Annotated in this window: 58 protein-coding genes, 2 tRNA genes and 3 pseudogenes (1 of these 63 running past the window's edge); 27 read left to right on the top strand and 36 right to left on the bottom strand. The window is 45.3% G+C overall.

The window, feature by feature from the left end; translation table 11 throughout:
• From ACE1CM_RS30490 to ACE1CM_RS30465, 6 genes are all read right to left on the bottom strand, one after another.
• Positions 1-1,194, bottom strand: the 5' portion of a protein-coding gene (locus tag ACE1CM_RS30490; RefSeq protein WP_374882601.1) for a DUF3370 domain-containing protein. Its footprint begins 225 nt before the window's first position; the window shows 1,194 of its 1,419 coding nt (coding positions 1-1,194); its start codon is at positions 1,192-1,194; its stop codon lies off the left edge, out of view.
• Positions 1,195-1,760: 566 nt separating this feature from the next.
• Entirely contained in the window at positions 1,761-1,961 is a 201-nt protein-coding gene (locus ACE1CM_RS30485) for a hypothetical protein (protein WP_374882600.1), read from the bottom strand.
• 61 nt (positions 1,962-2,022) lie between these two features.
• On the bottom strand, positions 2,023-2,274 hold the full coding sequence (locus ACE1CM_RS30480) for a UPF0175 family protein (protein WP_374882599.1): 252 nt from the start codon (positions 2,272-2,274) through the stop codon (positions 2,023-2,025).
• A gap of 166 nt (positions 2,275-2,440) precedes the next feature.
• Entirely contained in the window at positions 2,441-2,788 is a 348-nt protein-coding gene (locus tag ACE1CM_RS30475) for a hypothetical protein (protein WP_374882598.1), read from the bottom strand.
• Positions 2,789-2,806: 18 nt separating this feature from the next.
• Positions 2,807-3,298 (bottom strand): hypothetical protein, encoded by a 492-nt coding sequence (locus ACE1CM_RS30470; RefSeq protein WP_374882597.1) that lies wholly within the window; start codon positions 3,296-3,298, stop codon positions 2,807-2,809.
• Between the two features lie 107 nt (positions 3,299-3,405).
• On the bottom strand, positions 3,406-3,549 hold the full coding sequence (locus tag ACE1CM_RS30465) for a DsbA family protein (protein WP_374882596.1): 144 nt from the start codon (positions 3,547-3,549) through the stop codon (positions 3,406-3,408).
• 26 nt (positions 3,550-3,575) lie between these two features.
• Here ACE1CM_RS30465 and ACE1CM_RS30460 point away from each other — a divergent pair, with 26 nt between their 5' ends.
• Together ACE1CM_RS30460 and ACE1CM_RS30455 are read left to right on the top strand one after the other, a co-directional pair.
• Complete coding sequence (locus ACE1CM_RS30460) at positions 3,576-3,995, top strand: element excision factor XisH family protein (protein WP_374882594.1); 420 nt, start codon at positions 3,576-3,578, stop codon at positions 3,993-3,995.
• Positions 3,983-4,354, top strand: a complete 372-nt coding sequence (locus ACE1CM_RS30455; RefSeq protein WP_374882593.1) for a XisI protein — start codon at positions 3,983-3,985, stop codon at positions 4,352-4,354. The genes ACE1CM_RS30460 and ACE1CM_RS30455 overlap by 13 nt, the downstream gene beginning before the upstream one ends.
• 196 nt (positions 4,355-4,550) lie before the next feature.
• On the opposite strand, the pseudogene ACE1CM_RS30450 reads toward ACE1CM_RS30455, so the two are convergent.
• The 10 genes and pseudogenes from ACE1CM_RS30450 to rimO form a co-directional block, all read right to left on the bottom strand.
• Positions 4,551-4,868 (bottom strand): annotated as a pseudogene (locus ACE1CM_RS30450) (DsbA family protein); the annotation flags it as partial.
• Complete coding sequence (locus ACE1CM_RS30445) at positions 4,864-6,222, bottom strand: hypothetical protein (RefSeq protein ID WP_374882591.1); 1,359 nt, start codon at positions 6,220-6,222, stop codon at positions 4,864-4,866. The pseudogene ACE1CM_RS30450 and the gene ACE1CM_RS30445, both read right to left, overlap by 5 nt.
• Positions 6,223-6,708: 486 nt before the next feature.
• Positions 6,709-7,188 (bottom strand): hypothetical protein, encoded by a 480-nt coding sequence (locus ACE1CM_RS30440; protein ID WP_374882590.1) that lies wholly within the window; start codon positions 7,186-7,188, stop codon positions 6,709-6,711.
• A 118-nt stretch (positions 7,189-7,306) separates the two neighbouring features.
• Complete coding sequence (locus ACE1CM_RS30435; protein ID WP_374882589.1) at positions 7,307-8,230, bottom strand: serine protease; 924 nt, start codon at positions 8,228-8,230, stop codon at positions 7,307-7,309.
• Positions 8,231-8,340: 110 nt separating this feature from the next.
• The gene (locus ACE1CM_RS30430) at positions 8,341-9,135 is read right to left on the bottom strand and encodes a serine protease (RefSeq protein ID WP_374882587.1); all 795 of its coding nucleotides are present in this window, start codon (positions 9,133-9,135) and stop codon (positions 8,341-8,343) included.
• A 261-nt stretch (positions 9,136-9,396) separates the two neighbouring features.
• On the bottom strand, positions 9,397-9,987 hold the full coding sequence (locus ACE1CM_RS30425) for a COP23 domain-containing protein (protein ID WP_374882586.1): 591 nt from the start codon (positions 9,985-9,987) through the stop codon (positions 9,397-9,399).
• A gap of 397 nt (positions 9,988-10,384) precedes the next feature.
• Complete coding sequence (locus ACE1CM_RS30420; protein ID WP_374882584.1) at positions 10,385-10,621, bottom strand: hypothetical protein; 237 nt, start codon at positions 10,619-10,621, stop codon at positions 10,385-10,387.
• Entirely contained in the window at positions 10,611-11,432 is an 822-nt protein-coding gene (locus ACE1CM_RS30415; protein WP_374882583.1) for a YhcG family protein, read from the bottom strand. The genes ACE1CM_RS30420 and ACE1CM_RS30415 overlap by 11 nt, the downstream gene beginning before the upstream one ends.
• A gap of 360 nt (positions 11,433-11,792) precedes the next feature.
• Positions 11,793-13,196, bottom strand: coding sequence for a DEAD/DEAH box helicase (locus ACE1CM_RS30410; protein WP_374882582.1), 1,404 nt, complete (start codon positions 13,194-13,196; stop codon positions 11,793-11,795).
• 182 nt (positions 13,197-13,378) lie between these two features.
• A complete protein-coding gene (rimO, locus tag ACE1CM_RS30405) occupies positions 13,379-14,707 on the bottom strand; it encodes a 30S ribosomal protein S12 methylthiotransferase RimO (RefSeq protein ID WP_374882581.1) in 1,329 nt (442 codons plus the stop codon).
• A 529-nt stretch (positions 14,708-15,236) separates the two neighbouring features.
• On the opposite strand from rimO, the gene btpA reads away from it, so the two are divergent.
• The 5 genes from btpA (at position 15,237) to ACE1CM_RS30380 (ending at position 19,681) form a co-directional block, all read left to right on the top strand.
• The gene (gene btpA / locus ACE1CM_RS30400; protein WP_374882580.1) at positions 15,237-16,085 is read left to right on the top strand and encodes a photosystem I biogenesis protein BtpA; all 849 of its coding nucleotides are present in this window, start codon (positions 15,237-15,239) and stop codon (positions 16,083-16,085) included.
• Positions 16,086-16,272: 187 nt separating this feature from the next.
• Positions 16,273-17,220, top strand: coding sequence for a vitamin K epoxide reductase family protein (locus tag ACE1CM_RS30395; protein WP_374882579.1), 948 nt, complete (start codon positions 16,273-16,275; stop codon positions 17,218-17,220).
• Positions 17,221-17,535: 315 nt separating this feature from the next.
• The gene (locus tag ACE1CM_RS30390) at positions 17,536-17,733 is read left to right on the top strand and encodes a hypothetical protein (protein ID WP_374882578.1); all 198 of its coding nucleotides are present in this window, start codon (positions 17,536-17,538) and stop codon (positions 17,731-17,733) included.
• 928 nt (positions 17,734-18,661) lie between these two features.
• Positions 18,662-18,835 carry a hypothetical protein gene (locus tag ACE1CM_RS30385; protein ID WP_374882577.1) on the top strand — a complete coding sequence of 58 codons (174 nt, stop codon included), beginning with the start codon at positions 18,662-18,664 and terminating at the stop codon, positions 18,833-18,835.
• A 399-nt stretch (positions 18,836-19,234) separates the two neighbouring features.
• Complete coding sequence (locus ACE1CM_RS30380) at positions 19,235-19,681, top strand: hypothetical protein (RefSeq protein ID WP_374882576.1); 447 nt, start codon at positions 19,235-19,237, stop codon at positions 19,679-19,681.
• 22 nt (positions 19,682-19,703) lie between these two features.
• On the opposite strand, the gene ACE1CM_RS30375 is transcribed toward ACE1CM_RS30380, so the two are convergent.
• From ACE1CM_RS30375 to ACE1CM_RS30365, 3 genes are all read right to left on the bottom strand, one after another.
• Entirely contained in the window at positions 19,704-19,919 is a 216-nt protein-coding gene (locus ACE1CM_RS30375; RefSeq protein ID WP_374882575.1) for a hypothetical protein, read from the bottom strand.
• Between the two features lie 310 nt (positions 19,920-20,229).
• The gene (locus ACE1CM_RS30370; RefSeq protein ID WP_374882614.1) at positions 20,230-20,376 is read right to left on the bottom strand and encodes a hypothetical protein; all 147 of its coding nucleotides are present in this window, start codon (positions 20,374-20,376) and stop codon (positions 20,230-20,232) included.
• Between the two features lie 38 nt (positions 20,377-20,414).
• Entirely contained in the window at positions 20,415-21,149 is a 735-nt protein-coding gene (locus tag ACE1CM_RS30365; RefSeq protein ID WP_374882574.1) for a transposase, read from the bottom strand.
• Between the two features lie 1,125 nt (positions 21,150-22,274).
• On the opposite strand from ACE1CM_RS30365, the pseudogene ACE1CM_RS30360 reads away from it, so the two are divergent.
• Positions 22,275-23,451: pseudogene (locus ACE1CM_RS30360) on the top strand (RNA-guided endonuclease InsQ/TnpB family protein).
• A 15-nt stretch (positions 23,452-23,466) separates the two neighbouring features.
• Positions 23,467-23,661, top strand: coding sequence for a hypothetical protein (locus ACE1CM_RS30355; RefSeq protein ID WP_374882573.1), 195 nt, complete (start codon positions 23,467-23,469; stop codon positions 23,659-23,661).
• Positions 23,662-23,788: 127 nt separating this feature from the next.
• On the opposite strand, the gene psbU is transcribed toward ACE1CM_RS30355, so the two are convergent.
• The 3 genes from psbU to ACE1CM_RS30340 form a co-directional block, all read right to left on the bottom strand.
• Complete coding sequence (gene psbU / locus ACE1CM_RS30350; RefSeq protein WP_374882572.1) at positions 23,789-24,217, bottom strand: photosystem II complex extrinsic protein PsbU; 429 nt, start codon at positions 24,215-24,217, stop codon at positions 23,789-23,791.
• Positions 24,218-24,752: 535 nt separating this feature from the next.
• Complete coding sequence (locus ACE1CM_RS30345) at positions 24,753-25,745, bottom strand: adenylate/guanylate cyclase domain-containing protein (RefSeq protein ID WP_374882613.1); 993 nt, start codon at positions 25,743-25,745, stop codon at positions 24,753-24,755.
• Positions 25,746-26,062: 317 nt separating this feature from the next.
• Entirely contained in the window at positions 26,063-26,797 is a 735-nt protein-coding gene (locus tag ACE1CM_RS30340) for a DUF3120 domain-containing protein (protein WP_374882571.1), read from the bottom strand.
• A gap of 239 nt (positions 26,798-27,036) precedes the next feature.
• Between ACE1CM_RS30340 and ACE1CM_RS30335 the strand changes: the two genes are divergently transcribed.
• Entirely contained in the window at positions 27,037-27,975 is a 939-nt protein-coding gene (locus ACE1CM_RS30335; RefSeq protein WP_374882612.1) for an undecaprenyl-diphosphate phosphatase, read from the top strand.
• Positions 27,976-28,046: 71 nt separating this feature from the next.
• On the top strand, positions 28,047-29,522 hold the full coding sequence (locus ACE1CM_RS30330) for a DUF512 domain-containing protein (RefSeq protein ID WP_374882570.1): 1,476 nt from the start codon (positions 28,047-28,049) through the stop codon (positions 29,520-29,522).
• Positions 29,523-29,930: 408 nt separating this feature from the next.
• Here ACE1CM_RS30330 and ACE1CM_RS30325 read toward each other — a convergent pair whose 3' ends face one another.
• The 7 genes from ACE1CM_RS30325 to ACE1CM_RS30295 form a co-directional block, all read right to left on the bottom strand.
• On the bottom strand, positions 29,931-30,587 hold the full coding sequence (locus ACE1CM_RS30325; protein WP_374882569.1) for an ureidoglycolate lyase: 657 nt from the start codon (positions 30,585-30,587) through the stop codon (positions 29,931-29,933).
• Complete coding sequence (locus tag ACE1CM_RS30320) at positions 30,580-32,085, bottom strand: protein kinase (protein WP_374882568.1); 1,506 nt, start codon at positions 32,083-32,085, stop codon at positions 30,580-30,582. The genes ACE1CM_RS30325 and ACE1CM_RS30320 overlap by 8 nt, the downstream gene beginning before the upstream one ends.
• A gap of 119 nt (positions 32,086-32,204) precedes the next feature.
• Positions 32,205-32,561 (bottom strand): DUF5615 family PIN-like protein, encoded by a 357-nt coding sequence (locus tag ACE1CM_RS30315; RefSeq protein WP_374882567.1) that lies wholly within the window; start codon positions 32,559-32,561, stop codon positions 32,205-32,207.
• Positions 32,554-32,952 (bottom strand): DUF433 domain-containing protein, encoded by a 399-nt coding sequence (locus ACE1CM_RS30310; RefSeq protein ID WP_374882566.1) that lies wholly within the window; start codon positions 32,950-32,952, stop codon positions 32,554-32,556. Before ACE1CM_RS30310 ends, ACE1CM_RS30315 begins: the two co-directional genes overlap by 8 nt.
• Positions 32,953-33,096: 144 nt before the next feature.
• Positions 33,097-33,168: transfer RNA gene (locus ACE1CM_RS30305), tRNA-Lys, on the bottom strand.
• Between the two features lie 60 nt (positions 33,169-33,228).
• Positions 33,229-34,062: an alpha/beta fold hydrolase gene (locus ACE1CM_RS30300; protein ID WP_374882565.1), complete on the bottom strand. Its 834-nt coding sequence runs from the start codon at positions 34,060-34,062 to the stop codon at positions 33,229-33,231.
• Positions 34,063-34,098: 36 nt separating this feature from the next.
• Positions 34,099-34,821 carry a lysophospholipid acyltransferase family protein gene (locus ACE1CM_RS30295; protein WP_374882564.1) on the bottom strand — a complete coding sequence of 241 codons (723 nt, stop codon included), beginning with the start codon at positions 34,819-34,821 and terminating at the stop codon, positions 34,099-34,101.
• Positions 34,822-35,177: 356 nt separating this feature from the next.
• On the opposite strand from ACE1CM_RS30295, the gene metG reads away from it, so the two are divergent.
• The 4 genes from metG to lptC all read left to right on the top strand — a co-directional run bounded on the left by metG (position 35,178) and on the right by lptC (position 42,118).
• On the top strand, positions 35,178-36,782 hold the full coding sequence (metG, locus tag ACE1CM_RS30290) for a methionine--tRNA ligase (protein WP_374882563.1): 1,605 nt from the start codon (positions 35,178-35,180) through the stop codon (positions 36,780-36,782).
• 93 nt (positions 36,783-36,875) lie between these two features.
• A complete protein-coding gene (locus ACE1CM_RS30285) occupies positions 36,876-37,496 on the top strand; it encodes an NYN domain-containing protein (protein ID WP_226575878.1) in 621 nt (206 codons plus the stop codon).
• Positions 37,497-38,026: 530 nt separating this feature from the next.
• A complete protein-coding gene (locus ACE1CM_RS30280; protein WP_374882562.1) occupies positions 38,027-40,876 on the top strand; it encodes a TIGR02921 family PEP-CTERM protein in 2,850 nt (949 codons plus the stop codon).
• 75 nt (positions 40,877-40,951) lie between these two features.
• Positions 40,952-42,118 carry an LPS export ABC transporter periplasmic protein LptC gene (gene lptC, locus ACE1CM_RS30275; protein ID WP_374882561.1) on the top strand — a complete coding sequence of 389 codons (1,167 nt, stop codon included), beginning with the start codon at positions 40,952-40,954 and terminating at the stop codon, positions 42,116-42,118.
• A gap of 103 nt (positions 42,119-42,221) precedes the next feature.
• Here the strand turns inward: lptC and ACE1CM_RS30270 are convergent, their stop codons facing one another.
• Complete coding sequence (locus ACE1CM_RS30270; RefSeq protein WP_374882560.1) at positions 42,222-43,526, bottom strand: D-alanyl-D-alanine carboxypeptidase; 1,305 nt, start codon at positions 43,524-43,526, stop codon at positions 42,222-42,224.
• Positions 43,527-44,240: 714 nt separating this feature from the next.
• Between ACE1CM_RS30270 and plsX the strand changes: the two genes are divergently transcribed.
• The 8 genes and pseudogenes from plsX (at position 44,241) to ACE1CM_RS30230 (ending at position 51,018) form a co-directional block, all read left to right on the top strand.
• On the top strand, positions 44,241-45,275 hold the full coding sequence (gene plsX / locus ACE1CM_RS30265; protein ID WP_374882559.1) for a phosphate acyltransferase PlsX: 1,035 nt from the start codon (positions 44,241-44,243) through the stop codon (positions 45,273-45,275).
• The gene (locus ACE1CM_RS30260) at positions 45,275-46,276 is read left to right on the top strand and encodes a beta-ketoacyl-ACP synthase III (protein ID WP_374882558.1); all 1,002 of its coding nucleotides are present in this window, start codon (positions 45,275-45,277) and stop codon (positions 46,274-46,276) included. The genes plsX and ACE1CM_RS30260 overlap by 1 nt, the downstream gene beginning before the upstream one ends.
• Before the next feature lie 103 nt (positions 46,277-46,379).
• Positions 46,380-46,934, top strand: coding sequence for a Uma2 family endonuclease (locus ACE1CM_RS30255; RefSeq protein WP_374882557.1), 555 nt, complete (start codon positions 46,380-46,382; stop codon positions 46,932-46,934).
• A 42-nt stretch (positions 46,935-46,976) separates the two neighbouring features.
• A pseudogene (locus ACE1CM_RS30250) lies at positions 46,977-47,529 on the top strand (Uma2 family endonuclease).
• A gap of 43 nt (positions 47,530-47,572) precedes the next feature.
• Positions 47,573-48,454 (top strand): ACP S-malonyltransferase, encoded by an 882-nt coding sequence (gene fabD / locus ACE1CM_RS30245; RefSeq protein WP_374882556.1) that lies wholly within the window; start codon positions 47,573-47,575, stop codon positions 48,452-48,454.
• A 365-nt stretch (positions 48,455-48,819) separates the two neighbouring features.
• Positions 48,820-49,458 (top strand): lysophospholipid acyltransferase family protein, encoded by a 639-nt coding sequence (locus ACE1CM_RS30240; RefSeq protein ID WP_374882555.1) that lies wholly within the window; start codon positions 48,820-48,822, stop codon positions 49,456-49,458.
• Between the two features lie 85 nt (positions 49,459-49,543).
• Entirely contained in the window at positions 49,544-49,840 is a 297-nt protein-coding gene (locus ACE1CM_RS30235) for a DUF2288 domain-containing protein (RefSeq protein WP_374882554.1), read from the top strand.
• Positions 49,841-49,932: 92 nt separating this feature from the next.
• Positions 49,933-51,018 carry an AI-2E family transporter gene (locus ACE1CM_RS30230; RefSeq protein ID WP_374882553.1) on the top strand — a complete coding sequence of 362 codons (1,086 nt, stop codon included), beginning with the start codon at positions 49,933-49,935 and terminating at the stop codon, positions 51,016-51,018.
• On the opposite strand, the gene ACE1CM_RS30225 is transcribed toward ACE1CM_RS30230, so the two are convergent.
• From ACE1CM_RS30225 to ACE1CM_RS30215, 3 genes are all read right to left on the bottom strand, one after another.
• Entirely contained in the window at positions 50,993-51,610 is a 618-nt protein-coding gene (locus ACE1CM_RS30225; protein WP_226575839.1) for a YdcF family protein, read from the bottom strand. The genes ACE1CM_RS30230 and ACE1CM_RS30225 overlap by 26 nt on opposite strands.
• 190 nt (positions 51,611-51,800) lie before the next feature.
• Positions 51,801-51,874 (bottom strand) — tRNA-Arg (locus ACE1CM_RS30220).
• A gap of 34 nt (positions 51,875-51,908) precedes the next feature.
• Complete coding sequence (locus tag ACE1CM_RS30215) at positions 51,909-53,183, bottom strand: tocopherol cyclase family protein (protein ID WP_374882551.1); 1,275 nt, start codon at positions 53,181-53,183, stop codon at positions 51,909-51,911.
• 60 nt (positions 53,184-53,243) lie between these two features.
• Between ACE1CM_RS30215 and ACE1CM_RS30210 the strand changes: the two genes are divergently transcribed.
• Positions 53,244-53,555, top strand: coding sequence for a 4-Cys prefix domain-containing protein (locus ACE1CM_RS30210; RefSeq protein ID WP_374882611.1), 312 nt, complete (start codon positions 53,244-53,246; stop codon positions 53,553-53,555).
• 18 nt (positions 53,556-53,573) lie between these two features.
• On the opposite strand, the gene ACE1CM_RS30205 is transcribed toward ACE1CM_RS30210, so the two are convergent.
• Complete coding sequence (locus ACE1CM_RS30205; protein ID WP_374882550.1) at positions 53,574-53,786, bottom strand: hypothetical protein; 213 nt, start codon at positions 53,784-53,786, stop codon at positions 53,574-53,576.
• 753 nt (positions 53,787-54,539) lie between these two features.
• Between ACE1CM_RS30205 and ACE1CM_RS30200 the strand changes: the two genes are divergently transcribed.
• From ACE1CM_RS30200 to ACE1CM_RS30190, 3 genes are all read left to right on the top strand, one after another.
• Positions 54,540-54,668, top strand: a complete 129-nt coding sequence (locus ACE1CM_RS30200; protein ID WP_374882549.1) for a hypothetical protein — start codon at positions 54,540-54,542, stop codon at positions 54,666-54,668.
• A 1,019-nt stretch (positions 54,669-55,687) separates the two neighbouring features.
• Entirely contained in the window at positions 55,688-56,314 is a 627-nt protein-coding gene (locus ACE1CM_RS30195) for a hypothetical protein (RefSeq protein WP_374882548.1), read from the top strand.
• A 329-nt stretch (positions 56,315-56,643) separates the two neighbouring features.
• Complete coding sequence (locus ACE1CM_RS30190) at positions 56,644-56,955, top strand: hypothetical protein (RefSeq protein ID WP_374882547.1); 312 nt, start codon at positions 56,644-56,646, stop codon at positions 56,953-56,955.
• 22 nt (positions 56,956-56,977) lie between these two features.
• Here ACE1CM_RS30190 and ACE1CM_RS30185 read toward each other — a convergent pair whose 3' ends face one another.
• Together ACE1CM_RS30185 and ACE1CM_RS30180 are read right to left on the bottom strand one after the other, a co-directional pair.
• Complete coding sequence (locus tag ACE1CM_RS30185) at positions 56,978-57,124, bottom strand: hypothetical protein (protein WP_374882546.1); 147 nt, start codon at positions 57,122-57,124, stop codon at positions 56,978-56,980.
• 90 nt (positions 57,125-57,214) lie between these two features.
• Positions 57,215-57,671 (bottom strand): DUF1802 family protein (locus ACE1CM_RS30180; protein ID WP_374882545.1); only part of this gene is annotated, 457 nt, incomplete at its 5' end.

Below are 57,671 nucleotides of genomic sequence, written 5' to 3'. Positions count from 1 at the left end.
TAGCGATGGTTTTCGGAAGCGCAACCCGCCTTGACTTAATTTATCTTCTTTCACAGGCGTTTCCCAAGTTAAAGTAACAGTTTGAGGTTGATTTGTGGGGTTATAAAGCGGCAAACTGATGTTATATTCAACAGCATAATTCCCGTGAGCTTCGTAGGCTGTATCCGGATAGCGTACTAGCATGGGTGCAGTTTGAATTTGACTTGTACCTAAGCGCCCACCTCGCAGCGTATTAATGGCATAAGAAATGGCTTTTCCGGGTTGGGGAATTGTCAGATTGTTCGAGTTAGTAGAATCGCTTAATACTGCCTTCCAAACCGAACCTTGCGCCACCCCAGCAACGCGACCATAAATTAATTGTCCCCCAATTTGTTGGGGAGGGGTAGGAGTTTTATCGCGGGGGAGGGCTAAACTTGCGGTATTGAGTAAAGATATCCATTCTTCTAGTATAGGTGCGCGTTCGCTTCCATCGGTATTTTTCTTAGCAAATGCGGCTAAACTGGCTGCATAAACCTTACCATTACTTTGCAACCGCATCAAAGTAGACCGACCATTGAGATTTCTTTCTGCATTTTTAACAGGCATGGGATGATTTAATAACATCCGGTATTGACCCGGTGGGATAATTAAGCGGGAGGGAAACTCAGTTTGTCGCTTGTTTTGGAGGATGTCTAGAGATATGCGATCGCCAGGTCCAGCATAAACCGTATTATCTGGATTTTCCACATAATTTGGCAACACAATATAAGGTGCATCTTGTGTGAGAGAAGTCGCCGCTTGTAAAACTTCTACCGTTACAGATTGAGAACCGGGATTATGCAAAATAATTCCCAGATAAAACGTCTGCAAATCCTTAGGATTAATCGTTTGGTGGTGGGCGAATATATCAAAGCGTCCAGAAAAAGGAAAGTTGAGGTGCGCTTGAGGGACAGCTTTTCCAGTTGGGGGAAAAGTAGAGAGTAAAATTCCTTCTGTTTTCAACCATTCTGGACTGTTGCTGTTAAACATTGGTATCGTATCTAACTTGCCAGGTAAAGCGCGAACTTCCCCCTGTTGGACTATCATTTCAGGTGTGGGTCGATCTGGCGTTGTTGGTGAGTTGTTTTGGGCGGTTGCTAGTTTTAAAATGCCGGTAATTAAGCCCAGTGCGAGTAGTAATAGAAATAAGGTAAACGTTTGTTTTTTGCCGAACATACTTTGTGAGTTATGAATCTTGAGAAACCCGGTTTCTCTAAGAAACCGGGTTTTTGTATAAATAGTATAACACCAGATCGCCACTAAGTTTTAGGTTGATTAGTTAGTAGTATTGGAGCATCTAACTAACAGTATTTCATCAGATAATTGAGTTATTTGCAACAATCAACAAAATTACTTACTGTTATTACAATGAATAAGTATGAGGCAAATGAACAATTTTGTCTTAACATTCATTTTCAAAAGCTGGTTGAGCAATGAATACTAATTCATCAATATTTTACCCCATACTCAGCTTGTAATTGAAAATAAAATCCCAGGAATATGACGATTTTGGGCAATGTGTTCGTTCAAGTGAACAAGCATAGAGGTGCGGTTATTGGTAACTAAGACAAAATCTTGTTGTTCACACCATAAGAGGATTTCTGGATCTAAAGTTTTCTTGAGTGGGGTGTGTGGTTCTCCAACTACTCACACGACTAAATCGGGATTGCGGCGAAGAATTTGTATTTTATAGTTGGGGTCTACATTTTCATCAAGCAGATAGTTTAACTGTTAGTTGTTTGTCAACCCAAAGCCAGCACCTCAGCTTCACCTTGTCCTAAATCAATTACGGCAGGAATAAGTGTTGCTGAAGCAACGGGACGAATTTGAATCCATTCAATCGAGTTGATTTCTGGAACATCCACTCCTTGAAGCTTACCAACTTCTAGTTCTTGTGGCACAGCCGGGGGGACAATAATTGTGCCGTACAATTGTTGGAGCAATTGCAGGTGTCCGACTTAGTGAAGATAGAGCAATGGCGAAGTGTTAACGATGACTGTTGTTTCAGGCATTATTCACATCTCGCTCTAATTCTTCAGTAGTTAAGGAAAAGGGAGATACCTGATATTGTCCAAGTAAAAGAAGGAATTGGACTCGCGACATACCGGCTAATTGAGCAGCACGTCCTGATGATAATTTACCGAGTTCAAATAGTTTTACGGCTGCTAATATTTGTAGTTCTCTGGCAATTGTTTCGGGGGTTTCTTTGAGGCTGATTAATACTTCTTCCGGAATTTCGAGTTGAACTGTACTCATGTTTGGTACTTGATTGGGAGATATTTACGATTTTAGCTTAAGCGATCGCATCTAAAATACGTCGTGGGTAGTGGGTAGCGATCGCGCAAGCAAAAGAAACCCGGTTTTTCTAAAAAACCGGGTTTCTGGCATGGTGGAGTAAAGGATGCCGATCGTTTTTTTCCGCTTATATAACAGCCATTAACTCCTTCGGATCGGAGACTTCTCTTTGGAGGCGATCGCTAAAATACCAAACTTCATAGTTTGAGGGAAGTTCTTCACGTATTTGCAACCATAAACTTATGCCTTCTTGTTCAAAAGCTTCTTCTTTTTGCGGACTCTCGAAACCTGATGAGGCTGGATCGTCCTGATTCAAAATTGCATTGTAACTAGCCGCCCACTGTTCTAAACGCCCGATAGTTTCTTGAGACAGTGGCAATGTTTTCGGATCGATGTCTCCAATACGATCGGGATCTAGTCCCCATAAAGGATGGGAAAAGTAATCTGTCATCAGCTTGATTTTAATTTTTTTCATTGTTTTTTATCTCCTCTTTTAAACAGAACGAGGATTAGCACAGACAATATAACCATTGCTGCCTACTGTTACAGCAATTCTCTGAATTATACCTTTAAATTGTATCTCATAAATCGGTCTGTTAGGGGATTGATAGCCTACGATAGTTCCTTGGCTGACAGCAGCGACTACCGCATTAGGAATTTCTGCTTCAACAATTCCTTTTTCGGCAAACTGATTTTTATGGTTGTTCAAAATATGTTGTAAACCCGATCTGGAATCGCCAGTTTCTAAGAAAACAATTTTCCCGTCGGGGAGTTTGGCGATTTGCAGGATTTTCTCTGGTGTATGCTTAATTCCAGCTTGTTTGAGTGAGGCAATCAAGGCGGCTTTTTCGTCTTGAGGTTCAAGAGAATTGGAGATTTCATCGGATGAATTAGTCAATAGCCATGACCTCAGTCCAGGAGAATGTCTGAGGTTAATGGTAGCAGAGTCAGAAGCGATTCCAACATATGCGCTGCGCGATCGCATCTCAAATACGTCGTGGGTAGGCGGTAGCGAGGGCGCGACGCCAAAGAAACCCGGTTTTTCTAAAAAACCGGGTTTCTGTCACCAAGAAATCGGGGATTTAGCAAAGATTACTTCACGCGGTTCAATATTTCCTCGATATCTGATAGTTGAACAGCACCGGAAAATATTTCGCCATTCATCACAAAGAAGGGTGTGCCGGAAATTAAGAGTTTTTCAGCTAGCTGGTCGCGTTTGAGCTTTGCTACAATCAAAGCCGGGTAGTAAAAAAGGAGTAAAAGTGTCAGCGAAAGACTTGTATCATCAAACTGTGAAACAGGCACTTGTGAAAGCTGGCTGGACAATTACTCACGACCCATTGCCATTAAAATGGGCAAAGCGAAATTTATCTGTCGATCTGGGTGCAGAACGGTTAATTGCTGCTGAGCAAAATCACCGGAAGATAGCAGTTGAAGTTAAAAGTTTTCTCAGTGAATCTAGAATTGCAGATTTAGAGCAGGCTTTGGGTCAATACATTCTATATAACGATATTTTACAACGAAACGAACCAGAAAGAGAGCTATATTTAGCAATTCCTATTATTGCTTTTGAGAATCTATTTGAAGGAGAGAGGTTTGGGGATATTTTGTTGGAGAATAAGCGGCTTAAACTAATAATTTTTAATCCCGAAGCGGAGGATATTGTTCAATGGATAACGTAGAATTTTATCGCCAGGTTGTTAAGCAAATGCTGAATGAATATGCTGCTTTTTTTGATTTTGGCGGTGAGGTACAAAGTCAAACAATTTTCGATTTAGAGCAGGAGCGCTACATGCTAATTTCTATAGGGTGGATGGAGGGAAAAAGAGTTCACGATTGCATCATGCACGTTGATATTATTGACTCTCAGGTATGGATTCAAGAAAATAATACCGATCGCCTAATTGCCGAGGAATTAGTAGCAGCAGGAATTCCTCCAAAGTCAATTGTTTTAGGACTTCAGCCGCCGGAATTAAGAGCCTATACCGACTATGGCGTACCTAATTTGCCACCATCTCAAGTATCTTTGAAAGTTGGTTAAATTTGAGGGGGTAAGCGATCGCATGGGTATCTAATTGCTGGAAGAGAGAGGAGGCGATCGCATCTCAAATACGTCGTGGGTAGGCGGTAGCGATCGCGTAGCGTGTGCGTTAGCACGTATCGCTTGCGGCAAAAGAAACCCGGTTTTTTAGAAAAACCGGGTTTCTGGGACAAAGAAGTCGGGGATTTAGCTCTTATTACTTCACGCGGTTCAATATTTCCTCGATATCTGATAGTTGAACAGCACCGGAAAATATTTCGCCATTCATCACAAAGAAGGGTGTGCCGGAAATTCCCAGGTTTTCAGCTAGCTGGATATCGGGTGCGATCGCATTGTTGGTGAGAGTGCGATCGCGCTCAAATTTCTCCATGTCCAGATTCAGGTTTTGGGCAATTTCCAGATACAACGCCTCACCTAATTTATCTTGCTGGGAAAATAGGGCGTCGTGGTATTCCCAGAACTTGCCCTGTTGACCAGCAGCCCAAGCAGCTTTTGCAGCAGACATGGCTTCAGGAATTGCTGGGTTGTCCAACATTACCGTTTGCATCTAACACGCGAATTTGCATCGATGCAGGGCCATTAAAAGTTGTGGGTAATAGACGAGCATAAACTCGTTCGTTAATCTGGCTCCAAATGCCGCGAGGATATCTAGAATCTGACGGATCGCTAGGTGCATTACCAGCGAAAACCATTTCGTTTTGTAGCTGGTCGAAGTTATCCCGATATTGTTGTAAAGATGCACGAGCTTGTTGGTAAGTATTGAGGATTTGACCAACTTCACCGGGTAGCTTACCTATCACGCTATCGAAAGAGGGAACACCCGGAATTGTGTTAGAAATTTGTCTCCATTTAACCTGTAAATCTTCCCAGAAACTCCGAGACAACTGCTGACGGAACTCTGGCAGAATTTTGTCTACAATTGCCCGACTTGTCGGTGACATATCCTCATATTTCACGCCTAGTTGAATGTCCCAAGAAAGCACTTGGGCCGCATGATGAGGAATGCCAGCAGCAATGTGTCGTGAGTTGAGCGCAATTAGGGGTGCAGCTTGTTTGCCTTTAATCGGAGCTAGAGGATAAGCACCTTCTCTTTGAGGGCCATAGCTTCGAGGTTTGAAACAAAACACTTGTCCTGGTATTTCGTAATCTCCCGGAGGTAACAGAAGATCCGGGCTACCATTCGACTCGCGCAACGCTTGAGAGAATACTTGGAGATTGGCTGGAGAAGGTCTGAATTCACCACCAGGAGGAGCAGAAACTGTGGGGTAAATATCTTTGAAACTGGTAGAAAATGGACGCTCATTTTCGATAAAGCCACCCAGTTGTCCGACAACTTGGGTCAAAACAGCATCTTTGATAATGCCTGTTCCACCAGGAAGACCAGGAATATTAGGAATACCTGGTATCCTAAACTGAGCAATGCGGTTTTCTTGAGAGTTACTGCTTTCTTTCTGTCTGAGATGCTTGGCGTAAGTTTCAAATTCACTCTCTAAGCTTTGGGCTATCAATTCTGGCTTAAAGTTGTCAGCCCTGAGTCTAGGATCTGGAGTCCAGGTGAAAGACTGCCTACCAGGATGTTGCGGTTTACCTGTTATTGCACCATAGTTAAACACCTGTTTTTTTATTTCTTCTACCACAGCATCCGCCGTAGCTGCTGGATTACGCAATAATTTTTCGCAAGATATAGGATTTTCTATACACCAAGCGGTAGTCCAATAAACTGTTCCAACAATTGCTGCAATTGCGCCAGTCAATGTCGCAGCAACAGATAATGCTCCAAGCCTACTACTAATGGTGGCAGCAGATCTTTGTAAATTACTAACAATTGCTGAACCTCCTGTTCTTAATACTTGTGTAGTTCTTACCAATGTTTCACTTGAAGATGCTGGAACTCGCAATTGAGTTAACTTTTCAATAATTGGTCTTGCATTCCTACTCAAAAATCTAGACGTTCTTACTCCGATTGCTTTTAAATCTCTCAGAAATGTGCCGCGTGTTTGTCGGATTACTTTGCTGATATTTTCAGAAGGAGGTTTATATTTAACTTGATTGGGAGGTCGAGTTTCAAACTTATCATTTGTTAACGGAGACTTATTCCAATAATTACTGGGATTGTCAAAATCCGGTGTTTGTGGGTAAAATTGTTTTGCATTATTTTAATCAAGAGAAACAGTAGATGTTATTCTTGCCATCACAAAGTAAACAGATACTTCGTTACTCTTGTCCCTGATTTCAACCCAAGTTACTTGACCATCCCTGCTTTATAATGTCTCTATAGAGATGTCATCATATTCTAAAATGGCTGCTTCATTTCTGGGTATATGCTCTTCATTATTGTTGAGATAATGCTGAATTTAACCACAATTTTCATGACAAATATATCTGGAATATTTGTCACCATCTTGTAGAATTTTTAACATGTACATGTATAAAATATTCTCTTCAGATGGTGACTCGTAAAGGCTGTAAAGCCAAATACCAGATAAAGAGTTATTATCAGTTTGGAGTTGGGGCTGAATAGGTTGATTCGGATTGGGTGTATCAAGTTGAGGACTTGTAGGATTCGGCGGCGCAAAAATATCGACATTCGGTGCAGGAGGACTCCCCCCATCATTGCGAAAAATATCGACACCTTGAGCAACGATCGCTTCCTTTTCTCCCCTTCCCAAAACCTCAGCAGCATTGACTCGACTGCTATCACCCAAATAGCAGACAGTTGAGTTAAAACCAAGCACACCGCAGAGGGAAACAGCAAGAATTCGATGCAATAACGAACCAGCCGTAATCGAGAAAAAACTAATCAGTCCGATCGCCCAAAATCTCATCCGATGCATAAGCCGCCTCACAACACAATAACAAAAGAATAAAAGAGCGATCGCTTCCTCATTCTCCCCCCTTTGTTTAAGGGGGGCAGGGGGGGATCAAAAGCGATCGCACCCCAAAACCAACCACCTAAAAAGGCAAAATATTGCGAACCCTTTGAATCGTGTCAGTCACCCGCCGAACCGTATTCAAAACATCATTAATATTGTCAATCGTGTCCCGTTTATCTGGCGCAGCACTTGCCACATAAGGCGCACCCAACTCCGGTGCAGGCGAATTCTCTACCTGCAACGCCAAATACAAACCCGATTGGGCTGCACCTTGCAGAAAAGTATTAATCGGAATCGCATAATTAAACCCAGGCTTAATTAAACCCGCAATACTATTAGCCGCTTCCCGGCTAAATCCTTCTGCTTGTAATCGCCGAGGATCTTCAGTATCGCCTAACCCGTGAATGCCAATCACACGCCCGCCTGCATCTAAAACCGGCCCCCCACTCATCCCCGCTAAAGTAGTATTGGTGTAAATTATTTTGTACCCCTGTAAAGCTTGAGGTAAAAACCCAGAAATCCGCCCATCGGTAAATTGACGAATTAGTTGCCCGCCTGCTGCATTTCCTACTGTCGTTAAACGAGGCCATCCAGACACAAAAACCGGCTTTCCTTCAGTTAAAGTGTCGGAATTTGCTAGCTTTGCGACTTGGTAATTTTTATCGCTGGTAAACTCCACAACGGCTAAATCAACCCCAGCCAATCGCTTCACTTTACTGAAATCGAGTTGATACGCTTGTTTGTCGGCGGTGACGATTTTGTAATCATCTTCTTCCCCCACCACATGCTCTGCCGTCAGCACATAATAAGTATTGCCATTTTTGGAAACAATTACCCCCGAACCATGTCCTTCTTTACCTTTAATTAAAACCGTAACCTCGCGGGCAATATTGTTAATTTGCTCCCCACTTAAAGCAACTGCCGCCGTAGGTTGCATCACAACGATCGCACTAACAATCCCAGTACCAGCCAATACAGCCGGAAGCCCATCATAAAATCTCATAATTCCATCTCCTTTTTCATCTTCAGCCTGGGTCGGCAGGCTTTGTTGGTGTAGCCGCGAGTTTACTCGTTCTCGGTCGGTATCTCGTTTATTTTCTCATTCAGTGTCTTTTACCAAAGCAACGTCGGCAGCGGCAAACGAGGCAATTTCGGCTCTAAAATAACCGGATGGGGAGCAACCACCATTCGCCCACTCAATTGCAAAAAAGTCCCCACCGGCACCGCCCAACTCAGTTGCATCATTTGCTGCTGCATCGCCGCCGAAGGCACAGAACCATCCTTAAATACATAAGGATTTCCCCACAGCGGATAAGCGTGCATCGCATTAATTCCCACCACCTCGCCCCACCGATTTAATACCGGCCCCCCACTCATGCCTTTTTGGATATCATTCGTATAGCCAATCTGATATCCTCCCTCTAGAGCGCGATCGAGCAACAAGGAAATTTGCCCCGTCGTGAAGGAAAATCCGGTTGTTTCCACCGGAAACCCAGCGGCAAACACTTCATCCCCCACCGCAAGAGTTGAATCAGCCCCTAACGAAGCCAATCGGTAAGTAGCACCACTGCGAAACTGCAATAACCCCAAATCGTTACCTGGAAACTTATCTGCCCCCAATACCGCTGCTGGGTAGATGCGCCCATCGGGAGTTTGAATGCGATAGGATTTTCCCCCACCCGGAGTCAGCACGTGGTCGTTAGTCAGGACGGTGTAAACTTGTCCTTGCCTGCGAATCAGAATCCCCGACCCCCAAGTATCCCCTGAAAGCACTTTGACGGTAATAGCTTTGGCTAGCTGTTGGAGAGATGCGACATCTCGCCTGTGGGTACTTGCTGGGGCAGAAATATTTACAGGTAATGCCTGTAGTGGCAGCATCAGGCAACTGCCAATACAGGTGATAAGCATGAGGAAACGCCAATCCATGTAGGCTTAATGGGAGATTAGTGAGATACTTAACTTTTTTCTCTTCCCGCCACCCCGCCCGGAAACCAATTTTCCAGGCGAATAGCGAAAGTCCGTTGAAACTGACTGGGATAATTTCAACCCGTTTTAACGGGTTTTAGCTTTCAGCCGGAAATTTATTTCCAGGCTGTTCTCGCTGTTCTCGCTGAGAAAGCGAGGCTAAGAAACCCGGTTTTTCCAAAAAACCGGGTTTCTGGCGCACCCCTACCAAGCCGAACCGCCACTAGGTTGAGAACTTGGCTGACTCACCGCAGGTGCAGCACTCGGCTGCGGACTGCCAGCAGATGCACTCCCATCAACCGGGGCGTTGTTGAGAAAATCGCTGACGTTAATGGAACTGCTGCGTCTGGTGCTTTCAAACAATGGCCCCGATGCACCGCTACGAACTTGATGCAGCCTTTGAATCACGCGGGCAGCGCTTTCGCGGGGTTTGAGGGTAAACAAGACGTTACTGTTATTGCAAGCACCACCTGCTGCACCCGTGGCGCAGACAACTTGTTGACCGTTTACTACCCCGGCGGTGATAAAGTTCAAAGCACCTTGGTTGTAGAAACTTTGGAATCTTGCCGAAACGTCTTCGCAGCGCGTTTGAGGGTCAAAACCCGCACGGCTGAAGTGTTCGGAAACCCAAACAATCACGGGAACGTTACCCCGTGGTGTTTGCGCGATGGTAGCAGGTTTACCGCCGCTGACACCACAGACGAAGGTGGTGCTTTGCGCTTGACTTTGTTGCGTTCCTATGGTACAGCTACCCAGGGCAGCCAGTGCCACTAAGCCTAAAAATCGTAATTTCATTTCCTCAAATTCCTTGCTATTTAAGTCCGTTCGTCCTTGGGTATCAGAATTCCCAAAATCCGAGCATTTCTAACACAACTTTCACTGCACACCCTGGGATAAAAAATCTTGCTATTGCAAATCGCAGGCGAACAAATCCGCCATTTCAATCACTAGAAATGCCTGGTTGAAGAGAAATCAGTTTATTTCCCCTTGCTAAAAATAAAACAAATCATAGCATTGGCGATCCGGTACAGGCAATGCAACTTTGCAAATTTATACGGTGTAACAAAATGTATCGACGTTGCAGGGGAAAAGCAGTAGGGTGCGTTAGCGACAGCGTAACGCACCTTTTACAAAGTTTTTGGTGTCCTGCGCTACCTTAACGCATCCTACAAAAGATGAAAAAAATTTAAAATCAATCGTCAGTTTCTACTTCTATTTCCCAAGCGGCGGTATTTAATTCTAGTTCCAACTCTTCAATCGTAGGTAAACTGCCTTGTAATTGTTCCGGCAATACTGCTTGAAGCTGATAAGTTGAAATACCAATCGGTTTGTTTATATCCCGCCGGGCATACTCGACGATAGTTTTATATTTATTAAAAAATAATAATGCGAATCGTCGGTTGATATCCCGAACCGCGTCAAAGGTCATCTATTGCGGAAACATAGAAATTCATCTGGCCTGAAAACTCTGGTTCAAACTCTACTGTTTTCAGGTCAATTACTACAAAACAATGAAGGCGAAAGTGATAAAACAGCAAATCAATGCGGTATTGTTTCCCGCTCACTTCAATCGGATACTGGCTGCCAACAAAAGCAAATCCTACTCCCAATTCCAGTAAAAAATCTCGGATGCGAGCGACTAAAGCATTTTCTATATCTCTTTCCTGTGCCTCTTTCCCTAAACTGAGAAAATCAAAATTGTATGGGTCTTTTAAAATCTGCTGTGCTAAGTCCGATTGCGGCTCTTGAAGGGTTTGACTAAAGTTAGTTGTTGCTGTTCCTTGCCGATGATATAACTTACTTTCAATCTGATGGGTAAGGATGCTGCGACTCCAGCCATACTGAATCGTTTGTTGGATATACCAAAGGCGTTCTGTTGGGTCTTTAACTTTGTCCAGCAGGGTACAATTATGAAACCAGGGAATTTGTGCAGCAAGCTGCTGCACAAATTGCTCATCAGGGTATGCCTCCGCAAATGCCCGCATATATTTAAGGTTGCGTGGAGAAAATCCTTTCATCTCTGGGAAGGATTTCTGCAAGTCTTTTGCCAACCGATTAATGACTTTGGCTCCCCATCCTTGCTGTTGCTGACGAGTGAGAATTTCCCGTCCAATTTGCCAGTAAAGCAAGACAAGTTCGCGGTTGACTGCAACTGCTGCTCGTATTTTAGCGTTTTGGATACGCTCTTTAAGATCGCGTAGAAATTGGTCGTAGTTTTCTAATGATAGGTCACTTTCCATAGTTATATTTTAGAACTGATATTGCCAGGTTTCCTTGGGTAATTGCTTTGAATTCCCCAAAGAAACCGGGTTTCTATGAAGGCTGCTCGTGTCGCCCACCCCACACAACCCCAAAAATCTTCAGGACTTACGCAGCAACTCCAGATCTGGTGGAGATGGTGCGTTACACTGCGTTAACGCACCCTACATACTGTGAAGGCTGCTCGTGTCGCCCACCCCACAAAACCAAAAAGATCTTGTGGGGTGGGCATCTTGCCCGCCCGACATATTTTGGCAACATGTCTAATAAAAAATGGGGAGATAACCTTTCTTTATCTCCCCCTCTTTCTAATGATTTCTCACAACAATTGGCAGCTTTTATTACTTGCCAAGTTCAACTTTGGGTGCAACAGTCCGCGCCCGTTTGATAATTGGTTTGGGCTTGGAATTCGCCACTTCTTCTTCTGGCATGTAATCTTCTGACCGCATCCAGGCGGGACGGGTTTGATCGTAAGCCATTTGCAATGCAGCAGCTGCGATCGCATGTACTTCATACTCCTCTGCTAATTGAGCCACTAGCGGTAGGAAAGAAGCCATGCGTTCCCCAACTAAAGCTTCCCGCACTTGTTGTTGCAGTTTCTCTAATTGGCGCGCTTCAATTTGCGATCGCGTCGGAATCGACCGCACGATCAAGTTTTGCCGCACGTGGCGTTCAATTAACCGCAACTTGCGCCGATCGAATGGTTCAATGATCGAAATTGCGGTTCCTGTGCGTCCGGCGCGTCCTGTCCGTCCGATGCGGTGGACGTAGTTTTCGACGCTATCGGGTAAATCGTAGTTAATCACGTGGCTGAGATGATCCACATCCAATCCGCGCGCGGCGATATCGGTAGCAACTATCATCCGTACTTGCTTGTTGCGGAACCTCATTAACAAACGTTCCCGCGCTTGTTGGTTGAGGTCGCCGTGGTATTCATCTACACCCCAGCCAGCTGCTTGCAATTGGTTGGTCAGTTCGGCGGCGGCGCGGCGCGTGCGGACGAAAATAATTGCCGATTCCGGGTCTTCCAGTTCTAAAATAGGCTGCAAGGCACGGGCTTTCGTCCAGCCACGGGGAATTGTATAAGCGACTTGGTTGATTTGTTTGGGTGCAGCTTTCGGCTGTTCTACCGAGACGGTAACGGGCGAGCGCAAGAATTTCGCCACTAATTCCCGAATCACTGGCGGCATTGTCGCCGAGAAAAACGCCGTTTGCCGTTCGCTGGGAACTTGCTTGAGGATTTTTTCTACATCGTCGATAAAGCCCATGCTCAGCATTTCATCGGCTTCATCTAATACCAACCAGCTGACTGTGTTTAGTTTCAGTTCGCCCCGTTCCATCAAGTCGATGATTCGTCCCGGCGTTCCCACGACGATGTGGACCCCTTGTTTGAGGCGACGGGTTTGGCGCTCGATTGCTTGACCGCCGTATACTGGCAAAATCCACATCTGACGATCGATATTAAAATCGCGAATCGCCTGACAAACTTGCACCGCTAATTCGCGGGTTGGTGTTAGAATCAAGGCTTGGACTTCAGTCCGACTTACATCAATCCGTTCCAAAATCGGCAACGAAAACGCTGCCGTTTTCCCTGTTCCTGTTTGCGACTGACCGACCACATCCCGACCTGCTAGCAATTGAGGGATTGCTTGCGATTGGATTTGTGTGGGCGTTGTCAGTCCATTTTTTTCGAGATGCTCAGCACGTGCTTCCGAGATCCCTAAGTTTCTGAAGGTTAGAGTCATTGAATCCTTTTTAGTTCTAAGTTGTCAGTTGTAAGTTGTTACGGTATGGGTTTTACCAATTGTCTAAGCAATTATCGACAATTTATATAAACCCGCCCCGGTCAGTTGTCATTCAGTGATGGGCGAACAGCAATCGGCGATTAAGCGATCGCCAATTACCGATTACCCATTACCAATCGCAGCTAACCGATGACTGTTCCGTAGAGGTCGTAAACGTCGGCGTCTGCGATTTTCACTCGCGCCATCGACCCCAAGCGGGCGTCACCCCGAACGTAAACAAGGCCATCCACTTCTGGAGAAAATCGGGCGCTGCGACCGATTAATTCCCCAGTTTCCGGATTTTCCTGTTCCATCAGAACATCCACACACTTGCCCACTTCGGCTTGATTTTTCTTTAATGAAATGGGCTGCTGAACGCGCATCAGTCTATCCCGACGCTCATCCATTACTGATTGGGATAATTGATTCGGCAAATTATAGGCTGGGGTTCCTTCTTCTGGGGAGAAGGTGAAAACACCTACATGGTCGAACTCGTGGCGCTCGACAAACTCTACCAGGTGTTCAAAGTGTTCGTCCGTCTCCCCTGGAAACCCGACGATAAATGTTGTTCGCAGAGTCGCCTGTGGTAGCGCTGTTTTTATCCTTTCTATAATCTTATCATTTACTTGCCCTTGCCAGGGACGATTCATCCCACGCAATATTTCCGGATGCGAGTGCTGCAAGGGGAGATCCAGGTAGGGCAAGATGTTCGGCACTTCCTGGATTGCCCGGATTACGTCGGGCGTGAGGCCAGTTGGATAGGCGTAGTGCATTCGTATCCAGGGTATATCTACTTTACCCAAGGCGCGCAACAGTTCGGCTAGTTGCGGTTTGCCGTACAAGTCCAAGCCGTAGTTAGTCGTAATTTGAGAAATTAAGATAATTTCTTTCACGCCTTCGGATGCTAGTTGCTCCGCTTCTGCGACAATCGATTCTATTGAACGCGAGCGCTGATTCCCCCGCAGATGCGGAATGATGCAGAACGCGCAGCGGTAATCGCACCCTTCGGCAATTCGCACGTAAGCGACTGCCTCCGGGGTAGTACGATAGCGCGGCGTCGTTTCATCCGCTATATACGTAGGTTCCGCAGAAACTTCCTGGACTCGTTCTCCCGTTTCGGCTCGTTGAATTACTTCTACGATTTTGTTATAATCACCACTTCCCACTACTGCAACTGCTTCGGGTATTTCTTCCAGCAGTTGCGCTTGGAAGTGTTGTGCCATGCAGCCTGCGATCACTATTTTTTTGTTGGCTTCCGCCAGTTCTACCAGAGTCCGGACGGATTCTTCCCGCGCCGCCTGGATAAAGCTGCAAGTGTTTACAATAACGTAGTCGGCTAATTCTTCATTAGAATCTACCTGGTATCCTGCTGCGACAAGCAGACCCAGCATATGTTCGGTGTCGATCCGGTTCTTTTCGCAACCTAAATGGGAGATAGCAATAGTTGGCTTCGAGCTTGTGGTATCGGGCATTAGCAAATCAAAACTAGGCAGTCAGGTCGTGTAAGAGACATGACACCAGCGCCTGAATACAGCTTTTGCCAACCACTTCGCAGAGCCTGCGGTTCGGGATCGGCAACAGGGCAGCTAGTTGCTTGCGGCAACCCGCCCCCTAGATTGCACCGATGTCATTATTACTGAATCGTAGCGCAAAATTAACAATCTAAACATATCTAAACAATTTTTTTGCTCCTGGGTGATGGGGAGATGAGGACGCTCCTGACGCGGGGACGCCGGGACGCTCCGGACGCGGGAAAATCTTCAATCAACCTCGACCCGTCGCCGCGTCTCTCCGTCGCCGCGTCTTCTTTCCCTGCCCCTCTCAGTTAAGATAGGTAAAGAAAATTTCTGCGGATACGGGAATAAAGCCGCGCACGAACGGCGAGTTTATGATATAATAGTAAATTTGGCAGATGAAGTTGGAGAATTTTTTAGTGAATAGCTCCAACCTGACCTGTATTCTAAATAGTTGATTTTGTTATAGGGTCGCAATTGAAAACCCGTGGATTTGAACCAGATATTCAAAACACCGAACCCGATTATTGGTGTCGTACATTTATTGCCGCTACCCACGTCGTGCCGTTGGGGAGGTAGCCTGAAAGCAGCGATCGCGCGCGCGGAACAGGAGGCGACGGCCTTGGCATCTGGCGGCGTAGACGGCATTATGGTAGAAAATTTTTTCGACGCGCCGTTTGCGAAAAGTCAGGTAGACCCAGCAGTCGTCAGCGCCATGACGCTGATCGTCCAGCGCATCGCGAATTTGGTAACCCTGCCATTAGGGGTCAACGTACTGCGAAACGACGCACGCAGCGCGATGGCGATCGCCAGCTGCGTCGATGCCCAATTTATCCGCGTTAACGTCCTGACGGGCGTCATGGCAACGGATCAAGGGTTAATTGAAGGCGAAGCGGATAAACTGCTGCGCTATCGCCGCGAATTGGGCAGCGATGTCAAAATACTGGCAGATGTGTTGGTAAAACACGCTAGACCCTTGAGCGCCCCCAATCTGACAGTAGCAGTCACTGATACGATCGAGCGGGGTTTAGCCGATGGGATTATTTTATCCGGCTGGGCAACCGGCAGCCCGCCGAGTTTGGAAGATCTCGAACTCGCAAGTGCAGCAGCAAACGGCACGCCAGTATTTATCGGCAGCGGCGCTAGCTGGGAAAATATTGCTACCCTAATGCAAGCAGCAGATGGCGCGATTGTTTCCAGTTCTCTCAAACGGCATGGAAAGCGAGATCAACCAATCGATCCAATTCGCGTCAGCCAATTTGTAGAAGCCGCCCGCCGCTGCATTGCCGCCAAAGAAAACCCCCAGTCGGTATCAGGGGTTAAAATCCATTCCTAGACTAAGATTTAGCGGTTTGAGATGGGAGATTTTTGGGGTTTGAGTCGCCTATTCCACTATCCTGGCCCAGAAACCCGGTTTTTGCAAAAAACCGGGTTTCTAGCACACCAGGCTGCATAGGTCAAAATGGGATAGTCACCCAGAATCTAAAATCTCAAATCTGAAATCTAAAATCTAAAATTCCATTATGATTCGCAGACGTCCTACTCCCTGGATTCATCGCTGGTCGCGGCCTATAATTTCCGCGATCGCAGGCTTAGGTGCCCTCAACACGTTTTATCTAACTCTGATCGAGTTGGGGATACTAAAAGAAGCGGCATTTTGTCCCACCAGCGGCATTATCAACTGTAACGCCGTTCTGCTGTCGAATTATGCCAAACTGTTCGGCGTACCTCTATCGCTGTTTGGGTTCTTGGCTTATATAACGATGATGGTAGCGGCGTTAGTGCCGCTGCGGGTCGATCCGCAAGAAAATAAACAGTTACGCGCCCAGCTGGAAAATTGGACTTGGCTGGTATTATTTGCAGGTGCGATCGCAATGGTCGTTTTCAGCGGCTATCTTCTCTATCTTATGGCGTTTCAGATCAAGGCATTTTGTATTTATTGCCTTGCTTCTGTCGTTTTTTCCATCAGTCTTTTAATCCTCACATTAATCGGTCGCAGTTGGGAAGACATTGGACAGCTATTTTTTATCGGCATCATAGTCGGTTTGGTGGCGCTGATCGGTTCCTTGGGTGCCTATGCTACCGCTAGTAACCCCAATACTGGAACTGGTGCAAGTGCCGGACTAACTAGCCCACCCATTACTACCACATCCGGCCCCGCAGAAATTGCCCTAGCGCGTCATCTAAAACAAATAGGTGCTAAAGAATACGGCGCTTATTGGTGTCCCCACTGCTACGAACAAAAGGTACTGTTTGGCAAACAAGCTGCTGAAGACCTAAATTACATCGAATGCGACCCCAAAGGCAAAAATGGTCGCCCAGATCTGTGCCAAGCTGCTAATATCACCGGCTATCCAACTTGGGAAATTAACGGTCAGTTGTATTCCGGCGTGCAAACTTTAGAAAAACTCGCCGAACTATCTGGATATACAGGCGCGCGCAACTTCCAAAATTCACTGCCAGGACGTTAATTTTTTGTATCTAGGGGCGGGTTTTACCAACCATTTTGCCATCAGCGACAGTTAATTTAAACCCGCCCCCATTGCGTGTAGGCGCCGGTTTTACCAGTTACAGCGGTTCCCGCTGTATGCGGTACATAAAAAATTGCTGTGTAATTTGCTGCTACTGTACCTCATAACAGCGTGAACCTCTGTATTATATTTTTTTTACCAAAAGTTTCCCCCTCCGTGGGGCAACTTCCGTTTAACCCATATCAATTCCCTTCCGTGTATAATTAATACCTACACAGTATTTTCTCCTACCCATCAGTAAAAATACTGTAAAGTATGGATTTAAAAGATACAGATGTAACTCGATACCTCTGCGCTGCTGCCTATCGGGATAAGCAATTTCGTGAAGCGGTTATAAAAGAGCTGATCGCAGATGAGTATAAAGCTATTGCTGTATCCCCTGGGGTTGATTTGCCCACAGTAGTCAGACACTGTCTTGAAGCGAAAAACCTAGAAATAACGCGAGATTTTTGACTTTTACTCATATTATTATCCCCACTGCTTTTTATAGCTAAATTACCACTTTCTGTTCTTTTAGCTGCTGTTTATTTTGAAAAAATTTTTCGTCAAAAGGCTATTAGTATAAGCCTGTTGATTTGCTGACATTAATTAAAAACAAATTTCCACCAGACCTAGAATCAAGGAAAGCTCTGGCAATTGGAATTGTATTAGGTTTGTCTTTGCTCGGTTTTTTTCCATTTACTTATACAATAGCTTTTATAGTTGTTTTTTGCGAAAAATTGATGATTTACACTAAACAAGATAAACTCATTTATCGACTAGAGTTTAAGAGTTATATTTCTAAAATTAATTACAGACATAGCTTCAATAAAAAAATTGATAAAATAACTAAATACCATGAGAATTATAATGTTATCGTTTACGGATAAGAAAAAAATTATCCATTTGTAGGTTTTGGTAAATATATGACCGGATGGTCTTTTTCTTTAAATCTAAGACAAAAAGAAGAGGAAAAACAACCTACAAACATCATTGCATTAGAATTAGAATAATTATATAATCATGTAACAGAGCGAATAAAAAATTTAAACTATGTGTAAATGGACAGGAAATTAGAAATGACAAGAGATTCCTGGCTAAACCTTTAAGCCGCCCGTATTCACATGTAGATGATTCTGTTGTAGAACAAATTTTAAACCAAAATACTGATGATAATATTCGATTTTACAAGCATATTCAATTAGTTAATTGGAATGGAAAACTGGTATTATCAGTTTTGTTGATATTTTTATAAATAAAAATATTATTATAAATAATTTATTTTTTACTACCACCCATTAAACAAGAATATCGCCAAGCAATAGACTCTGTTACTCCAGGAATAAGTTTAAAAAAAACAGGCAATTTTTTATTTGATGCTGTATTTACCACGGTATTAAGTTTGCCATTGTCTCCGTTTAATATTTATAATCAATTTGTTGCTGAAGCCAGTCAAGCAGCGCAAGTACGTCAACTGAAACGTACAATAAAAGAAAATGCTAACTTCAATTATGCAGCGAATGAGAGCATTCGTGAAATGGTAAGCACTTCAGAATATACCCAATCAAAAACTTGATACGCAAATGTACCATAAAATTATCGATAGACAAATTTTAGATAAATAACGAGTTAGCTGAAAGAAAAACGATAATATTTAACAATGGTATGATTATTTCTGTTTCAGCATCTATTACGGAGCAAAATATTTCAGGAGTTCAGGGAGCTGGTATAATACAGAATAATCAGGGGGAATCAACTGAAACATCCTAGCTTAAAGAATAGCAATGCATGATATTTCAACAGGGGAGTTGGACAGGAAAAAGTATCTGTTTAACGAACGGTAAAGTGCAAAAATACCAGAAAGTAAAATAAACACAAGGAGGTCGTTATGAGCGGTAACAATGTAAATGAAGGATTCCAAATGAGTGGCGGCTAAATCAATGCTGAAAATATAGCCGGAGGGAAGGGAGCAAAGGTGATTACAAATCAACCTGGTATGAATGTAGACAAAAGCAGCAACGTTAACGTGAGTGGTGTCACCGGCAACATAGGTAATATTGCTGCGGGTCAAGATATGACAGGAGTAGTTGGTAATATAAGCGGCACTGTTAACAACAGTATTGGTGCTCTGCAAAATTCCGGCGTTCCAGAAGCGCCAGAATTAGCAGAGTTGCTCAAACAACTGCAAGCTAAAATTGAAGCCGATGATAACTTGGAGCCAGAGGATAAAGCAGAGGCGTTGGAGCAGGTGAAAGCACTAGCCGAAGCAGGGCAAAATCCCAAAGAGGGAGCAATGCAAAAGGCTGCAAAAAGAGCAATCACAATGTTGACAGGGATATTTGCACAATTACCTGCGATCGCTACATTGGTTGAACCAAGTAAAACGCTGTTGCCTGCGATCGCCAAGCTATTCGGTTTGTAACTTTGGAGTTAACTGCAAAAAGTCAGGACTTAACTTCTACCCGAATGCCATTAAACGGCTGGATAATGATTTCACTTCCCGCTTGCCCCTCCCCCGTTCTCAAAGCTGGGTTGAATCCCAATAAAGTCGCTCCAATCAAATTATATTGACTGGCAATGCTATCGACTGTCTCGCCCAAGGCCACCAGATGGGTTTTTAGCCGAGGCAGGGCAGGGGCAGAATCGAGATTGGCTCTCACTTCTGGTGCGGGAATCAGCAGAACAGAATTCTTCTCAACCGGGCAATCTCAAATTCTCTGGTTCCCAAACCAACGATTTTTCATAGAAACTTTGGTGTTTGCGTAAGTCCTGATAAATAAACCCGCCTCGCCTTACGCTACCGATGTCACCGGACATGATATTATCTGTTGCCAGCAAAAATTGTTGGTAAAACCCGCCCCTACGGCAATCAAAATCTACAATAACTGTTCAAACCTAAAAGGCGGGGCGGGTTTATTTAAGTTATCTGTTGCCAGCAAAAATTGTTGGTAAAACCCGCCCCTACGGCAATCAAATTATAGGCGAAGTCCACCACTTTTCTTGTTGTACGAGGGTGTGGACTTGCCAATTTGGAGCTGAAGTGGGATAATCGACGCGGTAGTGACCGCGGCGACTTTCGTTGCGGAATGCGGCACTTTTGAGAATTAAGTAGGCCAGATCGATTGACCTCTCCCCGCCCTAAAGGGTCGGGGATTCTAAGCTGATGCTACGAGGGAGGCTAAAGCCATCCCTCTGGGCTTTAAAGCTTTGGTTTCCCAGATTTTTAATCTGGTAGGCACGGTCAATAATGCCCTACAGACCTTGACTAGGACAAGTCCTAATTGTGTCTCTACTTTTCTTAAAATATTTGCTGCACCATTCAAATCAGCGTTAATGAGTTTCCCGGTTCTAGTCAGATACATACCGCGCTTAACTCGTTTTCCACTCGGTTTCCACCCTATCTCCTTCGGAGACGCTTCGCGAACAGGTTTGGCGCCGAAAGTAGGCAGAAAATCACCATCTAGAAAACTAGCTTTACTCGTGTAGGATTCTTCGGTTTCAACAAACTTAATCCCGTGATACTCGCACAGTTGTTTGATTCGTTCTTTAAGTTTTGCAGTTGGTATCTGCACAAATGATTGAGTTGTTTTACCTAACTGTGCTTCTTGTCGTTGTCCTTGGTTCCATCCAAAGACTACTACTCCTATCTGATGTTCAATACAGTGATTGATAACTAATCGCGCTGCTTTATTTACAGCATCACGCATTTGTCGGTTACGCTTCTCAGTGATGTGGGCTAATTGGTCATCCCAGTAGCCTTGTGGTTTACCTTCTTTAAGAGTGCTAACCCTCTTGTTGTACCACTGGTTAAGACTTTTAACCTTACGTCCATCAACGATAAAGCTAGTACCAATATTAGATACACAACTCAAAAAAATTATCAATAGCATGGTCAATTTTCAAAGCGTATTTTGAGTTTAATTTAAGTATTCTTGCTGGCTTTTGCTGGTAGACAAACTCAGCGTAAACCCACTGATTTTTGGGTATTATACGTAGTTATTTTATCTCCGCCAAATCTAGATTATATGACATTGTAATCAAGAAAGTATCAAGTTTAAACCAGCGCTTAACTGTATTCCCTAATGGTACTTTAATATTATCCCCAACAAGCTTTAATGCTTGTTTTGGATATGTTACCAACGCCTACCCACCTTTGCGGTAGTTAGGCAATCTTGGCTTAAAGTGTAGTTCACCATTGCTGTATTTCTTATCTAGTTCTTTGAATGACTTGAATGATTCAAAGACAGACCTTAATATTTGTTGTGCAGCTTGGGAATGCAACACCTGATAATGCTTATTATTCTTGTATTCTTTCTCTAAGTCATACTTGCCAATAAGCTTACCAGTTTTGAATTACAACTGACGAGCATAATATATCCCACAATTGCTTAATTTATGGTATTCACAGCAAATCAACTCAAGAATTGCTTTTAAATCGGCGTCTGGATTAATCAAATTTTGTTGGCATACGTACAACTTGCCATCACCTCCTTTATATGATATAACCTGATATTTACGTATAGTGTAATTATTTTTACATAAAATACATAAATAGTGAGCAAAAGAAAGAAAAACTAACTCTAACTGTTACACCCACAGTTAAAAAATGGTTAAAAGAACAAAAGAAAATATTAGGTGCAACAAGTATGTCGGATGTTTTAGAAAAGTTAGCTAGACAAGCAGCTCTTATGCCTGCAACTAGCTTTTATCCCCGGTCTTTTGACACGGGGCTTTCAGCATATCCTTTGTAAGTTTATCCCCAAGTCCGCAATACTCGGTCGGCGTCTGGTAACGACAATTCAACTGTTTGATCTGGCTGTAAATTTAGCAGCGTTTATGATTCCAACTGTTGGTTGAGCATCTCTTGCCAAATGCTTCAGGATTTGTAATTTTACATCGATTGCTCTACCTACCTTGTAGAGTTTTATCTTTTGATTCTTTTATTCATCAGAAAATGTGGGTGGAAACCCCGTGCTCAAGCAGGGCTTTAGATTTAATGCGCTATAATGTGAGAAATGACGCAAAAGGCTTTCCGATACCGTTTTTACCCAACTGCCGAGCAAGAAGAACTGCTTCGCAGGACTTTGGGTTGTACTCGGTTGGTTGACAACCGTGCTTTGGCTTTTAGAACTCAAGCATGGTATGAGCAACAAGAGCGAGTAGGGTACAAGGAAACTTCTGCAATCCTCACCAGTTGGAAGCAACAGGACGATCTCTCGTTTCTTAACGATGTGAGTTGTGTTCCACTTCAACAGTGTTTGAGACATCTGCAAACCGCTTTCACCAACTTCTTTGCTGGTCGGGCTAAATACCCAACCTTCAAAAAGAAGCTTTCATCGTGGCAGTGCCGAATTCACCAAGTCTGCATTTCGATTCAAAGACGGGCAAGTGTTTCTTGCGAAATGTTCTGAACCGTTGCCGATTCGGTGGAGTCGCAGCCTGCCGCACAATGGCAACGCCCGTCTACCATCACAGTTAAACTGACTCCAGCAGGGAAGTGGTTTATCAGTTTGTTGGTGGACGTGGAAATTGCGCCATTGCCGATTACTCCTAACAAAATTGGGATTGATTTGGGCATCAACAGCTTGATTGCCTTGAGTCCGGGTGACAAGGTGTCCAATCCAAAGACTTTTCGGAGAAAACACCATAAGCTTCGCAAAGCTCAAAAGGCTTTGGCACGAAAGGAAAAGGGTTCCAATAACCGATACAAAGCTCGGTTGGAGGTAGCTCGGATCCATGCTGAAATTGCTGATGCGAGAAAAGATTTTCTTCACAAGTTGACAACTCAATTGGTGAGTGAAAACCAAACGATCGCCATTGAAGATTTGGCTGTGAAGAACATGGTGAAAAACTCTAAATTGGCTCAATCCATTTCGGATGCCAGTTGGGGTGAATTGGTACGGCAGCTTGAATACAAGTGTGAGTGGTAAGGCGCTTGAACTGGTCAAAATAGACCGATGGTTCCCGTCTTCTAAGCGATGTAGTCAGTGTGGGCAAATCGTTGAAAAAATGCCACTCAATATTCGTGATTGGGATTGTCCTCACTGTGGCTCTCACCACGATCGTGATGTCAATGCTGCTGTAAACGTCAATGCTGCTGGGCTAGCAGTGTCAGTCTGTGGAGCGACCCTAAGACCCGAACAGAGTAAATCTGTGAAGGCTGGTGCATTGAAGCAGAAACCCAAATCGTGAGGAAAGGGAATCACCGTGCCTAAAGGCACGGTGAGGATGTCAAAATACTCTGCCAGTGACACAAGAGGGTTAATTAAGTTTATCTGTAAAAATTCCCACTACAACTACAGTAGTGGGAATTTTGAGGATTTAGCTGTTTACTATCTAGCTGGACTTAAGCCAGAAGAACCTAGAAACCGGGTTTCTTGCTGCTATCTCGATTTTTCATAGAAACCCGGTTTCTTTGCCTAAGTCCCGATCTAGCTGGAAGTGCGACGGGCAAGCGGCGGGTGGATAATTTTTTCCATTACCCATTACCCTCGTGACCCAGGCGGTCGCCTGGGAATGCCATTACCCATTACCGATAGACACCGTTATTAATCCGATCGTCTCCTTCGACCAAGGATGTCTCGACATCAGTGACGGTAAATTCATCCAGGTTGGCTTGCAGCAGTTGTTTTTGGCGATCGCTGAGTCCGGGAATCTCCAGCACGTCTTCTACCTTTTTGTAGGGAGCATTTTCGACAATTTTCGCCGCCAGGTTGGGGAACATCCCTGGCAGCTTCCTAAAGGCTCGCACGTTCGTGTTGTTCAAGTCTATTTTGTAGCCCATCTCGCCTAACTTTTCGTCCACCTTGTTCCGCAGTACCTCGGCTGCTAAAACAGGAGTTGGGCGAAATGCGATATCGCTCAAAGATGCTGCCATTGCCGCTTGGGTCTGACCCAGCCATCCCAGGCATCCTACGACCAAAGCAAGTATTGTTAACAAACGTAACAATCGTTTCATAAATCAGTACCTCCCTCAAAGATGGGTCTTTTGCCCACACACAGCATGTATCAAAGATTATTGACATCCTCCAACACTAAATCGAAGATTATAGTGTTGGCTTCCTTACCTCGCGATAAGGCATTCCTAGTTACTTCCCTTACGGGTTTTTTGCCACTTATCTAGAGCAGCCCTATGACTTACTCCCCGACAGATCGACTGCATAGGCGTTTTGATTCCCCAGAGTCCCTGGGTACAACGAGGCGTTTTTTTGTATTATTCATGATGCGACTGCACCAGTTCTTTGCTTTCGTGGAGGTGTAGGCTTCCCCAAAGCGGTGGATGCTCTCGGAGTATAAGCCTACCTTTCACTCAAACAGAGCTTGGAAGAACATTCCTGTACAACAATTGATGTGCCAATTGTAGACTGCTGCCGCCTTATATCCCGCCACTAAATCAGAGATTACAGTGGGGGACTTACAGCGGAAAAGTTAAACGCATTACCGCTTTGCCCATGCTCGATTATTCCAGACAGAGGGTTTGGGATCAAGCCATGTCACTGAAGTTGCCTTTGCAATAGAGCCTCCAGATCCACAAAAGTTCCGGCATAGGTGACGGTCGGGCTATCGTAGCCTTTCAGATGCACCGTGTGTTGCTGGAAACCAGCTTGCTCTATCCCCAAAGGCAAGAGATATTCGTAAGTTGCTTCGCCGAAAGCGACATCGAGGCGCAGTTCTTTGGTAGAGGATTCTAAGCGAAAGGCAGCATTCACCGTATCGCCCAGAGCGGTGTAGTCTGGGCGATCCCCACTGCCGGTATTGCCTACCATGGCATACCCTGTATTGATCCCGGCTCCTATTCGCAACGGGAAGGGTAAGGGGTATTGCATATTAAGCTCGCGGGTCATTTTATACAGATCGTTCAACGCCCCACACACCTGAGCGATCTCGCTGGTAGTGACTTTTTGGCTGCCATGAAACCAAACTGCCATCACCGCATCGCCGATATATTTGTCCACCCAGCTGCCGTATTTGCGAATAATGCTGCCGGAATGACGAAACCAGGTGCCGATGACTTCTGAGAGGATCTTTTCATCGAGTTGCCTGGTTAAAACGGTAAAGTCGCGAATGTCAACCACCATGACCGAGATTAGACGGCGCACGTGTAACGCAGAAGTCGCCGTTAAATCGTCTGAGATCAAGTTACCAGTCGAGAAAGGCTGGTGCATCCCGCCAGGGCAGAAAAACTCCAGTTCGGTCTGACCGAACGTGAGGCGATCGCCGTGTCGTAACGTTACGGGTACGCTGACTCGTCGTCCGTTGACAAACGAGCCGTTACGACTGCCGAGATCGATTAAATAAAATTCTCCCGTTTCCATGCACTGCAACATGGCATGGTTCCGAGAAATCCAGCGGTCTGTGATTACGAAGTTGTTGTCATCACTCCGACCAATAGTCCAGCAATGACTGCCCACTAATGGAAGGTAGCGATTTCCGGATTCGGTCCGCAGTAACAGATAAGGAGTGGAAGTGGGTTGCAATGTCACCACCGACTGAAAAGCCACCTAGAGTCAGCCAGAGTTTTTAACCTTGTTTGACAATCTCGGCTACAGCCGAGGGATTTTTGGGGCTGCGCGTCACCTTTTGGCCAACAGATAACGAGTCTTCGACCAGATGGGTAATGCTCGCCCATTCCTTTTAGATTCCCGCGTGCCCTCAAGTACTCGTTGGAGTCTAACCTGCAAAAGGGATGCCTGCTTAGCCAAGATCGCTTACTACAGTTCCCGATCGCTGTTTTTTCCAGCATAAAAAAATAGCACTTCAGGCACTCGAGCTGCTGGGAATACAGGCAAGGTGAACTGCTCGCTTAGGCGGCTCTTGCAGCCAGCCAAAACAGGCTATCCACCATAATTGTACTCAAGACTGCTCCACTGAACGCCCACCAGTGTAACTGCCCGCAGCGCAACGGTAAAGTCCCCACAATTAGGAGAATTACAGCCAGTGCTGCTGCTGATGCGATCCCCCAGGGAGTCTGGACTTGTGCCAGCGCTTGTTGCAATATCGGTGTCGCTAATTCCGGTTCTACCCGCATCAACTGCCGCCAAAAAGGAATCAAATCCACTATGTAAAAATACAGATCCGTCACCGCCGTGCCAAACAACGAACCGATATAAAACCAATTTCCCATCTGCCCCCAACGACGACTCAAGCATACTAAAGCAAACGGTAATCCGATCGCCTCCACCGGCAAGTGAATTAGGGGTTCCCAGCGCCACCAACCCCAATAAATCGACCCCGCTAACCAACTCCAGGTGAAACCCACCAGTAAATCTCCCCAAATATGGGTTTCCTTGCGCCTCCACAGCACCACAGCCAGACCTAACCAGCCAATTGTTAAAACCAAACTCAACCACGGCAGCAGCCTTACTAAGGGCGCTTGGATAAACACCGGCACTGAAACCAGAAACGATGCCGCCGCGAAGGTTAACCAGGCTTTCTGCGAGCCAATCCGCCACCGGGTGGTAGATTTGATCGCCTTTGGCGGCGTTGAAGCGATCGCGGTAGGAACGGGGGTGTAGGCAGACAAGGTATTGTTTAACAACGTATTTTTAATTTTTGTTACTTTAGTTAATTTTATTTAAGATATCACAAAAAATATCCCCCAGGGGGGCATTGTTAATCTTATCTTAGTTGGACGAGACTGTCATGGGGCTTTTTGATTGAGAGAGGGGAGACAAGGAAAACAAAGAAGATATCCCATTCCCGATACCCGATGCCCCATGCCCCATTAGCAGAAAAACTATGTCTTTATCAAGAAATCAACTACTGACGTTCGCAAGTATGGGAGTGACTAGCGCCATTCTGGCGTTGCCCATCAAAGCTATTAGCACGCAACTGGCACAGGCGACTGCACCGGCGTCAGTCGCGGGTGACGTTGCTCAGGTAAATATATTTCAGGCAATTATTTTAGGGGCAGTGCAGGGATTGACCGAGTTTTTGCCCATCAGCAGCACGGCGCATTTAAAAGTCGTGCCGGTAGCATTGGGGTGGGGAGATCCGGGGGTTGCCTTTACAGCTGTAATTCAGCTGGGGAGCATCGCCGCCGTGCTGTGGTACTTCTGGCGGGATATCACGAATATTACCTTGGGAGCGATCGCGGCAATTTCCCGTCAGGATTATCAAGATAACGACTTCCGCATGGCAGTAGGAATTGCTCTGGGAACCATACCGATTGTCTTTTTCGGACTGCTGATTAAGAAATTTATTCCCGATTTTGATAACTCGCCCCTCCGGAGTATGGCAGCGATCGCAACTGCATCGATTGTCATGTCACTATTGCTGGGAGTAGCAGAAAAACTGGGAACTCGCAAGCGCGATTTTAACAAGCTAGGCGTCAAAGATGGCGTATTAATGGGGTTAGCCCAGGCAATGGCGTTAATTCCCGGCGTTTCTCGTTCCGGTTCCACCCTCACCGCTGGATTATTTATGAGTTTGAAGCGCGAAACAGCAGCGAGGTTCTCATTTTTACTCGGACTTCCAGCAATTACCCTAGCTGGATTAGTCGAGTTTAAAGGCGTGCTAGAAACAGGATTTGCCGGTATCGGAGCAATTCCCCTGCTTGTTGGGGTAATTTCTGCGGCAGTATTTTCCTATCTTTCCATCGCGTGGTTGTTGCGTTTTTTACAAACACAGAGTACGTTTGTGTTTATCGCGTACCGATTGGTGTTTGGGGTGGTAATTTTGGCAGCGATCGCCGCAGGATTGTTGCAAAATATCTAATAGGCGGTTAATTGTTCATCGCTACAGCTAATAGCAATGAACAATTAACAATTAGCAACGAGCAATTAGCAATGAGCGAGACTGCAATTCGTCCAGCTTTAATTACCAGGGTGCTGCCCAATTCTATCGGTGCTGAGATTGGGTTTGAAGTCGGCGATCGCTTAGTTGCCATCAACGGCAAAAAACCCCGCGATCTGATCGATTATAAATTCCTATGTTCCGATGAAATACTGGAATTGGAAGTATTAGACGCCGCTGGCAAAACCCATAAAATTGAAATCGAAAAAGACTGGGACGATGATTTAGGTATAGAATTTGAAACCGCCCTCTTTGACGGTTTAATTCAGTGCAATAACCGCTGTCCGTTTTGCTTCATCGATCAACAACCACCGGGGAAACGAGAATCTCTCTATCTTAAGGACGATGACTATCGCCTCAGTTTCCTGTATGGGTCGTATTTAACCTTAACCAATCTTACCCAAAGAGAATGGGAACGCATCGCACAAATGCGCCTATCTCCCCTCTACGTATCCGTCCACGCAACGGAACCAGAAATACGCATTCGCCTGCTAAAAAATCCCCGCGCTGGACAAATTTTAGAGCAGATTAAGTGGTTTCAAGAAAGGCGTTTGCAAATTCACGCCCAAGTAGTTGTTTGTCCCGGCATTAACGACGGCATACACTTAGAAAGAACCTTACTAGATTTAGCCCAATTTCACACAGGAGATGTCCCCGCAGTAGCATCTGTAGCAGTAGTTCCAGTAGGGTTAACTCGGTTTCGTCCATCAGAAGACGAATTAACCGCCGTAACTCCGGAAAAAGCCCAAGAAGTTATTGCCCAAGTCCAAAAAATTCAACAATTATTGCAACAGGAAAGAAATATACAAACTGCAAAACCAAGACATAAAAGTAAACTGCTTAATCGAAAATCAGATCCCCCCCTGCCCCCCCTTAATAAGGGGGGAACTCAAAATCAAAAGTCCCAGTGTATTTGGTTAGCAGACGAATGGTTTTTAATCGCCGGACAGGAATTGCCTCCCGAATCTCACTACGAAAATTATCCCCAAATAGACAACGGCGTCGGTTCAATTCGCCTATTTTTGAGACAGTTTGAAGAGGCAGCAAAACGCCTACCAAAGCAAGTTTCCCCGCCGCGAAAATTGACCTGGGTAGTCGGTAATGCGGTTGAATTGGCATTTCAACCGATTCTGCAAAGACTTAATGGAGTAGAAGGATTAGAAATAAATATGGTCGCCCTTTGTAGCGACTATTGGGGACAGCAAATAACAGTGACTGGTTTGTTGACGGGACAGGATTTGCTCGCAGGTTTACAAGGGCGGGAATTAGGGGATGCAATTCTGTTACCTTCCCTGATGCTGAAGCATGGAGATTCTCGCTTTTTGGATGATATGACAGTTGAAGAACTTGCCGATAAATTGGGGATAAAAATTGTGCCGGTAAGTGGCGTTAAAGGGTTGATTGATGCGTGTAGAGACCACTCCCCCGAGCCCCCACTACTGCAAGGAGAGGGGGGACAAGATCTGTAACAAGTAGGGTGCGTTAGCGTCAGCGTAACGCACCGCCAAAGATGGTGCGTTACTACATTTTAAACAATTTATAGGCCAAAGATGGTGCGTTACACTGCGTTAACGCACCCTACATTTTTAAACAATTTATAGCCAAAGATGGTGCGTTATACCAAATCCGGGTTAACGACCCCCTTTATTCTTACAGACCGCGCAGGCGGTCTTTGTTTGTTTAGGCGCGACTTTAGTCGTTCGCCATAAAGGGGGTAATGAAAGCGGATTTAGTATTACACTGTGTTAACGCCACCTACATTTTTAAATAATTTCTAGCCAAAGATGGTGCGTTACACTACGTTAACGCCACCTACATTTTTAAACAATTTCTAGCCAAAGATGGTGCGTTACACTACGTTAACGCACCCTACATTTTTAAACAATTTCTAGTTCTAAGTTCTGGTTTTGTAAGAAGTTATAAGTGTCGTGGTCGGTGATATTTGTGTCGCTGAGTTCTAGGTTGTAGAAATCCACAAATTCACCATCGAAATAAGGGCCAGCGTGCCAGGTTCCTACTTCTAATTTAATAAAACAATTGCCAGGAATCCGAAAAGCGGATATTTCTTCTAATTTAGGTGCGGGTGCTTCACTTGGTGGGGCGACTGCGATTAACCATTCTTTGCCTTCGAGGGAACCTAAACATTGAGTGCATTTGACGTGGCGAGTAATTTTGTGAAATTTACGCCCTCTTTCGGTAAGACGCATGATGTAGAAGCGGGGAATACCGTTGTTGAGTAAGAGTTGAGCATCAGTTGAATCGTAATGTTTGCCGTCGGATGAGGCGTAGATAACTTGACCGTAAGGTTGAAAGTTTTCTGGTGAGATTAATTGGGCGGGTAATTGTTTTAGCAATCTGGTTTCGCTCATGGGGTGACTCTGATTTTTTGTGTAGGGTGTTATGAGAATTAGGATAGGGGAAATGGGGTGCGATCGCTTGCTATCCATCAAGCTGTTGGATGGGGTGGGGTGAATGCGATCGCCTTGCCAGGGACTATTGTTATGATTCCTGTTAGTTATAATCCAGTCAATCACGAATAAGCTTTGTATTATCAATAAGCCAACTGGCACTTGCAGCATCCCACACAAGCAAGAGTCGTCGAGACTCAGATGCCACCTTTCCAGATTTGGAGTATTGCAACCGAATATTTACAGTAGCAGTATCGTTTCTGACTTCTACATTCGTAACTTCCTCAAGATTTACTTGGCTAACAGTTTCCCACCATTCTACATACGATCTGTAACCATCGCGGAAAACTGTTTTATTATTTTGGAAACTGGAAGACAACTTATTCCATGCAGCTTGATACTGACGGTTATTAATATTTGAATATTGCTCTCGCACAACTTGCTCCGGTGATGGTCTAGAAATATCATTCCTACTTGTGTTATTGGCTTGGTTGCTGTTTACAGGCGATATTGTGCTTGACTGAGAAGGTGAAGAAAATGGGGATTGCGTAGAAGACGGATTGATTGGGCTTGTTATTTGTTCCGATGCTAGTTGAGGCTGTCTGTTAAGGGAAAGACCAACAATTACCGATGCACCGATCAAACTACCTAAGATCAAACTGGCAATAATAATCGCTTTTTGCCCAATTCCTGTATCTAAGGTCGAAGCAATAGGCGGAACTGTTTGAGCAGATTTTTGCGTAGGTGGTGGAGATACAATCGGTGGATGTTGAGCAGGTATGGTAGGAGGAATAGGACTCGAAACAGACTGCAAAGCATCTAGCATGGCTCGTGCAGTCGGATAGCGATCGCGCGGATGAGACTCAATTGCCTTGTCCAGTACATCTGCCAGATTAGGACTAACATTCAAAGCATAGCGACGCCACAAAATGTTTCCTGTACCCGGATCTATATCTAATGCTTGGGGCATTTTCCCAGTCAGCAAATAAATTGCAGTCAGCGCCAAACTGTATAAATCGCTAGAATAAACTGGTCTTCCTGCTGCCTGCTCGCTAGGCATAAAACCGGGTGTGCCAATTACAATTGAACTTGTGTTATTTCCCTGAGCATTTACCACTGTACCCATTGTTTCTTTAACCGCCCCGAAATCAATCAAAACCGGCTTACCATCCCGTTGTCGCACAATAATATTGTCTGGCTTGATATCTCGATGCACCATGGGTTTGCTATGGACATAATCCAGCACTAGCAACAGAGTCATCAAAATATCTCTGACGGCACTTTCACTCAATAGTCCTTGCTGTTTCAGTTTATTGGTTAGCGTCTCGCCTTTAATCCACTCTTGAACCAAATAGAATTGCCCATTGACTGAGAAATAAGCATACAGTTTGGGAATTTGATTGCTACCTTCACCCAGTTCCTCTAAAATCGCAGCTTCGCGCTGAAACCGCTCTTGCACCAGCTGGTAAATCTGAGGATTGTTGGTAATCGGTTTAAGTTGCTTAATTACGCAGCGGCGTCCAGACGGCATGTGAGTATCTTCTGCCAAAAAGGTTTCACCAAATCCACCACTGCTCAATCCCCGGATCGGGCGATAGCGGTTGTTTAATAATGTCTGTGTCATGGGCTTTAACAGGCTGATTTCTCTACTTGCAGAATAACACTAACGCCATGACCAACTAAGGCGAGCGTTTATGCGACGCATCCCGCCCCCACCCCACTCTACCAATCAAGCGCGATCGCTCACCTTCGCCATTGATTCAGCCAGCGTACTTGTCCCACCCAGTCAGAAGCTTGCGTCTCTGATAACAAACGATCCAAAGCAGAAATTAACTCAGAAAGTGTCCAACTATTTTGGGCAGCCAGGATAATACCGCCATGTTGGGAATAAAGTTCAGCTAATACTAAAAAATCGCGAATATTGAAAGTAAAAATACACCGTCCTTGCGCTGTCGCCCCTAACAACTGCATCTCATCGCTGGCATCCAAGGGCATCCAATCAGTTGGTGTGCGAGTGACATCGTGACCGCGAGAAACTAAAGCTTGATGCAGCGCTTTAATAGATGTATCGGCATCCAGGTGCAACTTTGGACTAGACATTGGCTGCTTCCAAAGTTTGCTCAGATGCGATCGCTTCGTCTATTTCCTCTCTATGAGCAGCATAAAATGCCAGCGATTCATTCACCTGTTTCTCAGTAATCCCATACTCAAGAGCAATTTGATTCGACGATAAACCCCATTTTTGGGAAGCAACTACAACAACTTGCACCCGCAAACGAGTTCCCCGCAGCACTGGTACTAACTGACCGCTAGCACCGCGATAATATGTAATCTCCGGAAATCTCGCTTCATCGAATTGCTGGCTTAATTGACCTACTTTTTCCGCTACAGCCCACAGAATAAACTCATCTATAGAAATGCCTTGTTGCGTGGCATATTCTTGTACTTTTTGCTTTAACTGAATCGGTAAATTTAAGGAATAGCCTGCCATTTATGTTTAACCTGCCAATATCCAGGTACATCTTATGCTAGATCGCCTCCCATTAAAAAAGCCCGCGCAGGCGGGCTTCGTTTGTCTAGCCCCAGGTTTCAACCTGGGGGGATTGGGGCATTGGGCGATTAATGCGAGCGATTATGGGTGACCAGGGGCTCGAACCCTGAACCAGCGGATTAAGAGTCCGATGCTCTACCATTGAGCTAGTCACCCGCCGCGGATCGCTATCATAACAGATTTCGCTTGAGCTAAGATACTATCCGACAGATTTTCTTAAACTGTCCAATTCAGAACCTGATGGTTCGACGCCCAAACCCTGTCCCCACAAGCTAAAAACTTCCGCTCCTTGATAATTTCGTACAGGTTAACGTCCCTCTCCAGCAAGCAAGCATGACCGCTATGGGGTAGCACCACCATTTCAGCGTTGGGTAAAACCTTGACAAGATGCTCAGCTTCTGATAAAGAAGGCAACAACCGATCCGCAGCACCGGCAAGCACGAGTACGGGTTGGTTGATGCGACGCAATTGGTTATCGTCAACGTCGAATTCTTTCAATAAAGATAACCGCCAGACGGCGGTTTTTTGGGGAACCATTTGTACGGCGTCCATCAGCGCTTGGCGATCGCGCGGTGCTATCCTTTCCAAATTGGCTAATACCGGCAACCCGATCAACGAACCGAAGTGATAAAAGCATTCCGGTACAATTCGAGTCAGGGGGATGCCAAAATACATCCAAGGGCGGCGACTGATAGAAGACGCTGGGTTAACCAAAATCACCCGTTCAAACAGCTTAGGCGCGCGGATTGCTACTTTGATTGCCAAGCAAGCCCCAAACGACTCGCCGCATAGATAAACTGACCTTTGGGGGTCTTTTCCAACTTCGGCTTCAATCAAGGCAATTACTTGGTCTGCCAGTACATCCCAGCTGGTCAAGTCATCCGGCGGAATTGCCAAACAGCGGATATCAAAACCTTTTTCTAAACCGGCGGTTTGCGATCGCAGCAACTGACCCGTACCATCCATTCCTGGTAAAAAAACGAACAGGGGATACTCTGGTTTGAGCGATTTGGGCGTCAGGAAGCAGGGATGACTTTTAATCTCTGGCATCGTTCAATTTTGGATTTTGGATGAAAGGGTTTCCGCTTAATAGCATCCTCGATCAAGCAGTTGACCAATTTCAGTCTGACAATGTTGGGTAATTTGTGCAACGACTGCTTTCGCCTGTTTGCCGTGGTATTTTTCTCGTTCTTGCTGAGTTATCCAACAAGGGCGACCAATCAGCACGTTGACGCGGCGATATATTACCAGAGGATGCCATCCGGGTTGGTCGAATAGGGGTTCGGCGGGGTCAAACAAACTCAACAGCTTCAGGGGAAATGCGGAATTGACGGTTTCTTCGACTGAAGCGATCGCTACCGGCAAAATCGCCAATTCTTTTACAGGCGATCGCAACGCTAAATGAGCAAATCCCTTGTGGAACTTCTGCATTTGGTCAGCTTGAGTTAATTTCACCATCGGTTTTCCACCCTCCGGAAACACCCCGACCATTTGCTGCGCCTGCAACAGTTGAGTCGCCTGGTTAAAAAACCGCTGCTGTCCTTGTCCTGGTTCATCTAAGGGAAAGCACCCCAAGCGCTTGACAAATTCCCGCAAAATCGGCACTTGACTCATGTAGTGATGGCAAGCAAAACGAATCGGTTGCCCCACAGACGCCATCAGTACCGGCGCATCCATAAAGCTGCGGTGATTGCTGACCACCAGCACCGCAGAAGCTTCCGGGATGCGATCCTGATGGTGGAGAAACAACCGCGTGCCGGTAGCAGCGAGAAACGATTGAGAAATCAACAGTGGACTATAAGAAAACATGGGTTGACAAAATCGACAGCAAAAGTTTTTGCAAACATACCTAAACTTTTGTTAACTTTAAACTACTTGACTTGACAAATACCCCTAGATAGAGAAACTTTTCCTTTTTGGCTTTGCCGAAATTGCCACCAGGGTTATATTGTACCGATCCCAGGGGATGTAAATTCCAGGCCGCGATTTATTTTGCATTTTTTCCACGGTCGGGTAGCCGTCGCAGTATGTTAAATAGTATATTTTTATACCAGATTCTAATGGCATGAGGTGCAGCAAGTTAAAAGAATAAACAATAAAATAAGGGAATGATGACACTCATGTATGATTAAAAACAGTTTCGCCGGTTAGATTTTCATTTGTCCATGAATTATACAGATAAAAATAAAAACGCATTTGCTCTGACAACGCCTCTATACTACGTAAACGATTTACCCCATATTGGCAGCGCTTATACAACGATCGCAGCGGATATAGTGGCGCGGTTTCAACGACTGCAAGGGCGCGATGTGCTGTTAATTACCGGAACTGACGAACACGGGTTGAAAATTCAACAGGCGGCGCAAGGGCGGGGACTCACCCCCCAGCAACACTGCGATGAAATTGCCGCAGGGTTTGAGGCTTTGTGGCCTAAGCTAAATATTCAGTATGACCGTTTTAGCCGCACCACGGCTCCTCGCCATCACAATATTGTGAAAGAATTTTTTGGGCGCGTATGGGATCGGGAGGATATTTACTTAGGGCAGCAAAAAGGCTTCTACTGCGTAGCCTGCGAAGAGTTTAAAGAAGAACGGGAACTTTTGCCAGAAGGATTTTGCCCCCTGCACCCAACTAAAAAAACTGAATGGCGGGACGAGCAAAATTACTTCTTCCGACTTTCTAAGTACCAAACCCAACTGGAAAAACTATATCAAGAGCGTCCCGACTTTCTGCAACCAGAAAGCCGCCGCAATGAAGTATTGAACTTTATGAGCCAAGGGCTGCAAGATTTTTCCATTTCCCGGGTAAACTTTGATTGGGGTTTCCCCGTGCCGGTTGACCCCAACCATATCCTTTATGTCTGGTTTGACGCTTTATTGGGTTACGTGACTGCTTTACTCGATCCGGAAGATGAACCAACTCTCGAAAATGCTTTATCTAAATGGTGGCCGATCAATTTACACCTGATCGGCAAAGATATTTTACGCTTCCATGCCCTCTACTGGCCTGCTATGCTCATGTCTGCCGGTCTGCCATTGCCCGGTCGAGTCTTTGTTCATGGCTTTTTGACCAAAGATGGACGGAAAATGAGCAAAAGTTTGGGTAACACCATCGATCCGGTGGCGTTGGTTAACCGCTATGGTGCTGATGCGGTACGTTATTACTTCATCAAAGAAATTGAATTTGGTCGGGACGGAGATTTTAACGAAACTCGGTTTGTTGATATCCTCAATGCCGACTTAGCAGACAATTTGGGAAATTTGCTCAATCGGACTTTATCAATGACGCACAAATATTGCGGCGGAAAGGTTCCCAACCTCTCTGGTGATGATATTCCGGCAGAAAATGGGTTAAAAGCGATGGGGATAACCCTGGGAGAGCAAGTGGCGCAAGCATACGAAGCACTTGCGTTCAGCGACGCCACAGCAGCCATTTTAGCCCTACTTCGTGCCGGGAACAAGTATATCGACGAGCAAGCGCCCTGGACGCTTTACAAGCAAAAACAGCAAGCAGCAGTCGAGCAAGTATTGTACTCGGTTCTAGAATCGGTGCGGCTGGCGGCATATCTCCTGTCGCCCATCGTACCCAATATCGCCAATGACATTTATCAACAATTAAGTTTCGATATCAACTTGGATGACAAAACGCAAATAGCTGTTGCAGCCAGCTTCGCTACCCATGCTAAATGGGGTATATTAACTGGCGGTCAGACATTAAACAAACCCCGCCCCGTGTTTGGGCGTCTGGAACTAGCACCAACAGGTGCGTAATCTGATTCAAGTCCCTACCATCGGTAGATGCTGAAAATGCAACAATCGATAGGATTAATTGATTGATTTGATAAAAAACGAGGAATAACAACCATGTTGAATAATTTGGAAAGAGACTCGGTATTCACGCCAGAACAGGTTTTGGAAAATCGAGGTCGCGTCGCCATTTTTATCGATGGCTCTAATTTATTTTATGCCGCCCTGCAACTAGGCATAGAAATCGATTATACAAAGTTGCTGGTTCGCTTAACTGCCGGATCGCGACTGCTGCGTTCGTTTTTCTATACGGGTGTTGACCGCACTAATGAAAAGCAACAGGGTTTTTTATTGTGGATGCGGCGCAACGGGTATAGAGTAATTGCCAAAGATTTGGTGCAATTACCCGATGGTTCTAAAAAAGCCAATTTGGATGTAGAAATTGCCGTGGATATGATGGCTTTAGTAGGGTCATACGATACGGCTGTTTTGGTTAGCGGCGATGGCGATCTTGCCTATGCAGTCGATGCGGTTAGCTATCGCGGCGTCCGCGTCGAAGTGGTAAGTTTGCGATCGATGACAAGCGATAGTTTGATCAACGTATCAGACCGCTATATTGACCTGGAACAGATTAAGGATGATATCCAAAAAACTCCCCGTCATGGCGGATATACCTATCGTCCCCTGTCTGGAATTGGCTTGATGGATGACCACAAAGATAGCGATTATAAAGAATGAAAAATCGACGAGGTTAAAAGATGAAGGATGAAGCAGGAAAGTTAAATTTATACTTTCTTCTTCATGCTTCAAACTGTCGGTTTTTTATCATAAAAATAATCTCAGCGGCTATCAAATAAATTTTTTTATTGGTAATTGGTAATTGGTAATTGGTAATTGGTAATTGCCCCTACAGGTCGTAGCTTGTAGGTTGGGTTTCGTACCTCAACCCAATGTATTAGTCTTGGGTTGTTGGGTTTCTACAAACTAAATCAGGACTTACGCAAAGAAACTGGGTTTCTCTGAAAAAAAGAAACCCGGTTTCTTGGTTCATCCTGCATCAAATTAATAGGACTTACCCCAAGAAACCGGGTTTCTACAAATAAACCCGGTTTCTTGGTTCATCCTGCGTCAAATAAATGTAAATTTTTGTAACAAATTTCTCCAATAAATCCCAAAATTATCCTTCTTGCGGTGAGGAAAATAAGGGTATAGTGTCGGTGACGGCATCTATCCCAGAGGCGCTGTTATCCGCTTATTGGAGTGTAAGCATGAAAACCTTACTGCACGTCGCATTCCACGGGATTTTTTGGTTGTGGAATCTCACGTTTCTTTTAGTTGTTTATGTAGGGATATTGCCTTTTATTGGCATTCCCTTGGCAAAAGCAACTTTTGCGGGGGAGATCGAACGGGAATTTTTAATTACGCTAGTTGGGTTAATTGCAGTACCAACAATTTGCACTTTGAGCGGTTGGATGCAATTTCGCAAACGTCCTTTAGAGTTAATGCGTCTATTTTATGGCGTAGAGGCTCCTTTTTTTCTCCTTTGTATTGTCCGTTTATTCGTGCTGCGGGAACTTACCCCAGCAAGTAATCTGATTGTAGGCACGGTAATTATTTGCATTTTTGCCTTTGTTGTAGAACTACTTTGGGGATATTTGGGAAAAGAAAACGATCTGTATTTGCGTTTTTACCGATCGCGGATCGCAATTATTCTGTTACCTTGGGCGCAATTAGCAGCACATAGCTTGATGCTTTTTGTGGGGTTATATGTGGGAGTTTTGCTGCTGTTTTATGCAGTACCTGCGGCAAGTGTTTTGCTGGCGGCGTTCTTTTCTTTTCGATGGTTAGAAGCGTTTTGGTGGCAATTGACTCATTATTTCTGGTCAGCACTTTGGACGATACCCACTTTCACAATTCTTTTTGCTGTAAGCGCTAGTTTGTTTTTGGCAATGCCTTCTGGTTTGGCAGCATTATACGTTCATTCAGGACAGCGCATTTTACGCGCTTTTGCTGCTCAAAACGGAGGCAACAAAACAGCACAAATATTTTTAGGTGTAGTAGCAATTTGGATGCTGCTGTTTATGGTGTTGCAACAACAGCCGCAAATTCAAGCGTTTAAGCTGTTAGAAAATCCGCCAAAAACAGATAACCAACGACAAGAACTCCTTGCCAAGTCGGAAGATATCCGTCAGGGATTGGTGAATGGTTACTTATCTTCCTATCGCTATCTCGGTACTTGGGAGGAAAGTAACCAAATTCACGGGATGTATCGCGATGTTTTTAAGTTGCCAGAACCGATTTTACAGGGGTTGCAGAACAGTTATAATCAACTGATTTCTCCCTTTTTATATCAAGGCGATCGCACCGACGACCAAAAAGCCGAAAAACTCTATGCTCAGTTCTTCGATACCCCCCTGCAAAAAGGAGAACGGGAAGCAGTTCAACGCGCCTTGAAATCCACCGCAATTTTGGATGATGCCAAAGCTGGGTTGTTAAATATTAATCAGAAAAAGGTCTGGTTGAAAAAACAAGCAGTGACAATTAAAGAACAGGGAAATTGGGCAGATGTAGAAATTTACGAAGTTTACAACAACCAAACCTTTGATGTTGAGGAAATCTTCTATTCTTTCTCTTTGCCAGAAAGTGCAACGATCGCAGGCATTTGGTTAGGAGATACCGATAAACTTTCCTCGCGCTTTCCTTTCACCGTTTCGCCGCGCGGGGCTGCCCAAAAAGTTTATAATTCCCAAGTACGGCGCGAACGTCCAGTCGATCCGGCATTGTTAGAACAAGTTGGTTCCAGACACTATCGTTTGCGTGCATTTCCCATTCCGCCAAAATTAGGAACTTGGGAAAGAAATAACTCGAATAATCGACCTACAGAAATGCATTTGTGGTTGACTTATAAAGTGATGCGTTCTGAAAATGGGTGGCAACTTCCTAAATTAGGCGAAAAACGCAATATTTTCTGGACAAAAGACACCCAACGCATCCGCAATGGCAAAGCAATTCAGGGGTTTGAAAAAGATTGGTTAGAGGCATCTTTGCCAGCATCTTCCCAATCATCTAGCTGGCATCAGGTTGATATTAATGGCTACCGAATTACTGCCAAACCTCTAAGCGATCGCGATTATGTTTTACCACAAGGTAAGCGGTTTGCAGTCATTCTCGATACTTCTCGCAGTATGGGAAACCAAAAGCAAGAATTAGCCAAAACATTCGATTGGTTGAAGCAAAAAGTTTTAGCTAATAATCAAGCAGAGTTGTACGTAACCGCTGCGGGTGGCGGAGAACCTGAATTTATCGAGGATATTCGCAAGTTTAATCTCAGCAAAAAGACGTTTTACGGCACGCTACAAATTAAGGAAATGTTGCGCCAGTTTGTACAGTTGCAGGGAAATAAAACCTACGACGATATTTTACTGGTGACGGATGAGGGCAGTTACGAATTGTCCGATAATAGCAAGGATGTGCCAAAAATGTCTGCTCCTTTGTGGTTGGTGCATTTGGGTTCTTTACCGCCTGCTTATGATGATGCTACCTTAAAAGCAATTCAAGATAGTGGCGGTGGGGTATCGACTTCCTTGCCGGAAGTATTGCAGCGTTTAGCGACAACGGCAGCTTTTGCGAAACAAATTCAGCCTCCAGTTCAACCTGTAGCAAATGCAGAAACAAAGGAAAAAGTTGAAATTAAACCTACGGTGGTAAGTGTAGTAGATGGTTATGCTTGGTATTTGGAAAAAGCCACCGATGCCGCAACAACCTCGCCGGGTTTTGAACCATTTGCGGCGCGAATGCTGGTGCAGGGATTGAGTAAGCAAATTGATGGGAAACAACTAGGGCAACTTGATGGGATACATGCGATCGCAAAAACCTATAAAATAGTCACGCCCTATTCTTCCATGATTGTTCTCGTCAACGACGAACAACGGGAAGCACTCAAAAAAGCAGAAGCAGCTGCCGACCGCTTCGACCGTAAGGTGGAAAATGGTAAAGAGCGGTTGAATAAACCTAATAATCCTCTCAATACCAGCATCCCAGAACCGGGAATGGCGATCGGGTTGAGCGCGATCGCGCTTTTCCTAGCGGCAAACAGAAAACGATACAATCGTTGCTAATAGCTAATGGCTAATGGCTAATTGTTTTTCCCCCATTAGCGATTAGCCATTAGCTATTCCCAAGCAAGAATGGAAATGAGTAAATTTCTCACCCTGAAGTTTTTATTGATGTTACTGCTGTTAGGTGTTGCCGCTTGCAGTAGCGAGGGACGCACCCAAAAAAAATTGGAGAAAGATAGCGTTGCGATCCAAAGTTCTGAAACTAACTTGACTTTCAATAATATTACTCTGGAACAAACCGACGCACAGGGGCGACCTTTGTGGAAAGTGAAGACTCAGCAAGCAATCTACAGCAAGGATAAGAAAACTGCTCAAGTTCAAAATCCCTTCGGTGACTTGTTTCAAGATGGAAAGTTAGTCTATCAAATCACCGCCCAACAGGGGGAAGTTTATGAAGAGGGAAATAAAATTATTTTAAGGGGTCAAATTGTTGCCGTAGATACTCAAGATGGGGCAGTTTTGCGCGGTAATGAAATGGAATGGCGACCAAAGGAAGATGTTTTAATTGTCCGCAACCAAGTTAATGGTACTCATAAACAAATGCAAGTCGCGGCGCAAGAAGCGAGGTCGTTTAGTCGCGCCAGACGAATGGAATTAGTCGGTCAGGTGGTGGCGACAGCTAAAGAACCACCTTTACATCTCAAGGGAGAATATTTAGTTTGGCAGATGGAACAGCAAAAAGTAATAAGCGATCGCTTCATCCAAATCGACCGCTACGATAAAAAAAATACCATCACCGACCGCGCATTGGGGCAGCAAGGAGAAGTTGACCTCAAAGCTAAAACTGCTACCCTCAAACAAAACGCCCAAGTCATTGTATCCACCCCTCCCGTCCAAGTTAGCAGTAACTTAATGGTTTGGAACCTCAACGCCGAAACTATTACTTCGGATCAACCAGTTCAAATGTTCCATAGCGAACATCAAATGACAGTAACCGCCATGAAAGGACGAGTCGATTTAAAACCAAAAATTGCTTATTTAAATGGCAGCGTCCAAGGGGTAGAAATGCGACGACAATCGAAAATATTTGCCGACCAAATGACTTGGTTTCTTCCCACCCAAGTTGTAGAAGCGACGGGAAATGTCAACTATCAACAAGTTAACCCACCGATGAATTTAAGCGGACCAAAAGCTGTGGGAAAACTTCAGGATCAAACTGTAAGCGTCAGCGGCGGCGGGAGTGGTAACAATGACGGTCAAGTCTCGATTGAAATTATTCCGGAACAATTGAAGAAGCGGTAATGGGTAATTGGTAATTGGTAATTGCTAATTGCTAATTGCTAATTGTTAATTGGTAAAATGTATTCCTATTACCCATTACCCATTACCTATTACCTATTACCCATTACCCACCAAAGACAATTTCAATGCGCTTGGCATCTCCCAAATGCGATCGCACGTTTACGCTACTAGGATGGGGAACAATCGTCGTCGGGGGAGGCGTTGCACCCCACTGTTGCACTAATTTTTGCAAAAATCGGTCTTGTTCGGCGCGTAACCCGATGATATCGCCGCCGCGATTGATAATCGTAAACCAAACTAACCCGCGATCGCGCGTTGGCATTACCCCCGCTAACGCACTCACATCCCGCAGGGTGCCGGTTTTAATCGCCGTCGCGGTGGGAATCTGCCGCTGGACCATTGTACCCGTGAGATCGCTCCCCGAAACTGGAAATACATCCCCAATATTCAGTCCGTAGGGTTGCAATTTGCGTTGAATTGCTACTAACATCGCACAAGCGGCGCGGGGAGAAATGCGATTTTCTACCCCCAGTCCGGAACCGTTAATCAATTGTATTTCCCCTCTGGGGAATCCGGCGATCGCTGCTGCCTTATTCGCCACCACTTGATGACCCCCCACTAAATCCGCAATCTTTTGCGATAGCTTATTATCGCTGTAGACATTGACAATTTTGAGAATTTGTGATAATGGCAGCGAGCGATGACGTAACAGCAATTGAGTCGAGGTTGGCTCGGGCGCAACGATGACGTTACCGGCAATTTGTAACAGGGGTTTGGGGGTTCCGGGAGCCATGGAACGGTGGGCTAAACTGGCAATGCGAGGCCAAGTTTTAGCATTGAGTCCAAGTTTGAGCAATTGACCCGATTCGGCGAGGGTAGGGGCGTAATTCATGGCGAAATTGCCGGAAACGATGAGATTGCCAGAGACGCGGCGGATGCCCATGCGATTGAGGGCATTGCCGAGAGCGATCGCTTCCTCCCACAGAAACACCGGATTGCCCCGCCCAGACACCACCATATCCCCCTGCAACACCCCATTTTGAATCGGCCCAGTAGCGCTAACAAGCGTTTCAAACTGGTGGGAAGGTTGCCAAATTGTCAGCGCCGCCAACGTTGTAGCAATCTTTGTCAGGGACGCCGCAGGTTTTGGCGTCGTCCCCTGCTTATTCGCCAACAATACCGGGCCAGACTGCATCCACACCGCCTGTCCCCCGCTGGGGCCTTTACTCGCTAAATCTTTGAAATATTGCGCTAAGGTCGCCGTCGTAGCTGGCTCTGGCTGCGCTGGAACGACAAATCCGGGCGTATCCAGCCAAGATAGTCGCTTATCAGCATCCAGTTTAGAGCGATGCAGTCCTGCCATATCCAGCCATACAGACATTACCCCAGAGCTAAATAATTCCAGCATGTTTCCGTTCTCTCCAATTCACGCATCGGGCAGGTGGGCAGGTGGGCAGGTGTGCAGGTGTGCAGGTGAGATTTTCAGAGAGATTTAACGACAGATTTTGGTTTCTACCGGAAAAGCAAGTTAAATAGACTTAAATTTCCTCACTCGCACACTTAGCTGGGGAAAGCCACATAACCCACGAGCTATTGACCCAAGATCGAATCCCAGACAGTAATCATACCGATCCTTTGCCTCTTAAAACTGTTGCAATAGTGTTTTTCTCCCACCTCGCCCACCCAAAAGGGTCGGTTGCGCGTTCAATTGTCTGAAACTGCCAAAGATTACTATAGGAAAAATCTGCGACTTGGAACGACAGATCGCAGCTGTGAAACCGGGTTTCTAGGCAAAATCTGCGACAAGCAACCAGAGATCCCAGCTGTGAAACCGGGTTTCTAGGTCGCCCAAGCGTAAGTCCTCGATTATGGGTAAAACCAGCCCCCCTACTCACCTGCCCCCTGCCCCCCTGCTTAAGAAGCTCAAGCATCTGGCGGAGCGGTTCCCAATAGGTATATCTTGGGATCAGAGCCATATGGCACGCGCGAAGGTCGCGGGTGGGGAAAGCTGTTGCAGTTTATTGAAGATACTACTTCCACATCTGCCAAATCTCCCCGATCTGGGTGAGATTCGGGTGAGAGCCATCTGGTAGAATTTTTGAGGTTTCTATAACTTTGATCAATGGGATCAACTCGCGCACGAATTGCAATTGACGCTATGGGCGGCGATTTCGCACCCTCCGAAATCGTCGTAGGGGCGCTCAGAGCCAGGGAAGAATTGGATGTCGAGGTGTTGCTGGTGGGGGATGTCCCTCAGATCGAAGCGATTCTAAACCAACACACCAGTTCTCATAACATTGAAATTGTGCCTTCAGAAGGCACAATCGAAATGCACGAGGAGCCACTTAGCGGCTTAAAACGCAAGCCCAAAGCTTCGATCAACGTCGCGATGGACTTGGTGAAGCAAAAGCGGGCGGATGCGGTCGTCTCAGCCGGACACTCCGGGGCGGCTATGGCAGCGGCTTTACTGCGTTTGGGAAGATTGCCGGGAATCGATCGCCCAGCGATTGGTGCGGTTTTTCCGACGATGATTGCGGGCAAACCCGTACTGATCTTAGATGTGGGAGCGAATGTGGATTCGCGTCCTAAGTTTTTGGATCAGTTTGCCGTCATGGGGTCGGTTTACAGCAGATACGTGCTGGATGTGGAAAATCCCAAGGTGGGGTTACTCAACATCGGCGAGGAAGAGTGCAAAGGCAACGATATGGCAATTCGCGCTCACCAACTGCTGAAGGAAAATCCCAAAATTAATTTTGTGGGCAACGCCGAGGGGCGGGATGTCCTTTCGGGCAATTTTGACGTGATCGTTTGCGATGGCTTTGTCGGCAATGTGTTATTAAAATTTGCCGAAGCTGTAGGCGAAGTGATGCTAAACATCGTCAAAGAAGAGTTACCCCAAGGATTGAATGGGATGTTGGGGACAGCAATCCTCAAACCAAACCTGAAGCGAATCAAGCAGCGGATGGATCACGCCGAACACGGTGGCGGTTTGCTGTTGGGAGTAGCGGGAATTTGCATTATCAGTCACGGATCTTCCCAAGCACCTTCGATATTTAATGCAATTCGCTTGGCAAAAGAAGCCGTCGATCACCAGGTACTGGAACGCATTAGTTCCCAGTATCAGAAAACCGCTGCTCAGGCGGCTGATGGAGAATAATGTTGGAACAATTTCAGGCAGGCATTGCCATTACAGGGTGTGGGGCTTGCACTCCGCAAGCTAGTGTGGATAATTTCGGACTCTCTCAGATTGTAGAAACATCTGATGAGTGGATCGCAACCAGAACCGGGATAAAACAGCGGCGTTTGGCGTCGCCAGAGGATTCCCTCAGCGCGATCGCAACATCTGCTGCCAAAAATGCGCTAGAAATGGCAGCGATCGCACCAGAAGATCTAGATCTGATTATCCTGGCAACATCTACCCCTGACGACCTGTTTGGCAGTGCCAGTCTTATTCAAGCGCAACTAGGCGCAACTCGCGCCGTCGCTTTTGACCTCACCGCCGCTTGTTCGGGGTTTGTCTTCGGAATGGTCACGGCGGCGCAGTTCATTCGCATGGGCGTTTATCGTAACGTACTGTTAATTGGAGCCGATGTCCTCTCCCGTTGGGTAGATTGGACAGATCGCAGCACCTGCGTATTATTTGGAGATGGAGCAGGGGCTGTGGTGTTACAGGCATTGGAAGGATGCGATCGCCTACTCGGATTTGAACTCAAAAGTGACGGCACTCAGAATCACTTCCTCAGCCTAGCTTACCAAGCCCAGCCCCAAGAACTGATTCCAGGGGTTAGTGTCGCCAAAGGCATCTACCAACCCATTACCATGAACGGTCAAGAAGTCTATCGCTTCGCCGTGAAAAGAGTCCCAGAAGTTATAGAAAAAGCCCTTTTTAGAGCCAATCTCAGCGTTGACCAACTAGACTGGTTACTCTTACATCAAGCCAATCAAAGAATACTCGACGCCGTCGCCTCTCGCCTCAAAATTCCCGATAGCAAAGTTATCAGCAATCTCGCCAACTACGGCAATACCTCCGCCGCCTCAATTCCCATCGCCCTCGATGAAGCCGTCCGTCAAGGCAAAATTAAAACAGGAGATACTATCGCCGCCTCTGGTTTCGGTGCAGGATTAACCTGGGGTGCTGCTATCTTCCAATGGGGTTAGTTATTTGCTAATTGCTAATTGCTAATTGCTAATCGTAAGGGTAAGCAATTAATTATTAGCAATTATCTATTAACATCTGACGGAAAGTTTGAGGACAAGTGCTATGAATTTAACCATACAGGATTTTGAGAAAATACAAGAATTATTGCAAGATGCTTCTCTAGATTATCAGATGGAATTGCAAGATGGAAATATTGTAATTATGGGGCCATCAGATATTGTATCCAGTGAAATTAGCGCGCGTTTAATCGCCTTTTTGTTCGTTTGGATTGAACCGCGAAAACTAGGACGATTATTTGATTCTAGCGGTGGCTTTATTCTATCTGATACAAACTTACGCGCCCCTGATGTGTCATTCGTTTCAGCAGAACGATTGCGGCAAAGTCCTCGTGGCTTTGGTCAATTAATTCCTGACATGGTTGTAGAGATTAAATCTAAAACAGATAGGTTTAAAAAAATTGAAGAAAAAATAGAAATGTATCTCGTACTAGCAGCGAGGGTAGGAATAATAATCGATCCAGATCAACAGACAGTAACAATTTATCGCCCCCATAGCGAACCAACCGTCCTGAATAACGAAGATAACCTGACTATTCCAGAATTATTCCCTGGTTGGGAGTTGCCCGTCGCTGAACTATGGCCTCCCGTATTCGATTAAAATTAAGAAAAGTTAAAAGCAGCTAATTTAAGGATAATTTGTATGTCTTTAACCGTTGAAGATTTAGAAAAAATCCAAGGGCAACTGTCATTAGAATATCTAGACTATCAACTAGAGTTGCAAGAAGGAAATATCGTTATTATGGAGCCATCAGATATTGAATCCAGTGAAATTGGAGCCGAGTTGATCAGACTTCTAGGTAACTGGGTTAAGCCTCGCAGACTGGGACGAGTTTTTGACTCAAGTGGTGGCTTTATTTTGCCCAATTTAGACCTACGCGCCCCCGATGTATCCTTTGTTTTAACAGAACGATTGCGTCAGAATCACCGTAATTTTGCCTCTCTAGTTCCCGACTTAGTTGTAGAAATTAAATCCCGTAAATCCAGAGAAAAAAATAGAAGAAAAAGTTCAAATGTTATTGAAAATAGGAGCAAGGGTAGGTATAATAATAGACCCAGACAAACAAACAGTAACAGTTTATCGCTATAGTAGCGAACCAACTTTACTGAACAACGAAGATACTCTAACCATTCCAGAATTATTCCCTGGTTGGGAGTTGCCGGTCGCAGAACTATGGCCTCCTGTATTCGATTAATTGACTGTCTGCCAATTACCAATTACCAATTACCGAAATAAAAATGACAAAAACTGCATGGGTATTTCCAGGACAAGGTTCGCAAGCAATAGGCATGGGATTAGATTTATTAGAACTGCCAAATGCTAAAACTAAATTTGAACAAGCAGAGCAAATTTTAGGTTGGTCGGTTCCCGAAATATGTAAAAGCAAGGAAGACAAACTATCGCGCACGTTTTATACTCAGCCTTGTTTGTATGTAGTAGAAAGCATACTCGCCGATCTAATCAAAGAAAAGGGAAATCAACCAGACTTAGTTGCAGGTCATAGTTTAGGAGAATATGTCGCGCTTTATGCAGCTTCTGTTTTTGACTTTGAATCGGGTTTAAAATTAGTCAAACGTCGTTCTGAATTGATGGATAGTGCCGCAGGTGGGATGATGGCGGCTATCATGGGATTTAAACGCGAAGAATTAGAAGAAAAAATTGCTCAAAATCCTGATGTTGTCCTGGCAAACGATAACAGTTCGTCTCAAGTTGTTATTTCCGGCACGCCAGAAGGAGTAGAAGCCATCCTATCTCAAGTTAAAGCAAAACGTGCCGTTCGTTTAAATGTATCCGGTGCGTTTCACTCGCCTCTTATGGCAAATGCCGCAACGGAATTTAAAGAAGTTCTTGATTCTGTCTCGTTTTCAGATGCTGCGGTGCCAGTATTATCAAATGTCGCTCCAGTACCGTCAGTAGATGGTAGCGTTCTTAAGCAGCGTCTTACCCAACAAATGACCGGATCGGTGCGGTGGCGGGAAATTCAAGCAGAATTACCAAAACAAGGCATTGAACAAGTAATAGAAATTGGCCCCGGTAAGGTACTAACGGGTTTAATTAAACGCGCTTGTCCGGATTTAACTTTGGTCAATATTGGTAGTGCAGCAGATTTGCCTGGTTAAAAACGGGGGCGGGTTTAGTTCAATTATTCGCTGTTGGCAAAGGTGATTGGTAAAACCCGCCCCTAAATACCTCATATCATGTGCGGTTGATTTTCCAGCGTAAATTTATTGTGTTTAAAGTTACCAAATGACTGTTTCGAGCTACCGGGGTTGGATAATCTGGGTATATGCCTGTAGTAGCAACTATTGCATTCAGTGCCTGAGTCCAGACGGGGAAATATACACTGACTGCCAGCTATACCCATCACTGGAAGTAGCAGTGAGAGCAGCGAAACATTTGGTCTAGCAGGATGAAGAGCCAGATGTAACAGATTGATTCTATACTCCTCCCTTGCCAGTATTATTAATGTGGAGAGAAATTAATTATGGGTAGAAATCGCGAACCATTTGCCAGTTTATTGCTATACCATGCCTTTAAGTGGTCGGTTGTTAGCCCCATGTTTAATTGTTACTTTAGGGGGCAGGTTTATGGGGCAGAAAATGTGCCGCAAGAAGGACCTGTGGTGGTCGTCAGCAACCATGCCAGTTACTTTGACCCGCCGATTTTATCCTGTTGCGTGCGGCGTCCGGTAGCTTACATGGCAAAGGAAGAACTGTTTAAAGTCCCCGTTCTCAAGCAAGCGATTGAATTGTATGGTGCTTATCCAGTCAAGCGTGAAGCCGCAGATCGGAGTACAATTCGGGCAGCGCTCAACTATTTGGAAGCTGGGTGGGCGACTGGTGTGTTTTTGCAGGGGACTCGCACGCCAGATGAACGAATTACAGAACCTAAGCTGGGTGCTGCACTGATTGCAGCTAAAGCGAAAGCACCTTTATTGCCGGTGAGTTTGTGGGGGACGAGTCAAATTTTGGCGGAAGGTTCTGCAATGCCTCGTCTGGTGCCGGTGACGGTGCGGATTGGTGAGTTAATCGATCCCCCTAGTTCTACAGATCGCCCAGAATTAGAGTCGATAACCCAGCGGTGTGCGGCCCAAATTAACGCGCTGTACGATTTAGGACGTTGAGTCAGAGCGAGTCTTTAGCGCGATAGACGCTGTGGGGCGCGATCGCAAGTTAAAATGAGCCATAATCGGTAACAGTTCTTTACTAATGCAAGACTTAAGAGCAGAATTAGCGGCAACGCTAGATGAAGCAGAATGGACTTGGCTGTGTCCCCACGCGAAGCGCGATTCATTGATTGTAGTCGCTACTGGACTCGATTTGGTGGATGTGGGGGTTGCCATCGCCAACGATAACGTACCATCGGTGCAGCGCTGGATCGGGGAACAACTGATCTATAAACCCTCAGATATCCAAAAAGAAGCCTGGAATAGCAACCCAACCCAGCGGTTTAACGCCCTGATCGTACAACCTTACGTACTGATTCAAGAACTGCCAGCTGCTTAAAATCGGCGTACCGGGTTTAAGACTTCCCTATCTCGTAAGTCATGGAACCAGATTATCTTAACTCAATTCTCGGGCATCTACCTGGAGAAAAGATGAGTGAACCACCTGCAAAAAATTTTTGGAATCGACTGAGTAATTTGGCGCTGGTTCGCTTTCTGCTTTTCTTTGCGTCGGGATGGGCGCTAGTACAGCTGTTAGCTTACTTTGAAGGCGTAGTCGTCATTTTCAGCTTTGCTGCGATTATCGCCTTTTTACTCAGCTATCCGGTGAAATGGCTGCGCCGTTTTTTACCCCACGGCGTAGCAGCTAGCTTTGTTTTCTTACTCAGCCTTGTAATAATTGTCGGTTTTACTGCCACAGTTGGATTGACAATATTATCCCAGGGACAACAACTGGTTGACAAGAGTTTGCCCGATTTTCTCAGTTACCTAAACAATTTAGTAGAACAACTTGAGAAATATCTCAATGCTCGTCATGTCAAGGTAGATTTTCGGGCGTTTGAAGTCCGGTTGCAGAACCAAGATATCGCATTTATCGGGACTAGCATTGGGACTATTCTCGCTAGTTCCCCAATTTTGTTGGATTACTTCATCAAGTTTATCTTGATTGAAGTTGTGGCTTTTTTCATGCTCCTCGATGGAGAAAAGCTTTGGAATTTTATCCTGAGATTTGTTCCCAAGCAACAACGTCATAAGTTTACCCTCATCGTTCAGCACAATTTTTTAGAGTTTTTTCGCGGGCAGTTAATTTTAAGTTTGTTTTTTAGCTTTTCGGCGTTCGTTATTTTCTTAGTTTTACAAGTTCCTTTTGCCCTTGTTTTGGCAGCGATCGCCGGAATTTTTCAGATGATACCTGGAATTGGAGCGGCATTAGGAATTAGTTTAATTTGTCTAATTTTATTACCCCAAAACAGTTGGATAGCTCTGAATGTCCTGATTGCTTGCATCGTGATTCAGCAATTCAAAGATAACTTGCTAGCCCCTAGAATTATGCAATATTCGCTCAACGTTCATCCCGTCGTTGGCTTTTTTGCTTTATTAGTCGGGTATAGATTAGCAGGATTGTTGGGAGTTTTTCTGGCAATTCCCATTGCCGGAGTCATTATTAGTTTATTAGAAATTGACGATATCAAAGCGTTAGATAGAAATAAGATTAATGGTTCTGAAAAAAACGGCTGAGAGTCGATCCCGTGCGCCCAGTCACCACCCAAAGGATAGCTCTTGCCCCATCGCGGACGGATTTTTCAACAGGTTCGGGCGGTTTTTCAGAAGGCACTGAAACTGGTTTCAAAACAATTCCCCGACTACCCAAAACAATCTCGCCAATAACACTGGCGCGACGCATGTGGTAATCAGAAGTAATCAAATAAACGCTCTTAATTCCTCTAGCTTTTAAGTCATCTGCCAGGGTAGTAAAATTCGTCACCGTGTCCACCGCCCGATTATCTAAGTGCAAGCGACTCGGTGAAATACCCTCTTTAGCAAAAAACCGTTCTATATACCTTTTATTTGGACTACCGCCAGAAACCCAGATCGGTAAATCTGGATGCTGACGCGCAAATTCTACTGTAAATCTTTCTCGCTCTAAATATTTCGTCGAGCCTCCCAAGACTAATACAGCTTGGGGTTCGTCAAAACTTCTGAGATATCGATATCCTATCCCTGCCAGGAGGGGTAGCAGCAGCGCCGAAACAAACAACCTGCCTTTAAAGCGAGCAGTTTTCTTCTGCTGCTTGTAATCTTGCTTGCTGGAATAGATCCTCAACACCATGAATCAAAGGGATCGCATACAATTACACATTGCCGGAACGTCATTGCCAAGGCTAACGACTCCCCTGTTACAGAATACCCTTAACCGGAGCGGGAAACAGTTGGAAAAACGACACGATTTAACCATTTTCCCTGTAATGCTACACAGGTAGCGCGAGTAGGGGAAAAAGTTAATTATATTACCACAAACACGGGACTGGCGCGATTTGAACGCGCGGCCTAGCGCTTAGGAGGCGCTCGCTCTATCCAGCTGAGCTACAGCCCCAGGTACAAAAGCCATGATAGCAGATCGATGAGTTTCAACTCGACCGCCAAGTTTGATTCCAAGGACTGCCGCCTACTTCTAAACCACACAGCGAACTGCTAGCTTTCAGGATAAGTTTAGATCCGCTGCCGCTCAATTCTCGCAATTCTAAGATTAAATTACCGTGCATGGTATCGCGGCAGGCGAAAGCTAAGCCTTTTTCTGTAGGTGCGCGCAAGGGAGTGCCGGGAAGATTGGTAGTCGCCGTGAGTTCTACCTCATAGTGAGCATTTATTGCCTGCATCTGCCAACTACCCCAAGGCTGAATATTCCAGCTGACTTGGGAATTCCAAGGCACGAATTCGTAGAATTTGCCCTGATAATGCAAGCCAATCATCGCCACCTCTTCCATCCACCACAATACCCCCCTCCTGCCGCCGCCAGCAGTTAAGGCAAGGTCTCCCCCCTTGTGGGTGCGATCAAAAGTAGTTGGTTGAGATTGAGGCGGTGACAAGGGAGAGGGATGACCCGGAGAAATTTTTTCCATATCACCAACGGGTTTTGACCACACCCCCCCCTTGTTAAGGGGGGGCAGGGGGGGATCGGATTTTGGATTTTGGACCCCCCCCTTGTTAAGGGGGGGCAGGGGGGGATCGAATTCAAACCAGTTGCAATTTACCCAAAACCATTTTTGGGGAAAGGCACCGCCCCAATTTTTTTCGCCGTAAGCTGGGGCGTCAGTGAATTCATAGCGTTTGCCGTTCCACTCAATCCACCCAGTTGCGAGGCCGTGTGCCATTAAGATCTGCCATCCTGGTTCAAAAATCTGTAAAAAAGATAACCATCCGGCGGTTGATTGCTGGATTTGTCCAGAGTTTCCCCAGCCGTATATTGGCTTAATTGAATATTGCCAGCGGGCAAAGTTACCAGTACCAGGGTCTTTAAGGTAACCTTGATGCCAAGTAGCGGTGGCTTGATAGCCTTCTTGAACCTGTTGGTCAAAGATTTCTGGGTCGAGATATCCAGGTAGGCTGCATAAATCTGTTTTACCCCAATGACCCAAGGCTAATTCGTCTCGAATTGCCCAAAATTTGTTTACATCCGGGAAAGTGCGGCAGAGATATTCATCATTGGGACCGAGAATTTGTGCGCCGCCGCCGCTGTACGGTTTGCCGCCGATGGGGTCTTCAATCGAGTACATGAACGCGAAGGTTTGGCGGTCTTGGGGTAGGGTGACGCGGTAATACCAACCTTCAAAAAAGCGACGGCTGCTTCCATCCCAATGGTAGCCGCTGTGAGGCGTTTGATAATCGGTCAGATTTAATACCATAGATAGAGGACATTTGTTGCGGCTACACAAACATAGCCTGCTGATGCAGGTAAAGAATCAATCTTTATTATCAGCTATTGCCTTAATCCCCAGTGCCAAAAGCCTCGAAATCCAGATGGGACAAAGTTTTGCCAAAGTTGCGGGTCAAGGTTATTGCTGGGATTGCGCTACCGTCCCCTAAACCGAAGTTGCCCCCTGCGGGGCAACTTCCGTTGGCCCAAACCCTTGCTTTGCTTTACTCATAGCCATTTTGCCTCAAAATTGTGTAGTTATGTAAGACTAGCGATATGCCTCCCTTCCCCTGGGCGAACGCACAGAATATGTTTTACAATGGGTTTTAAGATAACATCGGCTGAAATCCCCGCCACGTAAGGGTTCGATTGATTGTAGTCATGTAAGGGAATTGCCACAATCTGGAAAGTCTTCTGTGTAGGTGTTACTCAAGCAGAATTGCTTGAGGGTTCGCCGCAGGAAACCATACATCAATCGACCACTCGAACTTTTGGAGTCTTGTAGCTCTAGAAACTCAGCATCAAACCTGTGACGCTCCTCTCTCACCCGGTCAAATTTTGGAGATAGGTTGTTGATGTCCTCTGTATCCATTGATATTTCCTTTTTGCGAAATAACTAAACTTTGTTGAAGTATTCTTTGCCAAGCAACAACGACTAATTAGTAAGCTCCTTGGCTGCAAGAGCAAGATCGAGCAATTGGGTGAAATAATGGAAATCTATAGAACATCAGGAGTTCAAAAATTACATAACTCCTGATGTTTGTCACCCTCTTGCTGTTATTCTGAACTGACTGTTTCTACTTCCTTTCCAGCTTAAGACTATCAACGCTTGTCGTCTGTTTTACCTTGACCACCTGCCTAAAAGCCCACCTGCTCACTTGCTTTCTAATCAGTATCCTTCGGGCGATAAAGGAGTAGGTTAGTAGATCCACCAAAAATACTATAATTGTAGTACATGGGTGACGCAAGCTGAGTGGCATTATTTTGTGAGTCGAGGCTGGCGTTTGTGACAACTATTTTTAATAGGTCAGGTAATTATAAATTTTTGGCAAAGCCAATGTCGCAGGGATGTCACAAGTGCGAGAAAGCATCACTAACCATTGCAGCGTCAAGCTAAATGATGCTGACTAACTTAAGTCGCCCTAGGGTGACTGGCGCTGACTTGTGTCGCGCTGATTTATGAAACACAAAGTTAAGCGACACTAATTTCAGGGATGCGAATCCGCGCAAATTTATTGTGATTGCAGCATATTTACTGTAAAAAATGCACACTTTTGGCTCAAATGTTTGCGAAAAAGAGAGCTAAAACCCGCTAGATCGTGTTGTGATTTTCAAAGGTGAACAAATGAATTATGAACTTGAAGATATCTTGTCAAATCGGGAAAATGGAGATCTATTGTCAAAGTCTTCCGCGAATGTGATGAAGCTAGCTCTAGAGTATGCCAAGTTAGCAGATCTTCCAAATCCATCATAACAGGAAGCTGACCGTCTAAGAGAAATATTAGCGCTTGCTAGCGATTGTGAAATTCTGAGTTTTTGGATTGTTGAGGTCGATCGCGTTCTCGGTCATCACCTGGACTTGCTAGATGAAGATGACCGCGAGTCTTATAAAGATCAGCAAGCCCTCATAAAGGACTATGCAGGTACGAAAAATTTTCTCACACCAGCAGACCAGCAAATTAAAGAATACATAAGTTCGCGAAAGCCAGAGCTTTATAACCCAGACGATGAACCTATACCGCGCTAATGGCTTTCGAGAAAGAGAGTACAGCGTGTATACTGTACTCTCTTTGCCTTCTGGCAATTATTAGCTCGCCCCAATCCGCCATTACCATTCTCAAGGAGAGAAACATACAGTAGACAACGGTCAAAGCAACCGTTTCGCTGTTCTTATCCTTGGGGCGGCTCAGGTATTCTAAAAAGCTGATAGCACCTCGCTTAACTACAGCGCCCGCTAACTAGGGGTAGGGATAAATTTTCTGCTTTTAGTTGGTGGGCTTTTGTAATAATTAGTCTGGCAATTTATCTGTTGGGAACAGTCAATTGAGATCTGATCTCCCTTGCACATCTGGAACGCTCACGAAACTGAATGACCCAGGGGTGTAGGTGCCATCGCTTCCACCAATCTGGTCAATTCCCAACGCTCAGCGAAGTCTCGCCCTCACAGCCAAGGACAACAGCTATTTTGGGAAGGTAAAACTAAACAGGCGCTTAGTTTGAGGTTGGCTAGCAACAAAAAAGGGCAGCGATGACACTGCCCCACAAGTTGTTGCTGCGATCGCATGAATCAATGCACAAACTGGGCTGCGTTCGCGCAAGCTAGGGTATGCATATCGCTGCCAAAACAGTCGGCAACCAGCGAATCACGGGAAACGCGCACAGTGCCAAAAGGCTAAAGACATCGGTCCCAAGTGCTATAGCATCAAGATGGCAGTCAAATCTTGCACCACAACGAAATTTGATGTAAAATATTTCCAATTTGTAGCGGTCTTTATGCCTCAAAAAGTTTCAAAGACTAAAAGCAAAACCCCGACATTTGTAGTAGAGATACCCAGACTGGTATCAACAACAGATGCCGGGGTTTTATCGTCTAAATTTGCAGCTGGCAGACAACTTTATAACGCTTGCTTAGGTGAAGCGATGCGTCGCCTAAGATTGGTCAAGCAGTCCCAGAAATATCAAGCAGCTAGAAAACTGAAGGAGAATAGAAGTCAAGCTTTTAAAGAAGCCAATCAAGCATACAGTTATAGCGAGTATGACCTACATGTTTTTGCTACCACTATCCGCAATTCTTGGATTAACAAGCATATTGACTCCAATCCTGCCCAAAAACTAGCTACTCGCCCATTCGGGGCATCTCAACGAGTTGCCTTTGGTCGCGCCAAAAAGGTCAGATTTAAGGGCAAGAATCAGCTAGATTCCTGGGAAGGTAAGTCAAATAAAACTGGGATTAGATGGCAGCAAGAAACATTGGTTTGGGGCAGTCTTAAACTCAAGCCGTATTTAGAATCTTACGCTTTGGTAATCCTTCACGGCTTAAACAGTCCAATTAAGTACGTCCGGCTATTGCGTCGTCGATTAAACGGTAAAACTTTCTACTATGCACAGTTAGTTTGTTAAGGTAGACCATTTCAGAAGCCGAAAACTCGCATCTGGTCTGGCGTTGTTGGGTTAGACATAGCGCCGTCTACTATCGCCATTGTTGGTGATGACTCAGCCAAGTTAACTTTATTTGCATCCGCACTGAAGTTTACGGATAAGAAGATTCGCTTGCCTTCACAGAAAAATGGAGCGGTCTAGGAGGGCGAATAATCCCAACAACTACAACTGGGATTTCATTCGGAAAGGTCGTAAAAAGAAGGGGACAGTCAAGAAAGGTAAGAAAACCACCGAAGAATTCCAAAGCTTATCAGTCTACCAGAACAAGTAAAGCTAATTTAGAAAGAAAGTTGGCGGCTCACAGAAAATCACTGCACGGGAGATTGGTTAATGAAATTATAAGCCTTGGCAATACTGTTAAACTAGAAAAGTTATCCGACAAAGCGTTAAAAAAATTCTTCGTAAAATTAGTAATCAAACGCGCACCAGGGGAATTTGTATCGCATTTAAGACGTAAGGCTGAAAGTGCTGACGTTACTGTGATAGAATTCTTAACCGCTACAACTAAGCTGTCGCAAACCTGTCAATATGGAATTCTCAAAAAGAAAAGAGAGTTCTTTGTCAGAGAGACTTATATTCAGCATTTTTATCCAGGTTTGTAGACGAAAACCTGCTCCAAGTAGATCAAGCTAAATTAGCTTGGTCAGGTATGGAACCATTCCTGTTGGCGGCGTGCTTCCAGGCGACTAAAACAGAAATGCGCCTCGCGAGTAGATCGACGAGTTTCTGCTGACTTTGGCATCTTTCCAGAGTCAGAGCGAGTCGCCACAAAAGTTTTAAATACTGATGTTAATGTCTTGGATGTTGTACCTTCGGGGAGAGCCAAGAAGAGGCATCATTCTATTTAGAACCCCCCTCCCTTTAGGGCTGGGGTGGCTTCAGCTCGCGGATTTCCCCTACCTGTTGGGTATACGTTGCATCATCCAACACCGGCACGCTTCCTTCTAAAGAAATATCTTCAGCTAAATCGATCCAAGACTTGCAGCCGCCGTATTCCGGCAGGTACTGAATTTCCCGGACTTGAGGCAGTTTGTACGTCCTCAGTAATAATACGTACAGTGGCTGGCGCGGCTTCCATTTCAGGCGCGTGCTGGCAAACTCCTCGTTCCAAATATGATACGGTAGCAACGCCGCTACAGTTTCCGCTTCGCTTACCTGAAAAATATCCGTAATTTCAGCCCAACTACCGATGCGAATCGTTTCCGGATGCCAACCCGATTCTACTGGTTGCACTCGTATTGCATAATCGGCTTTAAGCAGTTCAGCGCGTTGATGTTCAAAAGTCGGATAGAGCAAAACTCGGTTATGGGCAACTTTA

It is taken from the genome of Microseira sp. BLCC-F43, assembly GCF_041929235.1.
Lineage (GTDB): Bacteria > Cyanobacteriota > Cyanobacteriia > Cyanobacteriales > Aerosakkonemataceae > Microseira.
The sequence above is the reverse complement of the archived record's forward strand: the minus strand, read 5'-3'. Positions and strand labels throughout refer to the sequence as shown.

Excerpts from the sequence above, each read along its gene's own strand:
- ACE1CM_RS30480 (WP_374882599.1), bottom strand. The coding sequence starts at position 2,274 with ATGAGTACAGTTCAACTCGAAATTCCGGAAGAAGTATTAATCAGCCTC.
- ACE1CM_RS30475 (WP_374882598.1), bottom strand. The coding sequence starts at position 2,788 with ATGAAAAAAATTAAAATCAAGCTGATGACAGATTACTTTTCCCATCCT.
- ACE1CM_RS30470 (WP_374882597.1), bottom strand. The coding sequence starts at position 3,298 with ATGCGATCGCGCAGCGCATATGTTGGAATCGCTTCTGACTCTGCTACC.
- ACE1CM_RS30455 (WP_374882593.1), top strand. The coding sequence starts at position 3,983 with ATGGATAACGTAGAATTTTATCGCCAGGTTGTTAAGCAAATGCTGAAT.
- ACE1CM_RS30440 (WP_374882590.1), bottom strand. The coding sequence starts at position 7,188 with ATGCATCGGATGAGATTTTGGGCGATCGGACTGATTAGTTTTTTCTCG.
- ACE1CM_RS30435 (WP_374882589.1), bottom strand. The coding sequence starts at position 8,230 with ATGAGATTTTATGATGGGCTTCCGGCTGTATTGGCTGGTACTGGGATT.
- ACE1CM_RS30430 (WP_374882587.1), bottom strand. The coding sequence starts at position 9,135 with ATGCTTATCACCTGTATTGGCAGTTGCCTGATGCTGCCACTACAGGCA.
- ACE1CM_RS30425 (WP_374882586.1), bottom strand. The coding sequence starts at position 9,987 with ATGAAATTACGATTTTTAGGCTTAGTGGCACTGGCTGCCCTGGGTAGC.
- ACE1CM_RS30420 (WP_374882584.1), bottom strand. The coding sequence starts at position 10,621 with ATGACCTTTGACGCGGTTCGGGATATCAACCGACGATTCGCATTATTA.
- ACE1CM_RS30415 (WP_374882583.1), bottom strand. The coding sequence starts at position 11,432 with ATGGAAAGTGACCTATCATTAGAAAACTACGACCAATTTCTACGCGAT.
- ACE1CM_RS30410 (WP_374882582.1), bottom strand. The coding sequence starts at position 13,196 with ATGACTCTAACCTTCAGAAACTTAGGGATCTCGGAAGCACGTGCTGAG.
- rimO (WP_374882581.1), bottom strand. The coding sequence starts at position 14,707 with ATGCCCGATACCACAAGCTCGAAGCCAACTATTGCTATCTCCCATTTA.
- ACE1CM_RS30395 (WP_374882579.1), top strand. The coding sequence starts at position 16,273 with ATGATTCGCAGACGTCCTACTCCCTGGATTCATCGCTGGTCGCGGCCT.
- ACE1CM_RS30390 (WP_374882578.1), top strand. The coding sequence starts at position 17,536 with ATGGATTTAAAAGATACAGATGTAACTCGATACCTCTGCGCTGCTGCC.
- ACE1CM_RS30365 (WP_374882574.1), bottom strand. The coding sequence starts at position 21,149 with ATGCTATTGATAATTTTTTTGAGTTGTGTATCTAATATTGGTACTAGC.
- psbU (WP_374882572.1), bottom strand. The coding sequence starts at position 24,217 with ATGAAACGATTGTTACGTTTGTTAACAATACTTGCTTTGGTCGTAGGA.
- ACE1CM_RS30335 (WP_374882612.1), top strand. The coding sequence starts at position 27,037 with ATGGGAGTGACTAGCGCCATTCTGGCGTTGCCCATCAAAGCTATTAGC.
- ACE1CM_RS30330 (WP_374882570.1), top strand. The coding sequence starts at position 28,047 with ATGAGCGAGACTGCAATTCGTCCAGCTTTAATTACCAGGGTGCTGCCC.
- ACE1CM_RS30320 (WP_374882568.1), bottom strand. The coding sequence starts at position 32,085 with ATGACACAGACATTATTAAACAACCGCTATCGCCCGATCCGGGGATTG.
- ACE1CM_RS30315 (WP_374882567.1), bottom strand. The coding sequence starts at position 32,561 with ATGTCTAGTCCAAAGTTGCACCTGGATGCCGATACATCTATTAAAGCG.
- ACE1CM_RS30310 (WP_374882566.1), bottom strand. The coding sequence starts at position 32,952 with ATGGCAGGCTATTCCTTAAATTTACCGATTCAGTTAAAGCAAAAAGTA.
- ACE1CM_RS30300 (WP_374882565.1), bottom strand. The coding sequence starts at position 34,062 with ATGCCAGAGATTAAAAGTCATCCCTGCTTCCTGACGCCCAAATCGCTC.
- ACE1CM_RS30295 (WP_374882564.1), bottom strand. The coding sequence starts at position 34,821 with ATGTTTTCTTATAGTCCACTGTTGATTTCTCAATCGTTTCTCGCTGCT.
- metG (WP_374882563.1), top strand. The coding sequence starts at position 35,178 with ATGAATTATACAGATAAAAATAAAAACGCATTTGCTCTGACAACGCCT.
- ACE1CM_RS30285 (WP_226575878.1), top strand. The coding sequence starts at position 36,876 with ATGTTGAATAATTTGGAAAGAGACTCGGTATTCACGCCAGAACAGGTT.
- ACE1CM_RS30280 (WP_374882562.1), top strand. The coding sequence starts at position 38,027 with ATGAAAACCTTACTGCACGTCGCATTCCACGGGATTTTTTGGTTGTGG.
- lptC (WP_374882561.1), top strand. The coding sequence starts at position 40,952 with ATGAGTAAATTTCTCACCCTGAAGTTTTTATTGATGTTACTGCTGTTA.
- ACE1CM_RS30270 (WP_374882560.1), bottom strand. The coding sequence starts at position 43,526 with ATGCTGGAATTATTTAGCTCTGGGGTAATGTCTGTATGGCTGGATATG.
- plsX (WP_374882559.1), top strand. The coding sequence starts at position 44,241 with ATGGGATCAACTCGCGCACGAATTGCAATTGACGCTATGGGCGGCGAT.
- ACE1CM_RS30260 (WP_374882558.1), top strand. The coding sequence starts at position 45,275 with ATGTTGGAACAATTTCAGGCAGGCATTGCCATTACAGGGTGTGGGGCT.
- ACE1CM_RS30255 (WP_374882557.1), top strand. The coding sequence starts at position 46,380 with ATGAATTTAACCATACAGGATTTTGAGAAAATACAAGAATTATTGCAA.
- fabD (WP_374882556.1), top strand. The coding sequence starts at position 47,573 with ATGACAAAAACTGCATGGGTATTTCCAGGACAAGGTTCGCAAGCAATA.
- ACE1CM_RS30240 (WP_374882555.1), top strand. The coding sequence starts at position 48,820 with ATGGGTAGAAATCGCGAACCATTTGCCAGTTTATTGCTATACCATGCC.
- ACE1CM_RS30235 (WP_374882554.1), top strand. The coding sequence starts at position 49,544 with ATGCAAGACTTAAGAGCAGAATTAGCGGCAACGCTAGATGAAGCAGAA.
- ACE1CM_RS30230 (WP_374882553.1), top strand. The coding sequence starts at position 49,933 with ATGAGTGAACCACCTGCAAAAAATTTTTGGAATCGACTGAGTAATTTG.
- ACE1CM_RS30225 (WP_226575839.1), bottom strand. The coding sequence starts at position 51,610 with ATGGTGTTGAGGATCTATTCCAGCAAGCAAGATTACAAGCAGCAGAAG.
- ACE1CM_RS30215 (WP_374882551.1), bottom strand. The coding sequence starts at position 53,183 with ATGGTATTAAATCTGACCGATTATCAAACGCCTCACAGCGGCTACCAT.
- ACE1CM_RS30205 (WP_374882550.1), bottom strand. The coding sequence starts at position 53,786 with ATGGATACAGAGGACATCAACAACCTATCTCCAAAATTTGACCGGGTG.
- ACE1CM_RS30200 (WP_374882549.1), top strand. The coding sequence starts at position 54,540 with ATGAATTATGAACTTGAAGATATCTTGTCAAATCGGGAAAATGGAGAT.
- ACE1CM_RS30195 (WP_374882548.1), top strand. The coding sequence starts at position 55,688 with ATGCCTCAAAAAGTTTCAAAGACTAAAAGCAAAACCCCGACATTTGTA.